Origin of the sequence: Kribbella sp. NPDC006257, assembly GCF_040613535.1 — a bacterium.
Lineage (GTDB): Bacteria > Actinomycetota > Actinomycetes > Propionibacteriales > Kribbellaceae > Kribbella.
This window is the reverse complement of sequence record NZ_JBEXSJ010000003.1, coordinates 112,137-167,632: the sequence shown is the minus strand read 5'-3', so window position 1 is coordinate 167,632 and position 55,496 is coordinate 112,137. Positions and strand designations below refer to the sequence as shown.

Here is a 55,496-nt window from a genome sequence, read left to right as displayed (position 1 = left end):
TGCGGTCGCCCTTGGTCCAGTCCAGCCACGGCTCGTCCAGCGCGGTGTTGACCTCGCCGATCGAGCTGGTCCACAAGTAGCGGCCGCCGCCGGTGAACGTGTTCTCGTGCGGCTTGTCACCGGTGGGGTAGGAGCCGAGTTGCTGCCCGGTGTGGATGTCCAGCACGTGCACGGTGTTGGAGGTCGAGGCGGAGACGGCCACGCGTTCGCCGTCGGGGGAGACGGCCATGTGGTCGGCGCGGTAACCGGACACGGCGAAGCGCCAGCCGACCTGGCCGGTCGTGAGGCTGACGGAGACGACGTCGGCGAAGCTCGGCCGCGACACCACCACCGAGCCGCCGTCCGGCGTCGTGTACAGGTCGTCGACGAACTGGTCGTGGCCCTCGCCGACCGAGGTGCGGATGCCGAGGAAGTAGCCGAGCCGGATCGGGTCCGCGTAGATCTCGGCGAGCCGCTGGTCCTTGTCCGGGATGAGGTTGATCCGGCCGATCTTGGTCAGGTCCGCGGTGGGCGCGACCACGTCGGCCGTCCCCTCCCAGTTGTTGCCGACCAACAAGACCGGCCGCGTCTGGGCGACCGTCGTACTGGTGGCGGCGTTCGCGGACGGAAGGACGGTGGCGGCCAGGGCGGCGACGGTGAGCCAGAGGGCGGTACGACGAATCGTTGGCATGGCATCAGGTAACCAACCGGTAGCGTTGGGTTGCTAGGTCGCAGCTCCCAACGCGGATGCCTGCGGTTGTGGCTCACCGACAAAGGCCGATCGACAGTGAGGGGTCGCGATGGCCGTCGACCAGCAGGGTCGTGCTGTGTTCAGCGAGATCGTCCGCGCGATGGCTGCCGACGGCGGGGTGATCGAGGCGGTGGTCGCGGCGGCCAGGAACGACTCTCCCGAGGTGGCGAGTCTGCCGATCGCCGAGAACCGCAGGCACATCGCCGTCATCGTCGCGGCGGCCTTGACCGCGTTCGCGGATCGTGAAGGTCCCCGGCACGAGGACTTCGCCGCGGCGGCCCAGCTCGGCGCGGACCGCGCGGCCCAGGGCATCGGACTGACCGAGCTGCTCCGCGGGGTGCACGCCGGCCGCGGTCAGGTGATCGCGATGACGATGGAACGGAGCCGGGCAGCGGGAGTGCCGGCGGATCTCCTGCTGGAGGTGATGCTCGACTTCGAGCGGTACGTCGGTGCGCTGGAGCGCCACGTCGTCAGCGGCTACCACGCCGCCGAGCTGCAGCTGTCCCGTACTGCGCGCGATACGCGCACCCAGCTGCTGCGACGTCTTCTCCTGGAGGAGCTTCCCCGCGAAGAACTCGGGCGGATCGGGCTGGCGGCGAACCGAACCTACTTCTGTCTGGTCTCGGACGTCACCGATCCTGCCCACGCACAAACGGTCGAGCGCCGGATCGCTTACCCGGACGGGGTTTTCGGGCTCGTCGAGGGAAGGCTGACGGGATTGATGCCGCGCCTTCCTGCACCGGAACAAGTCACCTGCGATGAGCTGGTGGTGGTCGCGCCTGCAGTGCCGCTGCAGGAGATCCCAAAGGTGTACTCGACCTGTTGCGCAGCACTCGCCGCGGCAAGCGGACGCCACGGTCTCCACCAGTTGCCGGACCTCGCCGTCGAGACAGCGCTCGCTACCCAGCCGGTCCTCGCAGGCATCCTCGCGCGCGAGCTTCTCGGCGTACTCGATCCGGCTGACCGCTATCACCGCCAACTGGTCAGCACCGCGCTGGCTTATCTCACAACGGGGAGAAGGCTCGATCAGACGGCTGTGGCACTGCATCTGCACGCCAACACGGTTCGTTATCGACTGAGCCGGCTGACGGCGATGACCGGCTGGTCGCCGGACCAGCCTCGGCCCGGTCACCTGATCGCACTCCAGCCCGCCCGCGACTGGTGGGCACTGACAACCTGGCTCAGTTCTTCGTAGCCAGGCTTGGGACCGTTCTGATACCGTCTTTATTAAAGGCGGTTATCAAATCAGGGCGGATCGATGGACAGCTCAGTAGGAGGTGCCGCGCAGGCGGAACGATCGGCGAATCAAGTCACCTGTCTGAGCTTCCTGAGCGGTACGGACGATGCCGAGACGGTCGGCGCGATCAGCGCGGGCACCGGGCTGTCGCGGCCGACGGTGCACGCAGTCCTGGATGACCTCCTCGATGCAGGCGTCGTTGTGGCGACCGATCCGGTGGTCGGGGGACTGGGGCGACCTGCTCGCGCCTTCCGGTTCGCGCGCGAGGCAGGGCTGGTGGCTGGAGTGGATCTCGGTCCGCGTGGAGCGCGTGCCGTCGTTTGCGACCTGTCCGGCCGGCGGCTCGGCTACGTCGAGTTGATGGGGGAGCAGCGTCCCGATATCGCGCTGATCGAGCGTGCGGTGCACGCGGTGGTCGAGGAGGCCTCGGTCGAGTTCGGCCGGTTGCGGGCGATCGGGATCGGCCTGGCCGGGGTGGTCGAGGCCGATGGTCGGCTGCGCGCCAGCCTGGCGTTGCCCGACCTGGTCGGTGTGCCGGTCGGGTCGGAAGTGGCTGAGCGGCTGGGGCATTCTGTTGCCGTTGACAACGACATCAAGCTCGCGGCGCTGGCCGAGCAGCGGGGCGGCGCCGGGCGCGGGTACGACGATGTCGTCTATCTGCAGATCGGTTCCCGGCTGTCGATGTCGATCGTGCTGAACGGTGTCATCCGGCAAGGACGGCATCGGCTCGCGGGTGAACTCGGCGCCCAGCGGGGAATGCGCTGGACCCGGAACGCCCGGCGCGGACAGCTGGTCTGGACATCGCAGCCGACCGGGGAAGCCGTCCTGAAAGCCGCGGCTGCTGGCGACCCGGACGCGAAGGCGGAGATCGAGGACTTCTGCGCGCAGATCGCCGCGCGGATCGCGACCGTGCTGCTGACCGTCGATCCGGAGGTCCTGGTCGTTCGCGGTGGACCGGCCGCGGACAGCGACGTACTGATTCGCTCGCTGGAAGCGGCGGTCGACAAGGAGCTGCTCTTCCCCGAACGCCCGCCGTTCGTCGCCTCGGCCCTGGGGCGCGAAGCCGTCGTACTCGGTGCGGTCGGCAACGCGTTCGACAAGTTCAGTCCGGACATTTACGGCGTCCACGGCTTTCCAAGTCCGTGGACATGGATCACTAACGACGTCGAGAGGACCAGCAGTGAAACTGGGAGTTAGTACGTACTGCTTCCGCAAGCTGATGGCGAGCGGTGAGATGGACCTGATCGCCGTCCTGGACTGGGTCGCCGCATCGCCGGCCGGGCACATCGAGATCGCCGCCGTGGACGGTGACTACTACCTGGAGCACGAGGAGGTCGTCCGCAAGGCGGCCGTGCATGCAACCGACGTCGGCGTACCGATCGTGAACTATTTGGTCGGTGGCGATCTGCGGACCGCGGATGGCGAGGAGATCGACAAGCTGCGCCGGCAGCTGGATGTCGCGCACCGGTTCGGAGCGGGGATCTTCCGGCACGACGTCGCGCCATGGGCGTGGCGCGAGCAGGACCAGGCCGAGTTCGAGTCGACGTTCGGGCAGGTCGTGATCGGCTGCCAGGCGGTCGCGGACCACGCGGCGGAGCTGGGCATCGTGTCGACGATCGAGAATCACGGCTTCTTCATGAACGGCAGCGAGCGGTTGACCCGGCTCGTGCACGCGGTGGACCGGCCGAACTTCCGGGTCACGCTCGACCTCGGCAACGGGCTGTGTGTCGGCGAGGTGCCGGGCAGGACGGCGGCAGGGTTGATCGATCTCGCGGCCTCCGTCGGCGTGAAGGACTTCCACATCCGGCGTACGGCGCCGGGCGACGGCTGGCTGAAGACGCTGGCCGGTGACTACCTGCTCGGCACCATCTCCGGCCATGGCGATTTGGATCTGCCGGGCCTGCTGGCGTTGGTCGGTACGAAGCCGGACCTGCCGGTCAGCCTGGAGTTCGAAGGCCTGGAGGCGGTTCCGCAGGCCATCGAGCGCTCACTCACGAACATTCTCGGATTGGTGGGAGCCTGATATGACGACACGGATCGCAGTGATCGGGGTCGGCGTGATCGCCGGCGAGCACCTGAAGGCGTACCAGCGGAACCCGTCGGCCGAGCTGGTCGCCGTGTGCGATCTGGACCGGGATCGGGCGAAGGCGCGCGCCGACGAGTTCGGCGTACCGAAGGCCACGGATGTTGTCGAGGAGATCCTGTCGGATCCGGAGGTCGATGCGGTGAGCATCTGCGTGCCGAACGTCTTCCACGCCAAGATCGCCGAGGCCGCGCTGCGGGCAGGCAAGGACGTGCTGGTCGAGAAGCCGATGGCGGTCAGCGTCGCGGAGGCCGAGGCGCTGGTGACGGCGACCAAGGAGACCGGCCAGGCGTTGCAGATCGGCTATGTACGACGGTTCGCGCCGAATGCCCTGGTGGTGAAGCGTTTCCTGGACGAGGGCGAGTTCGGTGAGGTCTACGCTGCCCGGGCTTCGATCATCCGGGCGGCCGGGAACCCCGGTGGCTGGTTCGGCGATGTCGAGGTCTCCGGCGGTGGGCCGCTGATCGACCTGGGGGTGCACATCATCGACCTCTGCTGGTACCTCATGGGCCAGCCGGTCGCGGTGTCGGCGGCCGGTGCGACCTTCTCGCCGCTCGGTGCCCGGGACAACATCCAGCACCTGAGCCGGTATCGTGCCGCCTCCGCGACGCGGGTGAACAACGTGGAGGACTACGCGACGGCGCAGATCCGGTTCGCGAACGGGGCCGTGCTCGACGTCGATACGTCGTACTCGCTGCATGCACGGAACTCGACCGCGGTGAAGATCCATGGCGACAAGGGCGGCGCGGAGATCGAGCCCGAGTTGCTGATGATCACCGAGAAGCACGACACGCTGCTGCACATCCAGCCGCAGATCGACTCGCTCGGCTTCGACTTCAAGGTCGGCTTCGCGAACCAGATCGACAACTTCCTGCGGATCTGCCGCCGCGAGATCCCGGCCGACGCCCCCGCCGAACACGGCCTCGAGATGGCCCGCATCCTCACCGCCATCTACCAGTCCGCCAAAACCGGCACCGAGGTCCCCATCACCCGCTGACGCCCCTAGTACGGGCGGCCAGCCGTTCGGGCAGACCGGGTTGTCGGGCGACGTTCGTCGTACGGGCGTCGCCATGATGGCGGGATGGGTGCCGATCGTGATGCCAGGTTGTTCGACCCGAGGCTGCGTGCCGATGTGCCGGGGCCGCACGGGATCCCGGTCGTGAACAACATCCGGTTCTGGTCCCGGCAACTGGACTACTCAAGGACGCGGCTCGCGCAGTACGGCGACCGGCCGGTGGTCGGGGTGACCGGCGGCAACGGTTCGATGGTGGTGGTGCGAGGGAGCGAGGCGGCGCGCCAGGTGCTCACCGACAACACCACCTTCGAGCACCCGAGCAACTCGATGCTCGGGTTGCCGCCGGGCCGGCCGTACTCGACGTTGTTCGACGCGACCGCGACGCTGAACGGCGCGCGGAACGTCCGGTCGCGGAAGTTGCTGATGCCGGTGATGCACCGTTCCGCGCTGAAGGAGTACGACGAGGTCTTCGCGGAGAACTTCGCGCGGTCGCGGTTCGCCCGGCCGGGGGAGCCGTTCGACCTGGTCGCGGAACTGGATCGGCTGACCAACGCGAACATGCTGACCTGCTTGATCGGCTTGGGCCCGCAGGACGCGCCGTTGGGCGAACGAGTGACGCGGCTCCTGCACCTGACGATGGATCCACGCGTCTTCTTGTTCAAGCGGGGCCAGCGTACGCCGTACGGGCGATGGCTGGAGCTTGTCGCTTCGGTGCATCAGGAGTTGTCGGAGCTGATCGACCGGAACCGGGACAAGCCGCCGAAGGTGGATGCGCTGTCCATCTTGTGTCATGCGACCGATGAGGACGGCCGGTTGATGAGTACGGCCGAGATCGTCGGTGAGCTGAACGGGATGCTGGCCTCGGGCTATCTGACGACGTCGGCTTCGATGGGCTGGGCGTTGATCGCGCTGGCCGGGAGTTCATCGGTGCGCGAGGCTGCGCGGGGGAGCGACGAGTATCTCGAGGCGGTGATCAAGGAGACCCAGCGGGTGATTCCGACGGTCCCGATGTCGCTGCCGCGGCGGGTGGTGAGCACCGTGGACATCGGCGGCACCGACGTACCGGCTGGTGCTTTGCTGTTTCTGGCGACGTATCTGGAGCACCACAACGCGGACGTCTTCGACCGCCCGGACGAGTTCCGGCCCGAGCGTTGGGCTGACGCGCGCCCGACTCCGTTCGAGTTCTTCCCGTTCGGAGCCGGCGCACGCCGGTGTCTCGGGGCAGCGTTCGCAGACCTGCAGATGCGCACGACGCTTCGCCAGATTCTGCAGACCGGCGTACCGGAGCTACTCACCGCCCGGCTGAAACATCACATGGTCGGAGGAGTTGTCGCCGCTCCCAAGGGACCGCTCCTGATCCGGATCGCTCCAGGCGCCGCCGCCCGCGACTCCTCCGACGTACTGACGCGGTTCTGGAACTCGCTGGCCGTGTCCTCGTGACCCTGTGGGGGTGGACGATCGGCGCTGATGACTACTGACATGCAGAGCGGATCTCCGTTCGATCCCTCGCGGCTGTTCACCGTGCCGGTGCTGGTCGGGACCGTGCTGATGGTCGTCGGCGCGGCGCTCATCATCGTGGCGAACAACCGCAGGCACTTCGCCGTGGCGCCCGCGACGCTCGGCAGGGTGGCGGGGAAGGCGAAGCATGTCTGGCGGGGCGGGATCGCACTCGTGGTCATCGGTGTCGTGTTGATCATGGGTCGCTGGGGGAGTCCGTCCGGCGCGGATCGGATTGTCCTCGCCGACACGGCAGGCGGTCTGCCGAAGGTCTCCACCCCGGAGTGGGCGCTGCGTATACCGGGCGTGGGCAAAGACACTCTGGTCGCAACCTATGTGCATCCCAAGTACCTGCACGTGAAGCCGCCGATGCAGCCGAGCTTGGTGTACTTCTACGGCTTGGAGGGTTCCTACGACGCGAAGTCGGAGCTCAAGGGCCTCTTCGACGAGTTGACGGCCAAGGCACCCACGGTCGACGGGGTGCACTCCTACGACGCGGGACCGTTGGGCGGTCTGCTGCAGTGCGCGTCCTTCGCCGTCAGCGGTCAGGTGCAGGCCCACTGCTTCTGGGGCGACAGCAGCACCTTGGGGCATCTCGTCGCCGCTGAACTCACCGAGCCGGAGGTTGCGGCGCTGCTGGTGAAGATGCGTTCCGACCTGGAGAAGCTCCGCTGAGTCCGGCGTGGTGTTCACCGGTGGGACAGGCGGTGTTCACCGGCGGCCAGTCTGGGCGGGCGAACCTTGGGGCTTATGAGCACCCCTGATCTGGTTCATGAGCTCGGGTTCCGCGTCCTGGACGAAGAGGACGACGATCCGGTTCTGCTGCGCGCCGACGGTACGCCGGTCGACACCTGGCGGGAGGGATACCCGTACGCCGAACGGCTGGCCCGCGACGTGTACGACCGGGACAAGCGGCTGCTCCAGATCGAGTTGCTCAAGTTGCAGTACTGGGTGAAGCGGTCGAGGCAGAAGCTGGTGATCGTGTTCGAGGGACGCGATGCGGCCGGCAAGGGCGGCACCATCAAGCGGTTCATGGAACACCTGAACCCGCGCGGCGCCCGGATCATCGCGCTGGAGAAGCCGACCGAACGTGAGCAGACCCAGTGGTACTTCCAGCGGTACGTCGCGCATCTGCCGGCCGCCGGTGAGATGACTCTGTTCGACCGGTCCTGGTACAACCGCGCCTGCGTCGAGCGGGTGATGGGGTTCTGCTCCGACGACCAGTACGAGGAGTTCATGTGGCAGGCGCCGGAGTTCGAGCGGATGCTCGTGCGCTCAGGGACCTTACTGGTGAAGCTGTGGTTCTCGGTGTCGCAGGCCGAGCAGCAGACCCGGTTCACGATCCGCCAGATCGACCCGGTCCGGCAGTGGAAGCTGTCGCCGACCGACCTCGCCTCGCTGGACAAGTGGAAGGACTACACCGAGGCGAAGGAGGCGATGTTCCACTACACGGATACGCCGCACGCGCCCTGGACCGTGGTGAAGAGCAACGACAAGAAGCGCGCCCGGCTGGAGGCGATGCGGCACGTGCTCAGCCTCTACGACTACCCGGACAAGGACTACGAACTGGTCGCCCATGCCGACCCGAAGATCCTCGGACCGGCAGCCGAGGTCTTCGAAGACGGCGAGTCCACTACCCGCAGCCTTCCCGTGCTCTGAGGGACCGATGATCGGCGACACGCCGGGGATCAACGGACCGATGAACGTTAGTGAGAGATGGGGATGGGGAGGTGGACGGTGAAGGTGGCGCCGGTGGGGGAGGTGTCAGTGACTGTTACGCGGCCGTTGTGGGCTGCTACTAGGGCGGCGACTATCGAGAGGCCTAGGCCTGAGCCGCCGGTGGACCGGGTGCGGGCCGAGTCGGCGCGGTAGAAGCGTTCGAAGACCTTGGCCTTCTGCTCCTGGTCGAGTCCCGGTCCGGTGTCCGCGACCTCGAGGATCGCCTCGCCGTCGCGGGTGCCGACCGAGACCGTGATCGGCGCTTCGACCGGCGTGTGGTGCAGCGCGTTGCTGACCAGGTTGCCGAGGACCTGGCGCAGGCGTGCCTCGTCGCCCTCGACGACCGGAGCATCCGAGCCGGGCAGGATCTGGAACTTCACCGAGCGGTCCGGCTGCAGCGCTTCGACGTCGTGGACGGAGTCGCTGGCGAGCGTGAGCAGGTCGACCGGTTGGTGCTGTAGCGGTCGTTGCTGGTCGAGGCGGGCGAGGAGCAGCAGGTCGTCGACCAGCAGGCCCATCCGCTTCGCCTCGTCCTCGATGCGCTTCATGGTGGTCGGGTCGACGCTGCTGCCGCGTTGCCTGGTCAGTTCGGCGAAGCCGCGGATCGACGTCAGCGGCGTACGCAACTCATGGGACGCATCTGCGATGAACCGCCGCATCCGCTCTTCCGACTGCCGCGCGTTGTCCTCCGACGCCCGCGCCACGTCGGCCGAGCGGCGGGCGGCATCCTCGGATTTCCGCGCCGCGAACTCCGACGCGGTCCGCTGCGCGAACGCGGTCTCGATCTGCCCGAGCATCTGGTTCAGCGCGAGCGACAACCGCCCCACCTCGGTCCGCGGATCCCGCTGCGGCACCCGCCGGCTCAGATCCCCACCGGCGATCGCCACCGCGGTGTGCTCGACATCCTCCAGCCCGCGCAGACTACGCCGTACGACGTAAGTCCCGACCCCCGCGAGGAGGATCAACAAGATCAGTCCGGTCGCGGCCTGGACCCCGATCAGCCGGTCGATCGTGGAATCGAGTTCATCGAGGCTCTGAGCGATCATGACCGTGCCGGAGCCGTCATCGATCGGAAGCGCCAGCACCCGCCAGGTCGAGCCGCCGGACACCGCGTCGACGTTGAAAGGCCGGCCGTTGAGGGCCTGGACCTGGTCGAGGGTGAGCTTCGGCAACTTCGGCAGCGGCTCCGATTCTGCGATCGGTGCCCGGGCCGGGCCTTTCGCCGAGTAGCCGGTCGGATCGCTGAATTGCACTGTGTAGGCGCTCGGCAGCTGCCGGCGCCCGTTGGGGCCGGGGAAGTTGAAGTCCGGATCCGCACCGATCCGCGGGCGCCGCAGCGGCATCGACGCCTGGACCAGTTGTTCGTCGACGCGATCCACCAGATAGCCGCGCATGATGGTCGTCGCGGTGAAGCCTGAGCCGAGCAACGCCACCACGACGAGCGCCAGCAGCGTCAGGACGATGGTGACCCGGAGGGGGTAGCGCTCGGTGAGGCGGGGGCGTGGCATCAGTTCGGGCCCCGTGGGGTCCGCAGGACGTAGCCGACGCCGCGGACGGTGTGCAGGAGCTTCTGGTCGCCGGTGTCGACCTTGCGGCGGAGGTAGGACATGTACGACTCGACCACGCCGGCGTCGCCCGCGAAGTCGTAGTTCCAGACCGCCGAGAGGATCTGGCCCTTCGACATCACGCGCTCGGCGTTCTCCAGGAGGCAGCGCAGCAGCTTGAACTCGGTGAGCGAGAGCTGGACCGCCTCACCGGCCTTGAACACCTCGTAGCTGTCCTCGTTCAGCTCCAGGTCGGCGTACCGCAGGATCGCGGCCTCCGTCGTACTCTGCTCGCGGTGTCCCGAGCGGCGCAGGAGCGCGCGCACTCGGGCGACCAGCTCGTCCAGGCTGAACGGTTTGGTGACGTAGTCGTCGGCGCCGGTGTGCAGGCCGAGCACCTTGTCCTCGACGGCGTCCCGGGCGGTGAGGAACAGCACCGGTACGTGCCGGTCCTCACCGCGCAGGCGGCGGACCACCTCGAAGCCGTCCAGGCCGGGCATCATCACGTCCAGCACGACAAGGTCCGGTTCGACCTCGCGGGCCTTACGCAGTGCCTCGGCGCCGTGCGTCGCCGTCGAGACGTCGTATCCGGCGAAGCGCAGGCTCGCGGACAGCAACTCGACGATGTTCGGCTCGTCGTCGACCACCAGGAGATGCGGGCTCATGCCCACAGTCTTGCGCGTGCACCCGTGCTAATCCTGGAAGCTTCCTGGCAATCCGCTGTGAGTCCTCTAGCGCGGGCCGCGCTTGAAACCCCACTTCTGGCCGGCCGCGTCGCGGACGGTGCCATCGTTCACGCTGGTCGCGGTGTATTTCCCGTCCGCAACCAGCGCGCTGATGGTGACCTGGTTGCCGTTCTTCACGCTGGCGATCCCGTCGCGGGTCGCATTGACCAAGGTGTCGGCGGTGACGGCGTAGGTCCTGCTGTAGCCGTCGGCGCTCTTCACCGTGATCGAGTCTGTGCTGACCGCGGTCACCTCGCCGCGCTGGGAAGCGACGGTCTGGTAACCGCCGCCGTCCTTCTCGACGACGTACTCGCCGTGCAAGGCGCCCATCATCCCGAACTCGCCGTGCCGGCCGAAGCCGCCGCCAGGACCCTTGCCCGGGTCAGGTGCGGCCGGTGCGGACGGCGACGCCGAGGGGGAAGGTGTCGGATCCGCTCCGGTTGCGGCCCAGGCGACTCCGCCGGCTGCTGTGGTGGCCGCTACTGCCGCCACGGTGCCGACTACCCGCCAGCGCTTCTCGGTGAGCTTCTGGAACGACGCCATACTGAATTGCCTCCCGGTACTACGCACCCGGCAGTTCACCTGGTGCTGGTCGTCCCACACTGCGGCGAGAACCTGAGACGAACCTCCACCAGACCTGGCAAATCCCTGGCAACTCACACCAGGAACAGCACGGCGACCAGCCAGACGGCCGCGGCGAGCGATGTACCGATGAACTCGATCAGGATGGACAGGCCGGTCGCACGCAACGCGTGTTTCGTCGAGGTCCAGGCCTGCTCGTGGGTGCCGAGCCGCTGCCGCTCCGAGGCATAGATCCCGATCGGGAACCCGACGAACATCCCGACCACCGGGATCACGAAGAACCCGACGATGCCGAGCAGGATGCCGATCAGCATCGATCTTCGCGGTACGCCGGACTCCCGCAACCGCCGCTCCGGGACGACGTACTTGACCACCTGGCTGGCCCCGATCAGCACCACCGCGGCCGACAGCACGAGCCAGCCGGTGGCGCTCTGCTCCTCCAGGGCCCAGATCAGGATCGCCGCCAGGCTCAGGATCGCGCCCGGCAGCACCGGGATCACGATGCCGATGATGCCGACGAAGATCGCCACCCCGACCAGGAACGTCGCCACACTGTTCACACCGCCACTCTGCCGCAAATCAGCACGCTTAGGGTGGAGACATGGCTCAGCTCCATGAACTCGTGACCGCGATCGCCGCTCCGTGGGTGGTCTTGTCCCCGCGTTCCGGGCAGCTCACCGGCAGCTCCGAGGACGGGGAGGGCGTGTACGCGCGCGACCGGCGGATCCTCTCGCGGCTGTCCGTCACGGTCGACGGCCGGCCGCCAATGCCGTTGCACGTCGATGAACGGAATGCCGCCACCCACCAGTACGTCGCTGTGCTGGACGAACCTGGCGACAACAGCGTCACCCTGGAACGCACCAGGACCGTCGACGGTGACGGACTGACCGAGCGGATCACCCTCGTCAATCGCTCCGGCCGTGAGATCGCACCCCAGCTGGAAGTTGCCCTAGGCACCGATCTCGCCGGCGTCGCCGCCATCCGCAGCGGCGCCGCGAGAGCGCTCCCCGACCTAAGCCCCACCCATCTCAGCAGCCGCGATCTCAGCCCCGCCGGCCTCAGCTGGGAGTCGGAGGGCATCCGGGTCAGTGCCAGCTTCGAGCCGCACTCCCCGGAGGGCTTGACCTGGGCACCCAAGATCCCACCCGGCGACGAGTTCACGCTGGTGCTGCGCGTCTCCGCGACCTTCCCACCGTCCGACGGTTTCAGCATCGACCCGCCCGCCAGCAGGCCGGAGTACGGGCCGGTGTCTGTCGACTGCGACGACCACCGGATCGCCCGGTGGGTCCAGCGCTCGCTCGACGATGTCGCCGGTCTCCAACTAGCGGTCAGGGGAGAGCGGTATCTCGGCGCCGGTCCGCCTTGGTACCTGACTTTGTTCGGCCGTGACTCGCTGATCTCCGCCGGCATGCTGATCCCGGTCGACCCCGGCCTCGCAGCGGGAACGCTGAGAGCGCTCGCTGCCTGGCAAGGCACCAAGGTCGACCCTGAGTCGGCCGAGCAGTCCGGCAAGATCCCGCACGAGCTCCGCGCTTCGGAAACGGATCACGGCAACGGTCTCGTCCTCCCCGCGGCGTACTACGGAACGCACGACGCCACCCAGCTCTGGGTCATCACCCTGCACAAGGCGTGGCGCTGGGGGATGCCGGCCGATGAGGTCCGCGAGCTGCTTCCGGCGTTGCAGAGGGCGCTGAGCTGGATGAGCGATTACGCCGATCCCGATGGCGACGGCTTCCTCGAGTACATCGACGAGTCCGGCCACGGCCTGGCGAACCAGGGCTGGAAGGATTCCGTCGATTCGGTCCAATGGCCCGACGGCACCATCGCCGTCGCACCGATCGCCCTCTGCGAGGTCCAGGCCTACGCGTACTCCGCCGCCGTCAAGGGCGCCGAGATCCTCGAAGCCTTCGGAGAAGACGGCGCCGCCCACTGGCGAGAATGGGCGGCCAACCTCAGAGAGCGCTTCCGCACCAGCTTCTGGGTCGACGGCTACCCAGCCATCGCCCTTGACGCCGCGAAGAAGCCAGTCGCCGGCCCCTCCTCCAACCTCGGCCACCTCCTCGGCACCGGCCTGCTCGACCCCGAGGAAGAACAACGAGTCGCTGAGGTCCTCTCGTCCGGCGACCTGAACAGCGGCTTCGGTCTCAGAACGTTGTCCAAGGCAATGACTGGCTTCAACCCGCTCGGCTACCACACCGGCAGCGTCTGGCCGCACGACACCGCCATGGCCGTCGAAGGCCTCTACGCCGCCGGAGCCACGACAACAGCGGCCTCGTACGTCGAAGGTCTCGTCAAGGCAGCCGAGTCGTTCGGCTATCGGCTCCCCGAGCTCTACGGCGGTCGCGGCCTCCCCGACGAAACCACTCCCACGCCGTACCCGCTGTCCTGCCGCCCTCAGGCCTGGGCAGCGGCCTCGGCAATCGCCGTACTGGTGGCTGCGCTCGGCATCACCCCCGATGTCCCGAACGGAACGCTTGCGGTCACACCGGCCGAACAACTGCCATGGGAACACCTGACGCTGAGCGGACTGATCGTCGGCGGTGAGCAGTTGTCGGTTCAGTGGAAGGACGGCGCAATAGCGGTGGTCAAAGCGAACAGCGCGAGTCCCAGGTAGACGCAGGCGACGAGTCGGTTGCGGGACCGGCTCGTCGTCCGCAAGGAACGGAAGCGGCGGCCGAGAGCATCGGCGCCCAAGGCGTAGCAAAGGTCGAGGGTGAGGCCGATCAGCATCACGGCGAGACCGAGCACGAGCATCTCGGTGCGGAGCCGGTCCGGGCCGGCGCCGCGGCTGGTGAACTGGGGGAGGAAGGCAAGGAAGAACAAGGCAGCCTTCGGGTTGAGCAGGTTCACCAGGACGCCTTCGCGGTAGACGCGGCCGAGCGGAGCGACGCGGATGCTGCCCGGCCCCTCGGTGATCGGTGCCTTGAGCAACTTGATGCCGAGTAACGCGAGATACAGCGCACCCGCGACGGTGATCGCGGTGAAGAGTGTCGGCGAGGCCCGGACGAGCGCGACCAGCCCGAGCGCCGCGACCACGACGTACACGAGGGAGCCGGTCTCGATCGCGAGGGCGGAGATCACTCCGGCGCGACGGCCCTGGGCGAGGCTGCGCAGGGAGATGTAGATGTTGTTCGGTCCCGGCATCCCGACCAGTACCACCGTCGCCCCGACGAACCCGAGCGCCTGCCCGATCCCCATGCCAGTTGCCTCACTCTCTCCGCTTGTGGACTGTCGAGGTCTAGCCTGGCCGGGCAGGAAGCAGTCCACCCGAGCCAATAAGAGGAGAAGTGGACCGTTCTGGAGACGCCGCCGCCCTCGGCGACCTGATCCGTCGGCAGCTGCCGGGATCAGGCGGGCTCTACCGGCGGCTGGCCGACGCGATCACCGAGGTGATCGGCACCGACCAGCTCCCGGTCGGCACCCGGTTGCCGGCCGAACGCCCGCTCGCCGAGGCCCTCGCGATCAGCCGGTCCACCGTCGTCGCGGCGTACGACGAGCTGCGCGCCCGCGGCCTGGTCGAGAGCAGACGCGGCAGCGGTACGACGGTCGCGGCCGCGGCCGGGCGTGGGCGGTCCCGAGCGGACAAGCGGATGCCGACCGGGTACGGCGAATCGCTGTTCCACCGGATCACCGTGGACCCCGGTGAGATGATCGCGATGACGTATGCGGTCGACCCCGGGATGCCCGAGCTCGCCCGCGAGCTGGAGGACCTGGCGCGGACCGATCTCCCAGTGCTGCTCCAAGGCGTCGGCTATCACCCGCGTGGACTGCAGGTACTACGGGAGCGCATCGCCGATCACTTCACTGAGTCCGGGCTGCCGACCGTCGCCGACGAGATCGTTGTGACGAGTGGAGCTCACCAGGCGATTGCCCTGACCACCCAGATGTATCTGCGCACCGGAGCAACGGTGGTGATCGAGCAACCGAGCTGGCCGGGATGCTTCGACCTCTTCGGCGCCGCGGGCGGCCGGGTGGTCGGCGTACCGCTGGATGATGCCGGGATCAGGCCGGAGTTGCTGGCCGCGGCATTGGCGGAACATCAGCCGGCGATGTTGTTCGTGATGCCGACGTTCCACAATCCGACCGGCCGGTTGATGAGTGCCGCGCGACGACGGCAAGTTGCGGAACTTGCTGCGAAGCACGGCGTGGTCGTTGTCGAGGACAACGCGTATTCGGCGTGGGATCCGGCCGGGCCGGAGATTCCGCCGCCGTTGGCCGCCTTCGCGCCGAAGAATGCCGAGGTGTTCACGATCGGGTCGGTGTCGAAAGCGGTCTGGGGCGGGCTGCGGATCGGCTGGATCAGGGCTCCACGTCCGTTGGCTGAGCGGCTCGCGCGGCACAAGGCGCTGGCGGACCTGGGCAGTCCGGTGATCGATCAGGCACTGACAGCGAGGTTGTTGCCGCGGCTGCACGAGATGACCGCCGAACGGGCACGGCTGGCGACCGTACGCCGGAAGTTGATGGGGCAGTTGCTGACCGAGCGACTGCCGGAGTGGAGCTGGGAGGAGCCCGACGGCGGGTCTGCCTTGTGGGTGCGGCTGCCGGATACCGATGCGCGAACGTTCGCGCAGGTGGTGTTGCGGCACGGTGTGGAGGTGGTGGCGGGGCGGGCGATGGATCCCACGGGGGAGCACGACGATCATCTGCGGGTGCCGTTCAGCTACCCCGCCGAGGTGATGAGCGACGCGGTCGACCGGCTGGCCGGGGCCTGGCGTGAACTGCGGCGTCATGGGCCGGCGCCCGGCGTACCGATGATCTAGTGGGCCGGACATGACGGATGGTGGCCCCCCGGAGGGGACCACCATCGATGAAATCAGTGGGGAAGCGCCGCTGGCGCTATGAGGCCGGTTACCGCTCGTCCTCCGTGGAGGAGACGGTCGCGGGCTCAGCGTCGAGCCGTCCCGTCTCGTCGTGGATGGTGATCGCGATGTTGCGCAGCTTGTCCGAGTGCTCCCGGCCGTGGTGGGCGCAGAACAGAAGCTCCCCACCGCTGGTCAAGGTGACACGAACGTAGGCCTGCGCGCCGCAGCGGTCACAACGGTCCGCAGCCGACAGGGTCGAGCTCGGGGCGAGTGCTGTAGTCACTTGAGGCCTCATCTCATCTAGTTCCGTTCTCACCAGATAGCAACATCCTGACATGCGGATCGCTTCCCGGTTGGTGCAGCGTGTCCGAATGTGAGACGAACCACCTGTTCCCTTATGACGCATATTGACGGGGAATCGTTTCGGATCGAGGCGTTTTGCTGTTTCTGGCGAGTGTCGGGCGTGTCATCTCTCACTGTGCGCGATGACCCGACTACCCCGTGCTGATCTACGGAGTGTCGTAAAGCACTTCGGATCGAGTCCGGATCGATACCTGTCGGAACACCTTTCTGCTGCAGTTCTTTCGGTTTGCGGCTTCTTTGTTGCTTCGGTACCCCAGTGCTTCGGCGACCACACGGCCGGGGCTGCCGGAAATTGGGGGAGCGGCTGCGTAGGCTGTCAGGGTGCGAAGGCCTCCGGCCGGAGCACGCTGTCTGTTTGTGACCAGTGAAGGAGCCCAGTGGCCGCCCCGACGCCTCGCAGTGCCGAACTCGACCCGACGTACAACGCCCGTAACCTGCTCGTCCTCGAAGGTCTCGAGGCGGTGCGCAAGCGGCCCGGGATGTACATCGGTTCGACCGACAGCCGCGGGCTGATGCACTGCCTGTGGGAGATCATCGACAACGCCGTGGACGAGGCGCTGGCCGGGCACGGCGACCGGATCGACGTCGTCCTGCACAAGGACGGTTCGGTCGAGGTCCGCGACCGCGCGCGCGGCATCCCGGTCGACATCGAGCCGAAGACCAAGCTCAGCGGTGTCGAGGTGGTCTTCACCAAGCTGCATGCCGGCGGCAAGTTCGGCGGCGGGTCGTACAACGCCTCCGGTGGTCTGCACGGGGTCGGCGCCTCCGTCGTGAACGCGCTGTCCGCGCGGCTCGACGTCGAGGTGGACCGCGGCGGCTCGATCTGGACGACGTCCTTCCGGCGCGGCGTGGCCGGCGAGTTCGACGGCGAGGGGGCTTCGGCGGGCTTCACCCCGGCCGTCGGACTGCGCAAGGCCGGCCGGGCGAAGAAAGGCATGACCGGCACCCGCATCCGGTACTGGGCGGACCGGCAGATCTTCACCAAGGACGCCACCTTCAACTACGACGAGCTGGTCACCCGGGCGCGGCAGACGTCGTTCCTGGTGCCCGGCCTCGAGCTCGTGGTCCGCGACGAGCGCGGCGACGAGGCGACCGAGGAGTCGTTCAAGCACGACGGCGGGATCAGCGAGTTCTGCGAGTTCCTGGCGACCGACCAGAAGGTCACCGACGTGGTCCGGCTGACCGGCACCGGTCACTTCACCGAGACCGTGCCGATGCTCGACGACGCCGGCCACATGACGCCGACCGACGTCGAGCGCGATCTGGACGTCGACATCGCGATCCGCTGGGGCGACGGTTACGAGACCGAGCTGCGATCGTTCGTGAACATCGTGGCGACACCGAAGGGCGGCACGCACGTGGCCGGCTTCGAGCGGGCACTGCCGAAGGTCTTCACCAGTGCACTGAACGGCACCCGGCTGCTGAAGAGCGGCGAGGAGCTGATCAAGGACGACGTGCTGGAAGGCATGACGGCGGTCGTCACGGTCCGGCTGTCCGAGCCGCAGTTCGACGGCCAGACCAAGGAGGTGCTCGGCACGCCGGCCGCGTCGCGGATCGTCGCGAAGGTGGTGCAGACCGAGCTGGAGGCGTTCCTCACCTCGACCAAGGGCGTCGCGAAAGCACAGGCCCGCGCCGTGCTGGAGAAGGTTGTCGCGGCGTCGCGGACCCGGGTCGCCGCCCGGCAGCACCGGGAGCTGCAGCGGCGCAAGACCGCTTTGGAGTCGTCGGCGTTGCCGGCCAAGCTGGCGGACTGCCGCAGCAACGATGTGGACCGGTCCGAGCTGTTCATCGTCGAGGGTGACTCGGCCCTCGGTACGGCGAAGCTTGCCCGGAGCTCGGAGTTCCAGGCGCTGCTGCCGATCCGGGGCAAGATCCTCAACGTGCAGAAGGCGTCCGTCGCCGACATGCTGAAGAACGCCGAGTGCGCCTCGATCATCCAGGTGGTCGGTGCCGGATCGGGCCGCAGCTTCGACATCGAGCAGGCGCGCTACGGCAAGATCATCTTCATGGCCGACGCCGATTCCGACGGCGCGCACATCCGCTGCCTGCTGGCGACGCTGTTCTTCCGCTACATGCGTCCGCTCGTCGACGCCGGTCGCGTCTACACCGCCGTACCGCCGCTGCACCGCTTCGAACTGACCAATCCGAAGAAGGGTCAGGACAAGTACATCTACACCTACAGCGACGCGGAGTACCAGCGGAAGACGGCCGAGCTGATGAAGAAGGGCGTCAAGTGGAAAGAGCCCCCGCAGCGCTACAAGGGTCTCGGTGAGATGGACGCCGACCAGCTCGCGGAGACCACGGTCGACCCGCGGCACCGCACGCTGCGCCGGATGACGGTCGACGACGGCGAGGCCGCCGCGAGCGTGTTCGACCTGTTGATGGGCAACGACGTCGCCCCGCGCAAGGAGTTCATCGTCCAGGGCGCCTACGACCTCGACGAGAACCGCATCGACGCCTAGGCGATCGCCTTTCCGGCCGGAAATTCTGTTTCCGGCTGGAATGTCGAGATGCTTGTGGGCGTCCCGATGTCTTCTCCAAAGAGGCCCTGACCTGAGGAGAGACATCGTGACCAACCACAATGTGACGACGACCGGACAGCACCCGATCGACGGCCTGGACGAGATCGAGGTCATCACGCTGCTCGTCGACGACGTGGCGGCTTGCCGGGAGTTCTACACCGCCGTCTTCGGGCTCGAGATCATCTTCGAGGACGCCACATCTGCCTTGCTGAAGATGCGCAACGTGATGCTCAACCTCATCACGATCGACGAGGAGCCGGTGTTGATCGGCGCCGGTGCAGCACCGGCGCCTGGTGGCCGAGTGCTGTACACGATCAGGGTCGATGACATTGAGGCGACGGCCGCCAAGTTGCGGTCGCACGGTGTCGCGCTGATCAACGGCCCGATCGACCGGCCCTGGGGCCGGCGTACGGCAGCCTTCGCCGACCCAGCCGGCAACCTCTGGGAGATCGCCCAACCGACCGAATGAACCGGCCTCTGACTCTCCGAGAGACGGCCCGATGAGATCCATCGCCTGCTTCGACTTGGACAACACGTTGATCGACCGCGACGGGGCGTTCGCGGCGTGGGCGAAGTGGTGGGTCGCCGTAGTCACCAACGGCGGCACCGTCCAGCTGGGCCTGAAGCTCGCCCACACCGGCATCGGCTCCGCAGTCGACTTCACCTGCATCTCCGAAGCGGTCGGAGTACGCAAGCCGGACCCGGCAATCTTCAAGCACGCCGCCGAACGCTGCGCAGCGACGTTGGACGGCGGCTGGATGGTGGGCGACCACCCGGCGTACGACACAGCCGGCGGAATCGCCGCGGGACTCCGCACCATCCAGGTCGGCAACCGGCCACCGGAGTCATGGGTGGCGACGCATCGTTGCGATTCGGTGGTCGCCGCCTTCCCCGTGATCCTGGGCTGATCACCTCTTGCGGCGCTCGTGTCGGGCTTTTGCCAGTTGGTACAGACCGATGGTCAGAGGGGCGCACCCCGCGCTAACGATCGGCAGTGCGGTGAAGCCGAAAAATGGGACCTCGTTGGCGAGCAGCACTACACCGACGATGATCATGACGGCGCCGAAGGCGATGCCCTGCCAGGCTCGAGCCGTGCGACTGGTCGTTCTGCCGCGTCGCTCAATCGGTGGTCGCATTGAGTGAATGTACTTCCTCGCTGCTGAGCGAGCTGTTTTGTCCCCTTGGGGGTGCAAGATGTGGGGCACGCCTAGTCGAGTGTGGGGGAGTGAGTGTGAGCGAGAAGTCTTATGTGCCGCCGATCGGGCGGGTGTTGACGCCGTATTTGTGTTGCCGGGATGCCGCCAGGGCAATTGAGTGGTACGGCGAGGTGTTCGGGGCGACGTTGGTGTGGGATCCGTTCGTGGGTGCTGATGGGCGGATCGGGCATGCGGAGTTGCAGATCGACGGTGCCGTGTTCATGGTGTCCGATGCTTATCCGGAGCAGGGTGTGTATGCGCCGCCGGTGGACCAGCCGCCGACGTACGGGATGAATCTGTACGTGCCTGATGTGGATGCGACGACGGCTGCGGCGGATCAGGGTGGGGCGACGGTGGAGAAGCCGCCGGTCGACATGTTCCACGGCTCGCGGCAGTCGACGGTGCTGGATCCGTTCGGAATCCGTTGGGTGCTCGCGACGCATCTGCGCGAGGTTCCGATGGACACGTTCGACGCGGCGCGAGCGGGATTCGCCGGGAAGTGAGTTGTGGGGGTGCGAGCACCCCCACAACGAGTCAGCTGAGCGCCGCTCGGAGTACGGCGTGGGCGCCTTGGACGATTTGGTCGCGGTTGATTTCGTATGTCGGGTCGGTGATCGCCGTCTTGTTCGCGGGGTCGAACTGGAGCACCGGCACGTGCAGGTGACCGGCCGGCATCGTCGGGTCGAGCAGGTCGCGCTGGAGGGTGTTGCGGTAGGCGACCTCGTTCGACAGGTAGCCGCCGCCGGCGCCCTCGGACGCGATCGATCCCGCGGTCGGTCCGTCAGGCCGGCGGACCGGGAGCGTCTGGCCGGCGGGGATCTCCAGCACGGACGTGTTCACCCGGGTACGGAACTGGGCCGGGACGGTCGCGCCGGACATCCGGGCGAGCGGGAGGCTCGAGGTCAGCCACTCGGGTCCGGCCGGCATGCTCGGTGAGACGACCGGCGCGTTGATTGTGCCGCCGCCCCACAGGTTGTTGTTGTCGCCGATCGAGCTGACCGAGCGCCGGCGTCCGTTGAACGCCTCCAGGTCGAAGATGCCGACCCGGCCCTGGCTCGCCGTCACCACCAGGTCGGCGTGCTGCGGACCGCCGCGGTAGTGCGGGGCGAGTGCGTTCTCGACCATGTTCTCGTCGAAGTCGGTGTAGCGGACCGGGAACACCACGGTCTGGATCTCGTACGTCGTATCGTTCACCGTCCAGCGCTGCCCGTCGAGGCTCAGTGCGTTGGCGCCCGAGGGATTGCCGATCCGGATGTCGGCGTCGAGGGTGAACGGGTCGAAGCCCGTGACGAGGATCTTCTTCACGTCGGGGGAGAAGCGGCTGCTGGTGATGCCACGGGAGGCGTACTCGAACGAGCGGATCAGCTCCGCACGTTCCGCAGTACCGAGGCTGAAGTGCGGTTGCCATTGGCGGAGCGCGAGGGTCATCGAGATGCGGGCCCAGTAGAGCCCGCGGTCGTCGGTGGACGGCAGGGCGGGCGCGGTCTGCGGGTGCTGGGCGCGGTACGTCGCCGTACGCCAGAGCAGCTCGCCTTGCACGCGGACCAGCGCCGTCGCGGCCGCCCGGTTCGGCATGGCGCAGAGGAGGTGGCTGAAGAGGCTGACCTGCCGGTCGAAGCCGGAGCGGGCGAGGATCTCGGCCGGGACTGACGGACCGCCGGCGACGCCGTTGTCGAGGCGTTGCTCCTCGACGGTCCCGGTGACGCTCTGGTCGAAGCAACTGGCCGTCGGCGAGGTGGCCGGTGCCGCGGTGGCGGCCGGGAGGGTGGTGAGCGAGGAGGTCAGCGCCAGCGCGCCGGCCAGGAGGGCAGGGAGGAGAGAACTTGGGCGGAGTCTCATAAGGGGTTTCTATCAGACCGGACCAGACCGGACGAGAGATCCGAACAGCGCACAGCTATTGAAGACTGTATGCAAGGTACTACCTTCTGAGATGGCGCCGCCCGCCGCCGCTGGTCTCGTGAGGAGCCTGACGATGAAAATCACCCCTGCCCAACCCCACCGGTCCCGCCGGGGATTCCTGGCGACTGCTCTGAGCGGCACACTCGGGATGGCCGCGCTGACGGCCTGCGGTTCCGACGATCGCCCTGCCACTCGCGGCAGCGCCTTGACGCCCCTTCAGGCCGCCGTCGCCGAACGTCCCGTTGCCAATGGCAACGACGCGCTCCAGCGGCTGACCGAAGGCAATGCACGGTTCGCCGCCAACCAGGCAAGGCACCTCGACGAAGGGGCCGATCGCCGGATCGCGGTCAGTTCCGGTCAGCACCCCTTCGCCACCGTCCTGGGCTGCGTCGACTCCCGGGTCCCGGTCGAGCTCGTCTTCGACCGCGGCCTCGGCGACCTCGTCGTCGTCCGCAGTGCGGGCGAGGCCCTCGACCACTCCGTCATCGGCAGCCTCGAATTCGGCGTCGCCGAACTGGGCACACCGCTCCTGATGGTCCTGGGTCACCAACGCTGCGGTGCGGTCGACGCCACCATCAAGTCCGTGGACGCCAGGATGAGCGCCGACCACGGCGACATCGACTTCTTGGTCGACGCGATCACCCCAGCCGTCCAAGAAGTCGCGGGCCGCCCCGGCGATCGCCTCACCAACGCCATCCACGCCAATGTCGCCCACGTCCTGACCGAACTCCGGAAATCCCCGGTTCTCGGTCCGTTGGAGAAGGCAGGCAAGGTCAAACTCGTCGGTGCCTACTACGAACTCGACACCGGCAAGGTCGTGATCAGGTGATCTGGGTGAGGTGACCGGTGTCCACGTCGTACATGAAGCCGCCGACCAGGATGTCGTCGCCGATCAGCGGGTGTTCGCGGACCGCGGCGACATCGTGACGGAGAGCTTCGAGCTGGTCGGGGATGACGTTGAGCGGAAGGTAACCGGCCGGCTTCCCGGCGGCCCGCTCGACCTTGGCGCGCATCTCGTCCTCGGTCATCGACGCCATCGCACACCGGGTGTGCGGGATGACCATGATGCGCCGTACGCCGAGCAGCTGGACGCCCAGCACCAGGCCGGTCATGGTGATCTCGGTGACCCGGCCACCGGCGCTGCGCAGCACCTTCGCGTCACCCGGCTTGAGCCCGAGCATCTCCAGTGGCGGGATCCGCGAGTCCATACAGGTGACCACACCGATCCCGGCATGGGCGATCCCGTCGAACCCGCTGTAGGCGAAGTTCGCGGCGTACTCCGCGTTGGCAGCCAGCAGATCGTCGAAGTCACCTGGGACCACGGTCATGTCAGTTCTCCTGGGATAACAGTTCCGGCATGCAAAACGGACATGGCGAATGGCTCCTTTCCACAGGAATCCGGGCGGGGAGGGTTGGCGGATTCGCTGGTCACGGGGACGGACCAGGTGCGGCCGTCGACGTGGCTGACCGTGACGGCCTCCAGGGTTTCCGCGATGACGCCGAGGGTGTCCAGTCCGGTCTCGCCGATGAGGTGGCGGACAGCGATCTCGGCGACCTGGCCGCGCTTGGACCAGGTGGTCCGGCCGCGCAGCTTGGTCAGTACGGTCTCGCCACGGTCGGCCGCGGCGAGGACTGAGGTGGCCAGCTCGAGATCGAGGTGGCCATGCATGGTTCCGGCGGGCAAGAGGGTCGCGGTGGGTGCGAACCGGTGGCCACCGAGGTGGTCGGCTTCCCAGACCCGTCCGGGGGCGACTTCCGACAGGGCGGTGACGATCGGGCGGCCGAGCAACGCGCAGCACTCGTCGCGCTTGCCGTTGGTGCAGACGAGCAGCACGGACTGCGGCACCGGGGCCAGATCGGGACATGAGGCGATGACCGCATCACGGTCTCCCCGGCGTACGGCGTCCAGGTCCAGGGACTTCAGGAGCAACGGGTCCGCGACGCAGCCGCCGAGCAGCCAGCTGTGGCCGGGGACGGTGCTCGCCACGAACACCTGGTGGGCCCGGGGGCCGGCGTCGAAGTGTTTGCCGGGGGAGCGGATCAGCCCGAACCGCAGGTCGGCCTTCTTGCAGGCGTCGTTGATCCAGCCACCGAACTCCGGGTCGAGATGGCTCTGCGTGGCTGCCTTGGCGCCCCACGGCCCGGGCTGCTCGACGACGACCCACCCGGTGGCGACGACCGCCGTACCGGGGAGTGGTTCAGCCAGCTGCCGGCAGTAGGTCGAGCACAGGCCCGGCCGACCGGTCGGGTCGGTTCTCGCACTCACGGGCTTCACGCTACTTGAGCGGCCCATACGATCGCATGACTGTCGTCACCCGTGGACAGTTGAGTGGCTCACTCCGTCGTAACCGGCCGCCGGCCGAGCAGCACGATCGCCAGTACTGCGGCCGCGAAGGCGCAGACCGCGGCCCCGGCGAAGATTGCGTGAACTTGTGAAATCGCCGCCTCCCGGAGGGCGTCGACGAACGGGCGGCAGGAGCCAGGGTTCCGGGGACAGAGTTCGTTGGGCGACGGGACGTCGTCCACCAGCGTGTAGTAGCGACGCAGGCCGATCGCGGTGAGCGCGGAGACGCCGACGAGCATGCCGACCATCCGGGCGACCACCACGAGCGCGCTGACGAGCCCATGGCTGTCGGAACGGGTCGCCGCGAGCATCGCAGTGTTGACCGGCGACAAGGCGAGACCGAAACCGAACCCGCAGGCCAGCAGCACGATCGTGGCCGGCGCGTGCTTCAGCGCACCACGCTCCCAGAACGTCATCAGGACGAACATCGCCCCGGCCAGGCCGAGTCCGACCCCGGTGATCAGGCCGAGCCCGTACCGCCGGGTCAGCCAGCCTCCGACGACAGCACCGAGCGGTAGCGCGACCAGGAACCGCAGGAGAACCAGTGCGGCCGCGAGTTGGCCACCGCCTTGCGTAGTACGAGCAAAGACCGGTACGTCGACCAGTGCCGCTATGAGCGCAGCGCCGACCAGGAAGCTCACCACCAGTGAACCCCAGGCAGGCCGTGCTCCCAGCAACCCGGCCGGGACGATCGCCTGCGCTGTACGGCGTTGCCAGAGGGCAAAGGCGACTGAGAAGACCGCTGCGGCGACCAGCAGCCAAGGTCCAGCCGGTGCCATCACCTCGCGCTCAGGGTCAGCAGTAGCGAAGGCCAGCACAACACCTGCGAGCGCCAGCGCAAGGAGGAAGGCACCGATCGCGTCCACCTTGCGAGCCACGACCGCGAGGGTCTTGTGACTCTTCAGCAGGACCATCACCAGCCAGAGCACGGCGAGCGCGAGCGTGGCGACACCTATCGGCGTGAGCAGACGGGAGTCGCCAGCGAACGGCACGAACGGCAGACCCAGCGTCACGCCGCTAGCTAGTCGCTCTGGCGCAGTGAGAGTCAGCCCAAGAGCTATGCAAGCCAGCAAGCCAACTGCAGCTGACAGAGGTGGCCTTCGGAAACCACGCAGCAGCAGTGCGAGCACTACTGCCACCGTGAGGTTCAGCCAGAAGATGTAGCGCCAGTCAGCAACAGCAAGAACCACTGCTCCCAGCAGCGGCCCAAGAACCGACCCAAGCTCCTGTACTGCGCCAACAACGCCCAGAGGAAGCCCACGTTTGTTCGCGGGCCACAGGTCGGCCACCAGCGCCAGTGTGGCTGGGACCAGCCCACCACCACCCACACCTTGCAGGAACCGCCCAGTGACGATCAGCGAGAGGTCATAGGCCCCAGCAGTGATCAGGGATCCAACAGCGAACAGCAGCAGGGCTCCCACCAGCACAGGAGTCCTGCCGACGACATCAGCGATCCGCCCGATGAGCGGAAGAACAGCGATGTACCCCAGCAGGAACCCGGACAGGATGGGCGCAGCCCGTTGCAGCTGATCCGCGGACAGCCCGATACCCGACATCATGTCGGGCAACGCCAGTACTACGACGTAGGTGTCCGCGGCAGCGAAAGCTACTGCAACCGAGGCGAGGCTCAACCGCGCCCTGGGCCTGCTCACGGCTTGGTGATCTCCACCGTTTCGCCGTACTTGTCCAGGGCAACGTCGTAGCTACTCGTGGCGCCGTCGTAGAACGGCCCGGTGATCGTCGCCGACACCAGTTGCTTGGAGTCCTTGTCGATCTTGAAGCTGCTCGGGAAGTCCTGATCACCAGGTGCCTTCGGGAAGATGCCCTGCAGCGACTTGCCGGTCACCTTGCCGGTGATCTCGGTCAGCACCTTCGACCCGTCGCGGGTGTCACCCTTCACCACCGGGTCCTTCAAGCCAGGCAGTACCGCGGTCAGCCCCTTGGACGGGTCGAGCAGGATCGCCGGGTCGGGCGCGCCGAGGCCGGCCAGCTGCGACGGCGGCAGCTCGATGAACTTCGGGGTGAACGACAGCTTGGCGTAGACCTTGCTGCCGACCGAGACGACCTGGGCGTCGATCGGCGAGCCGGACGATCGCACGGTCAGCTTGCCCTTGAAGGCCGGCGCGTGGGTGGCGACACCGTCGCCGCTGGCCAGCGTCTGCCCGCTGTCCGGCAGGTCCCGGCCGGTCAGCACGATGTGGACGCTGGCCGCGTCGTCGATGGACTTCTTCGCGGCGGTCAGCAGCGCGACCGCGTCGTCACCGGACTTGCCACCGCCCGCGTTGTCCTTCTTGTCGCTGCAGCCGGTCAGGGCGAGCAGCAGCACCGCGCCGAGCGCGACGAGTCTCTTCATGCGCTCAGCCTGCCAGGTCCGAGGCGCAGGCGGCGATCGGTTGCGCCACCGGCACGCCGGAACCGTCGCGACGCGGGTCGATCGGCGGCAGCTCGACCGGGGCACCGCTGTTCGCGCTGGCCCGTACCGGCGCCGTACCGGCGTACGCCAGCAGGAGTCCGTCCTCGCCCTTGAGCAACCGGTGGCAGCGGACGCCGCCGGTCGCCCGGCCCTTGGCCGGGTACTCGCTGAACGGCGTCACCTTCACCGCGCCGACCTCGGTGCCCGGCAGGGCCGAGGAGGAGCCGGAGATGGTGACGAGCTGAGCTTCCTTGCCCGGCGTGAGCGCACCGAAGAAGACCACCTTGGCGCCGGCCGAGAGCCGGATGCCGGCCATCCCGCCCGCCGTACGGCCTTGCGGGCGGACGTTGGCGGCGCCGAAGTGCAGCAGCTGGGCGTCCGTGGTGACGAAGCAGAGCTCTTCCTCGCCGGTGGTCAGCTCGACCGCGCCGACCACTTCGTCGCCGTCCTTGAGCGCGATGATCTCCCAAGCGTCGCGGTTGCTCAGGTGGTCCGGCACGACCCGCTTCACCACGCCACCCGCCGTACCGAGGGCCACGCCGACCGAATCGGGGTCCATCGTGGTCAGCGCGAGCGCCTTCTCACCGGGCTCGAGGGAGACGAACTCGGCGACCGGCGCGCCACCTTGCAGGTTCGGGGCGTTGGCGGTGGTCGGGACCGCGGGCAGGTCCAGCGACTCGAGCCGGATCAGCCGGCCGGTGCTGGTGATCAGCCCGTACTGGCCGCGGGCGGTGCTCTTGATCGCCGACACGATCGCGTCGTGCTTCGCCCGGCCGTCGCCCTCGCCGAACGGCTCCACTCCGTTGGTGCGGGCCAGCAGGCCGGTCGAGCTCATCAGCACCCAGCACGGGTCGTCGGTGACCTCGAGTGGCACGGCCGCGGTCTTGGTCGCGCCGGAGGACTCCAGCAGGACCGTACGCCGGGGGGTGCCGTAGGTCTTGGCGACGTCGGCCAGTTCCTCGGAGACGATCTTCTTCAGCAGGCTCGGGTCGTCGAGGATCGCGGTCAGCTTCTCGATCTCGCGCTCGAGCTCACCCTTCTCGGTCTCCAGCTCGAGCTTGGAGAACTTGGTCAGCCGGCGCAGCGGCATGTCCAGGATGTAGTTCGCCTGGACTTCGGACAGCTCGTAGATCTCGATCAGCCGGGCCCGGGCCGCGGCAGCGTCGTCGCTGGTCCGGATGATCTGGATGACCTCGTCGATGTCCAGGATCGCGATCAGCAGGCCGTCGACGATGTGCAGCCGGTCCTGCGCCTTCTTCCGGCGGAACTCGCTGCGCCGCCGCGTCACGTCGTACCGGTGTTCCAGGTAGACGTCGAGCAGTTCGCGCAGGCCGAGGGTGCGCGGCTGGCCGTCGACCAGGCAGACCGCGTTGATCGAGAACGAGTCCTCCAGCGGGGTCAGCTTGTAGAGCTGCTCCAGCAGGGCCTCGGGGACGAAGCCGTTCTTGACCTCGATCACCAGCTGGGTGCCGTGTGCGCGGTCGGTCAGGTCCTTGACGTCGGAGATGCCCTGCAGCTTCTTCGCCTGGACCAGGGTCTTGATCTTCTCGATCACCTTCTCCGGGCCGACCGTGTACGGCAGCTCGGTGACCACGATGCCCTTGCGGCGCGGGGTGATGTTCTCGATCCGGGCGGTGGCGCGCATCTTGAAGCTGCCGCGGCCGGTCAGGTAGGCGTCCTTGATGCCTTCCAGGCCGACGATCTTGCCGCCGGTCGGCAGGTCCGGCCCGGGGATGAACCGCATCAGGTCGTCCAGGTCGGCGTTCGGCGTCTTGATCAGGTGCCGCAGCGCCTGGATCACCTCGACCAGGTTGTGCGGGGCCATGTTGGTGGCCATCCCGACCGCGATCCCGGCGGCGCCGTTGACCAGCAGATTCGGGAAGGCGGCCGGCAGCACCGACGGCTCTTCCTCGCGGCCGTCGTAGTTGGGCTTGAAGTCGACGACGTTCTCGTCCAGCCCGTTGGTCATCGCCAGCGAGGACGGCGCCATCCGGCACTCGGTGTACCGCATCGCGGCCGGGCCGTCGTCGAGCGAGCCGAAGTTTCCGTGCCCGTCGATCAGTGGCAGCCGCATCGACCAGGGCTGCGCGGTCCGGACCAGGGCGTCGTAGATCGCGCCGTCACCGTGCGGGTGGTACTTACCCATCACTTCACCGACGACGCGGGCGCTCTTCACATGGCCGCGGTCGGGGCGGATGTTGTTCTCCGCCATCGAGAACAGGATCCGCCGCTGGACCGGTTTCAGCCCGTCCCGGGCGTCCGGCAGTGCCCGGGAGTAGATCACCGAGTAGGCGTACTCCAGGAAGCTGCTGCGCATCTCGTCGGAGACGTCGACGTCGAGGATGCGCTCCTCGAAGTCCTCCGGTTCGGCGGTGGTGTTGGTACGGCGTGCCATGCGGTTCTGAGAACTCCTCGATGCCAGCAACTCTTGCGAGACGCGCCGCGGCGGTCCGGCGGCAGCGCCATTGTCCCTGCTGCCACCGACGAACTGCACCAGCGACCCGCCAGTCACCCGGATTCACCCGCGCCGGCGCCCCTCCAGTCCCACCAGCCACACTAGTCGCCGACCGCGTCGGCGGGGCTGGTCCGTCGGAGGATGTAGGCGGTGGGTGCGGAGGCGGCGCCGACGGCCAGCGCGAGGCAGAGGGCGGCGATTCCGAGCAGTGGCGCCCAGGGAATCGTGATCGGGACGTCCTGCAGGCCCTCCGTCATGGCATGGCGGAGCAAGATACCGACCGTCACGGTGGTGACGGCGCCGAGCGTGAGAGCGGTCGCACCCACCAGCGACGACTCCCACAGGACCATCCGCCGGATCTGGGCAGGCGTCGCGCCGAGCAGCCGCGAGGTGACGAACTCGTGCCGCCGCTGCAGGCTGCCCATCAGCAGCGTGTTGGCGATCGCGATCGCACTGTAGATCGCGGCCGGCCCGAGCAGCATGACCAGTCCCAGCTGATTCGCCTTCCGCAGCCCCTCCGCCTGCTGTCCTTCCCACTCTTCAGCCCGTACGACGTGCGCTCCGGTACCCGCCAGTTGCCGGTCGAGCGTGCCGATGAGCTGAGCCGGGTCGACCCCTTCGGCGGGCTGGATGAACCAATGCTCCGGCACAGCATTCGGTGCGTGCTGCTTCGCGAGCTCCGCCGGGACCAACAGCGAGCCGTTCACGCCGGAGGCATCCGGGAGTACGGCGACGACCCGGAGCGTGCCCTTCGTGCGATCGCCGAACACGACCGGGATCTGACTGCCGACCTTGTAGTGCGAGAGCCCGGCCATCTCCTTGCCAACAGCAACGGAATTGCCAGTGAGGTTCGCCAGGTCACCGCTGATCGGGCGCAACGCCCGGGTCCGGGCTGCGACTGCGGGATCGATGCCCTCACCGTCCTCCAGCTCGGCGGCGTCGCCGTCGGCCCGAATGATCTTGACGCCGAGCCCGCCGTCCGCCGCGGCAACGCCCGGGGTCGCGAGAATGCGCTCTCGCAGATCTCCCGAGTTATCTGCGGTGGTGATCACGATCGGTGCGGTGAGCGTGTCGCGCACGGTGGCGCTCTCGGCGTCGGCGGCGAAGCTCAGGCTGAGCACCATCGCGCCGGCGATCGCCGAGATCGCCAGGATCGGCGCGGCCAGCGAGGCGCTCCGTCGCGGCGCCGCGACCACGTTGCTCCTGGCCAGCCGCCCCGACACCTGCGTCCAACGGACCAGCGGGATGGCCCACAGCCGGCCGATCCAGGGCACCACCAGCGGCCCCAGCAAGGTCAGCGCGACGACGAGAACCATCGGTGTGGACATGGCCAGCGGTACGACGCCTTCGCCGGTGCCGGGCTGGATCAGCGCCAGCATCACGATGCCGCCGGCCAGGAACAGCAGGCCGAAGAGCACCCGGATCACGCCGATCCGCGGCGGTTCCAGCGCCGCCTCCCGCAAGGCATCGACCGGGCCGACCCGGCCAGCTCGCCGGGCGGCGGATCGGGCTCCCAGCAAGGCGACGACAAGACCGACCGCGACCGTGATCGCGAGCGGCAGCCAGGGGCTCGCGGCTTCGAGCTTCACCGGTGCGAGCTCCGTGTACGACGCCTTCGCCAGCACGAGGGGCGTGAACAACTGGGCGAGAAGCGCTCCCGTGAGCGAGGCGGCGAGAGCGACCACGAGGGCCTCGCCGAGCACCATCCGGCGAACCTGCCGCGGTGTCGCTCCGATCAGCCGGAGCAAACCGACCTCGCGGCGGCGCGAGGCGACCGCGAAGGCGAAGGTGCTGGCGATCACGAAGACCGTGATGAATCCGCTGATCACGCCGACCAGCGACAGCACAATCTGCAGACCCGAGGCATCCGCTCCGGACAACAAGACCCGCTCCTGGTGTGGCCCGGAGCCGTCCACACCGGGAAGGTTCACGAGCACGCTGTCGGCCGCAGGCCCGTGGTACGCGATGGTCGCTGCGGTCGCGGTGGCGGCGAGGCCGAGCAGGAACACCCCGACGGCGAGGGCGACGAACGAGCCGGCGTACAGGGGGAGGTGACGGCGTACGGTCTGCCGGCTGAGGAAGAACATCAGCGCTCCAGGTCGCTCATCGCGGCGGCGATCTGCGCCGGGCTGCCGTGGTCGAGCGAGCCCGCGACCAGGCCGTCGGACAGGAACAGCACGCGGTTCGCGTACGCCGCGGCGACCGGGTCATGGGTGACCATGACGACTGTCTGGCCTGCGCGATCGGTTGCCTCCCGCAACAACCCCAGGATCTGCCGGCTGGTCTTGCTGTCCAGCGCTCCGGTCGGTTCGTCGGCGAAGAAGGCCGCCGGCTGGGTGATCAGCGCACGTGCGATTGCCACCCGCTGCTGCTGACCGCCGGACAGCTCGGCGGGCCTGCGCTTCGCCTTGTCGGACAACCCGACCTGGTCGAGAACCCGCTGGATGTCTTGCCGCCGCGGCCGGCGACCGGTCAGCCGAAGGGGCAGCGCGACGTTGTCGTAGACGGTGAGTGACGGCAACAGGTTGTACGCCTGGAACACGAAGCCCATCCGCTCGCGGCGGAGCTTGGTCAGGTCGACCTCACCGAGTCCCTGCAGCCCGATCCCGCCTAGCAGCACGCTGCCGCTCGTCGGCTGGTCCAGTCCAGCTGCGCACTGCAGCAAGGTGGACTTGCCTGAGCCGGACGGACCCATCACGGCAGTGAAGGAGCCTTGCCGGAAGTGGTAGGTCACGCCTCGCAGGGCTTCGACCGCTCCGGCCTTAGAGCGGTAGGTCTTGGTGATCCCGTCGAGCAACAGTGCGGGCGGTTCACCCGGTACGACGGTTGGGCGCGTCGGCGCGGTGCTGGTCATGGTTCCAGCGAACCGTCCAGGAGCTGGTTTCACCCTGGCCTACGGAGGAGTTCTGGAGTAGCGCGCACGCTACCGCGCTGGACCGTGTGCCGGCCCTAGGGTTGGGCCAATGAACACCGCATGGGCAGCGCTGACTTCGAGGCGATACCTCATCTCGGCCTGGCCGTGGCGGACCTACGCGTACCTGCTGAGCTCCGTTCCCGCAGGCGGCACGGCGATCGCCGTACTGATCGGCGCTGCCGCTGTGAGCGCGGTCCTGAGCCCGATCCTGATCGGTGTCCTGCTGCTCACGGCGTTCCCGCTGCTCGGAGCGCTGATCGGCGTGATGGAGCGCTTCCGGGCGCAGTTGATGATGCCTGCCGGGATTCCCAGCCCGCACGCCCAGCTGCCGGCGCCGATGCCGGTCCGGGAGAAGTTGCGGTTCCGCCGCCGCGAACAGGCGTCGGTGCGGGCCCTCGGCTACGGGTTCCTGTTCGGCGTCTTCCTCTGGCCACTCAACCTGCTGTTGGCGGGCGTGAGCGTGGCGATCCTGGTCATCACCCTGTTCGCGCCGTTCATCGCCGCCGAGGAAAACCTGCAGATGGGACCTTGGGTCCTCACCACGTTCTGGCAGGGCGTGTTGTTCCTGGTGCTGTTCGGACCGGTCTTCTTCACCATCAGCTCCTACCTGCTGGGCTGGCTCGCGGCAGGAGAGGCAGAACTCGCCAAGGCGATGCTCGGACCGCGCGAGGACGAACTCCGCCGCAACCTGGCCGAACTGCGCCGGTCGAGGCTGGACCTGGTCGACGCGTTCGAGACCGAGCGGGCGCGGATCGAGCGGCACCTGCATGACGGCGTACAGCAGCGGCTTGTCGGTCTGACGATGACGCTCGGCCTGGCCGAGCTGGATCTGCCCGAGGGGGAGGGGCGACGGCTGGTGGTGAAGGCGCACGGTGAGGCCGAGGCCGCTTTGGCGGACCTGCGCGAGGCCGTCCGCGGCATCCATCCGCGGGTCTTGATCGACCACGGGCTGGAGGCCGCCGTCCGGGAGGTCGCCGATCGCAGTCCGCTGCCGGTCACGGTGCGGATGTCGGTACCGCGGCTGCCGACCCCGATCGAGGCGGCGGCGTACTTCGTCGTCAGCGAGGCGCTCGGCAACGTCGCGAAACACGCGCAGGCGACCCGGTGCGAGGTGGAGGGCTGGGTCGAGGGCGACCAGCTGGTGGTCAGCATCACCGACAACGGGATCGGTGGCGCGGACCCGGCGGGCGGGACCGGACTCACCGGGCTGGTGACCAGGTTGGACGCGTTAGGAGGCACACTCGACCTGACCAGCCCACCTGGTGGGCCTACCCGACTGCGGATGGAGAGCCCGTGCCGGCTCGACGGCTGAGCATCGTCCTGGCTGAGGATTCCCTGTTGTTGCGCGAAGGACTGGCAAGCATCCTGGATCGCGCGGGCCATGAAGTACGGGATGCGGTGGGGGACGCGGACACGCTGCTGGCCGTGGTCCGCAAGGCTCCCCCCGACGTCGTGATCACCGACGTACGGATGCCGCCCGGGCACAGCGACGAGGGGTTGCGGGCGGCTGCCGCGATCCGGGCCGAGCTGCCCGAGATCGGGATCCTGGTGCTGTCGCAGTACGTCGCCGATGCGTACCTGTCGTCGTTGCTGGAGTCGACGACGGGCGGGATCGGGTATCTGCTGAAGGACCGGGTCGGGCATGTGACCGAGTTCCTGGCGTCGCTGGACCGGGTCGCCGAGGGAGGGACGGTGGTCGATCCCGAGGTGGTTCGGCAGTTGCTCGCCCGGCGCCGCGACGACGGGCCGCTGGCAGCGTTGACGCCGCGCGAGCTGGAGGTGCTCGCGTTGATGGCCGAGGGCAGGGTGAACTCGTCGATCGCCTCGCAGTTGGTGGTGAGTGAGGCGGCGGTTCGCAAACACGTCGGCAACATTTTCGCCAAACTCCGTCTGGACGACGGTCGCGATCGCCGGGTGTCGGCGGTGCTCACCTATCTGCGGGGCTGATTTTGGCTTCGAGGGAGCATGGCGGCATGGACGAGAGTGACATTCGCAAGGTGCTGGCCGACTGCGACACGTGGGCTGTGGTCGGGCTGTCGAACAACACCAGCCGGGCGGCGTACGGCGTGGCGCGGTTCCTGCAGGCGCACGGGAAACGGATCGTGCCGGTGCATCCGTCGGCCGGGACCGTGCACGGTGAGCAGGGGTACGCGTCGCTGGCCGACATCCCGTTCGAGGTCGACTGCGTGGATGTTTTCGTCCGGTCGGAGCTGGCCGGAGCGATCGCGGACCAGGCGGTGGGAATCAATGCGCGGGCGGTCTGGTTCCAGCTGGGTGTAGTGGATCCGGACGCCTACACCCGGACGACGGCGGCAGGTCTCACGATGGTGATGAACCACTGCCCGGCGATCGAGTGGAGCCGGTTGGGTCCGTCCTGATCCCGACGGAAGGCCGCTGATGATCTCGATCGACACCACGACCGCTTTCGGCGCGCGGATCGCGCGGCAGCTCGACGACGAAATAGTGGTCTGGCTGACGACGATCGCGAAGTCCGGTACGCCGGAGCCGACGCCGGTGTGGTTCCTCTGGAGCGACGGCGAGTTGCTGGTCTCGAGCCAGCCCGGCAAGGCGAAGCTCCGCAACATCGCCGCCCGGCCGCGCGTCTCGGTGAACTTCAACGCGACCCACTCCGGTGGCGACGTCGGCGTACTGACCGGCGACGCGGTGATCGACGAGAAGGGTCTCACCGAGGAGGAACTGGCCGCCTACAACACGAAGTACGCCGATCCCATCCGCGGTCTCGGGATGACCGCGGACGAGTTCCACGCGAGCTATTCGGTGCTGATCCGGATCTCGCCGGACAAACTCCGCGGCTTCTAGTTGAGGTAGCCCTCGACGACGTCGGCCGAGCGGGGCTGGGCGGACTCGGGGTCGTCGCCGAACTCGCGCTTGGCGCGGCGCTGGCGGAGCAGGTCCCAGCACTGGTCCAGCTCGACCTCGAGCTTGCTCAGGCGGGCCTTCTCGTCGGCATCGGTGACCGTGCCGGCGGCGTGCTTGGTCCGGAGTTCGTGCTCCTCGGCAACGAGTTCGTCGATCCGGCTGAAGAGGCTTTTGTCGTCGGTCATGAGGAAACCGTACGCTCCCTCGGCGATTAGCCTTTCATAAAGCTCTGCCCGTCGGGCAATTTCGAGCGTGCCAGGAGTTCCGTTGTGGTCAAGATAGCGATCGAGCCCGCCGCGAGAAGCCCGATCAGTACTACGAGTTGCAACGCGGCCGCCGCTGTCGGTGAAGCCCCGCCGAGCACCATGCCGACGAACGCTCCGGGCAGCGTCACGAGCCCGACGGTCCGGGTCTGATCGAGCGAGGGAAGCAGCGCATCGCCGGCGACCGGTCCGGCGACCAGCTTGAACGCGTCCGGCTGCATCAGCCCGATCGACAGGCCCGCCTCGAACTCGCCGAACCGACCGCCGTACTCCGACAGCAGGCGTCGCCCGGCGAGCGTGGTGGCGTTCATCGCGCCCCCGACGATGATGCCGCCCATCGGCAGGATGCTGCCGGGGTTGCGCGGTACCACGCCGGGAAGCACGAGGAGAAGCAGGACGACGGTGGCGCCACCGGCGATCGCGGCCGCGCAGTACGCGTATTGACCGGGCACGACCGCGACATGGCGGATGCGGCGTGCGCTGGTGATGGTTGCCACGGTCATCATCACGAGGATGAAGCCGAGCGTCCCCCAGATGGACTGCAGCGCGAAACCGACCAGCGCCCCGACCACGGCCAGCTGCAGGAGCGCGCGCAGAGCCGCGGTGACGATGCCCTTGTCGTGCCGCAGCGACGCCAGCCGCGACCCGAGGACAGCGATCGCGACGAGCAGCGGCAGGACGATGACGGCAGCGATTCCGAGCCCGGTGTCGTGAGACATTGGGCTATTGGAGCACGCTCACGTTGTCAGCCTTCGCGGAAGTCCGCTTCGTCGTACGCATGTTCCGTCTGCTCGCCGCTGTCGACCTTGGCCGCCTCGTCCGCACGCAGCTCGACCCGGCGGATCTTGCCGGAGATCGTCTTCGGCAGTTCGGCGAACTCGATCCGCCGGATCCGCTTGTACGGCGCCAGGTGGTCGCGGCAGAACTGCAGGATCTCCTGAGCCAGCTCCCGCGACGGTTCCCGCCCAGCGGCCAGTACGACGTACGCCTTCGGCACCGACAACCTGACCGGATCCGGTGACGGGACGACCGCGGCCTCGGCGACGGCCGGATGCTCGATCAGCACGGACTCCAGTTCGAACGGGGAGATCCGGTAGTCGCTGGCCTTGAACACGTCGTCCGACCGCCCGACGTACGTGATGTAGCCGTCCTCGTCGCGGCTCGCGACGTCACCGGTGTGGTAGAAGCCGCCACGCATCGCCTCGTCGGTCATCTCCTTGGCGTCGCGGTAGCCGCGCATCAGCGGGACCGGCGGGGGAGCCAGCTCGATGCAGATCTCGCCGTCGTCGCCGACCTCGTCCGTGGTCGGGTCGACCAGCGCGATCGAGTAGCCGGGCAGCGGGCGGCCCATCGAGCCGAGCTTCACCGGCTGGCCCGGCGGGTTGCCGATCTGGGCGGTGGTCTCGGTCTGGCCGTAGCCGTCGCGGATGGTGATGTCCCAGGCGTTGCGGACCTGCTCGATCACCTCCGGGTTGAGCGGTTCGCCGGCCGAGATGCACTCGCGGATCTTGACCTCGACGGCGGACAGGTCGGCCTGGATCAGCATCCGCCAGACCGTCGGCGGCGCGCAGAACGTCGTGACGCCGTAGGTCTGCAGGACCCGGAGCATCTTCTCGGCGTCGAAGCGCGTGTAGTTGTAGAGGAAGACGGTCGCACCGGCGTTCCAGGGCGCGAAGACGTTGCTCCAGGAGTGCTTGGCCCAGCCTGGCGAGGAGACGTTGAGGTGGACGTCGCCGGGCTGCAGGCCGATCCAGTACATGGTGGAGAGATGGCCGACCGGGTAGCTCACCTGGGTGTGCTCGACCAGCTTCGGCTGACTCGTCGTACCGGAAGTGAAGTAGAGCAGGAGTGAGTCGTCGGCGCTCGTGTCCGGTGCAGGGACAGGTCCGTCGTAGCTGCGCGTGTCTTCGTAGTCGAGCCAGTTGTCCACAGCGCCGCCGACGGCGACGCGGAGGCAGTGATCGGCGATACCTTCATAACGAGGGGTGTCCGCGCTGGACGTGACAACAGCCCGTACGCCGCCGCGCGTGATCCGGTCCGTCAGGTCGGCATCGGTGAGCAGGGTGGTCGCGGGGATCATCACCGCGCCTGCCCTGATGCAGCCGAGCATGACTTCCCAGAGGGCAACGGTGTTGCCGAGCACGATCAGCACGCGATCGCCGGGCTGGAGACCGGCCTGGGTGAGCCAGCCGGCCACCTGGCGGGAGCGCTCGGCCATCTCCGCATAGGTCAGCGAGTTGACCTCGCCGTCCTCCTCGACGATGGTCAGCGCCGCCACCTCGGGCTGCTCCACGGCGAGCGCATCGAACCAGTCGCGCGCCCAGTTGAACCGGTCGAAGGCGGGCCAGCTGAAGTCGCGGTACGCGGTGTCGTAGTCCTCGCGATGGGCGATCAGGAAGTCGCGCGCGTCACGAAAGGTCCGGGTGGTCTCCGAGGTGCTCTGTTCCTCGCTCATGATCCGCACTATTACCCAGTAGTACGCCGGAGGCAATCGCCCTCGCGCGTTCCGGGTGCTCCGAACCGGTATCGGTCAGGGTGCCGAGCAGCCGGAGACCGTCCTCGGTGGGGGTGTCAGGAGCCGCGGAGAGGACCAGGAGCTCCATCCCTGCTTCGCCCGGGAGCGCGAAGTTCTCCTGGTGCAGTTCGAGCAGTCCGACCAGCGGGTGCCGGTAGGCCTTGCGTCCGTGGGTGCGGGCACGGACGTCCGCTCTGGCCCAGAGTTGGCGGAAGCGCTTGCTGCCGATGGCCAGTTCGCCGATCAGGGAGGCGAGGCCGGGATCGTCGGGGTACTTCCCGGCCGCGAGGCGAAGATGCCCGACCACGTCGAGCGTGCAGGTCTCCCAATCGGCGTACAGGCCGCGCTCGGTCTCCTCCAGGAAGATGTGCCGGGCGGTGTTCAGGCCCGGGAGGTCGCGGCCGTACAGGAGTTTGGCGAGGCGGTTGCCGGCGAGGATGTCGAGCCGGTGGTTCATGATCAGGGCGGGTGCCTCGGCGACCAGGTCGAGGACGCGCAGCAGTTCCGGTCGCAGGCGACCGGAAGGTGCTTTGGCGCGGCGCCGGCGCTGCCGGGCGAGGCGGTAGAGGTGCTCACGCTCGGTCTCGTCGAGGTCGAGGACGCGGGCGAGCGCATCGAGGATCTGCTCGGACGGCTGGGTGGCGCGGCCCTGTTCAAGGCGGACGTAGTAGTCGACGCTGACGCCGGACAGGTGCGCGACCTCTTCGCGGCGCAGGCCCTCGACCCGGCGGCGGCTGTCGGTGGGGATGCCGACGCTCGAAGGGTGGATCCTTGCGCGCCGCGTGCGCAGGAAGCTCGCGAGATCGTCCATGCGCTCAAGTATGGCTGCGCTGCGGAAGGTGAAGGTGGCCCTGCCGATACCAGGAAGACGCGCCCCTGAACAACGCCGGCCTTGCGGTCGAGCATCGATGGCGAACAGCTCCTATCGAAAGGGAACCGCCATGAAGGCGCTCATCGTCTATGCCCACCCCGAACCTCGCTCACTGAACGGTTCGCTGAAGGATCTCGCCGTGTCCACGCTGTCAGCCGCCGGGCATGAGGTGCAGGTGAGCGACCTCTACGCGATGAAGTGGAAGGCTTCGGTCGACGCGGACGATTTCGGAGCGAACGCCACCGCTCCGCTGCGGGTGGTGCCGAGTTCGGGCGCCGCGTTCGACGCGGGGACGCTGACGCCCGACGTACGGGCCGAGCAGGAGAAGCTGCTGTGGGCGGACACCGTGATCTTCCAGTTCCCGCTGTGGTGGTACACGATGCCGGCCATCCTCAAAGGCTGGGTGGACCGGGTCTTCGCCTTCCATTTCGCGTACGGCGTCGGGGTGCACGACGAGACCCGGTACGGCGAACGCTTCGGTGAGGGGACCCTGCTGGGCCGGCGAGCGATCCTGTCGGTCACCGTCGGGGGACCGGAGTCGCACTACTCCGATCGTGGGATCAACGGGCCGATCGACGATCTGCTGTACCCGATCCAGCACGGGATCCTGTACTACCCGGGCCTGTCGGTGCTGCCGCCGTTCGTTCTTTTCGGCGCCGACAAGATCTCTGCTGGTGACTACGAGGACGCGGCGAAGGCTTGGACCGAGCGGCTGCTGGCGCTGGAGACGACGGAGCCGATCGCTTTCCGGCGGCAGAACTTCGGTGACTACGAGATTCCGTCGCTGCGGTTGAAGGAGGGGCTGGAAACGCTTGGTGGCAAGGGTTTCGGGCTGCATGTGCGGGCTTGATCGCGTAGTGGACATCGAGTGATGATCCGACTACAGTCGAACGCATGTTCGATCCCTGGTCCATTCCGTGGGTCCGCTGGCCTCGCCGCCGGCGGGCCGCCTCGGCCTCGCCTTCCCCGTCAGGCGAGGCCGAGGGCCAGCACTGTGCCGATCACGACGACCGGGGTCAGCACCAGGCCGCGCCAGAGGAAGGACCACCAGGAGATGTGCACGCCGGCGGCGACGCAGCGGTCCCGCCACAGGAGGGTGGCCAGCGAGCCCCAGAGGGTGAGCAGGCAGCCGCAGTTCACCCCGATCAGCAACAGCATCATCCGGCTGCCGTTCGCCGCGGCCACCGGCTCCATCGCCAGGTACGCCGGAAGGTTGTCGACCGCGTTCGCTCCGGCGGCCGCTGTGCCGGTCAGCCGCAGATGTGCCAGCAGACCCTGGCCGTGAGTGCCCGCGATGGACCCGAGTAGGTCCTCGAGCCCGTGCGCGGTGAGCGCGCCGACGACGAGGAAGAGCCCGACGACCGTAATGACCAGTCGCCACGGGATCAGGGACCAGTTGAGCTCGGTGCGTCTGCGCACGGCGAACAGGACGACCAGCGCGACCGCGCCGATGCTCGCGGGGATCGCGACCTGGATGCCGGTGACGAAGGCGGGACCGAGCGCAAGGCAGACCCCTGCCGACCCCCAGAACAGCACCTTGTCGTCGAGCGCGGGAGTCTCCGGTACGACGTACGTGCGGCGCAGGTCGCGGTGGAAGAGCAGGGCCAGGACCAGAACCGTGATGAGGATCGCCGCGATCGCGGGTCGCCAGCTGAGGCCGAGGTAGTCGCCGAGGCCGAGACCGAGCTGGTCGAAGCGATGCAGGGCGAGCAGATTGGTGAGATTCGACACCGGGAGGAGCAGTGAGGCCGTGCCGGCCAGCCAGACCGTGGTGAAGGCGAAGAGCTTGGGCGGGATGTCGAGCTGGCGTGCCATCGCCAGGACGACCGGGGTCAACAGGACCGCGCAGGTGTCGAGCGAGAGGACGATGGTCAAGGCGGTGGCGAGCGTCACCACGAGCAGCCAGAGGCGCCAGGTCTGCCCGCGGCCGAGGTGGGCTGCCTCGCGGGCGGCGACCTCGAACACCTTGGCGGCGTCGGCGAGCCCGGCGATCACGGTCACCGCGACCAGGAAGACGAGTACGGGCGCGATCCGCTCGATCACATCGAATGCATCGGAGGGGCCCAGCAAACCGGTGGCCAGCGCAACAATGCCGCCGAGCGCACTCAACCACCACATGGAATTGCCGACCTCCGGGAGACGAGCTTGAGTACGCTGGCCGAGTGACGACGCCGGAGCAGCAGCCGCAGCGACCGGCCCAGTATGGCCCGAGCCGTCCCGTCGACCTCCCGCCCGGTTATCCGGCGGAGTACGAGGCGGACGTGGTACTGCGGGACGGAGCTACCGCTCATCTGCGACCGATCACGCCTGAGGACGCCGAATTGCTGGTGTCCTTCTACGCGCGCGTCTCGGAGCAGTCGAAGTACTACCGATTCTTCGCGCCGTACCCGCAGCTGTCCGATCGAGATGTTGCCAGGTTCACCCAGGTGGACTACCGGGACCGGCTCGCGCTGATTGTGACCGTCGGTGACGCGATGATCGGGGTCGGCCGCTACGAGCGCACCGGCCGGCGCACTGCCGAGGTCGCGTTCCTGATCGAGGACGCCCACCAGGGCCGTGGCCTGGGGCAACTGTTGCTCGAACACCTGGCCCAGGCGGCCCGCGAGCACGGCATCGCCCGGTTCGTCGCCGAGGTGCTGCCGGACAACCGCAAGATGATCACCGTCTTCACCGAGGCCGGGTACAAGGTCGCGCGGGAGTTCGAGGACGGCGTGATCGTGGTCGAGTTCGACATCGCGCCGACCGACACGTCCTTCGGGGTGATGCAGGCCCGCGAGCAACGGTCCGAAGCGCTCTCGATCGCCCGGTTGCTGACGCCGACGAGCGTCGCGGTGATCGGAGCGAGCCGGCGGGAGGGGACTATCGGCAACGCGTTGCTGCGGAATGTTCGCGACAGCGGGTTCCCGGGGCAGCTCTACGCGGTGAACGCGGAGAGCTCGGAGGACGAGATCGACGGCGTACCGGCGTACCGGACGATCCGGGACGTGAACGACAAGGTCGACCTCGCCGTGGTCGCCGTGCGGGCCGAGATGGCGGCCGATGTGGTGCTGGACTGCGCGGCGAAGGGGGTGCGCGGGCTGGTCGTGGTGTCGAGCGGGTTTGCGGAGATCGGCGACGAGGGGCGGAAGCGGCAGCGGCAGCTGGTGGGGTTGGCGCGGTCGTACGGGATGCGGGTGATCGGGCCGAATGCGCTGGGCGTGATCAATACCGCACCCGGGGTCAGTCTCAACGCCACGCTGTCGCCGGTGATGCCGAGCCGGGGGAGGGTCGCGTTCTTCTGCCAGTCCGGTGCGCTCGGCGTCTCGATCCTGGCGGACATGGTCGGTCGCGGACTGGGGCTGTCGAGCTTCGTCTCCGCAGGGAACCGGGCGGATGTTTCCGGCAACGACCTGATGCAGTACTGGTACTCCGACGAGGCGACCGAGGTCGTTCTGCTCTACCTGGAGTCGCTCGGCAACCCGCGCAAGTTCAGCCGCGTCGCGCGGCGACTGGCTGGGCGGAAGCCGGTGATCGCGCTGAAATCCGGTCGGGCGACCCAGGGCGTTCCGCTCGGGCACACGGTCCGGCGGAGTCAGTTGCCACCGGCAACCGTCGACTCGCTGTTCCGGCAGAGCGGGCTGATCGGCGTGGACACCAACGGCGAGCTGTTCGACGTCGCTCAGCTGATGGCGCACCAGCCGCTGCCGAAGGGGCGTCGTGTTGCGATCGTGAGCAACTCGGATGCGCTGACACTGCTCGCTCTCGACACGGTAGCGAGCACCGGACTGGATGTCGCGGGGGAGCCGCGCACGCTCAACGCCGAGGCGACCGCCGCCGACTTCGGTGCGGCGCTGGGTGAGGTGTTCGCCGACGAGCGGGTGCATTCGGTGGTCGTCATCTTCACCCCACCGGTGCAGTCGAACGGCGCCGAGGTTGCCCAGGTCCTCGCGGCCGCGGCTGCAGGATCGGACAAGCCGGTGGTTTCTACGTTCCTCGCGTCTCGCAGCGTGCCGGAGCAGTTGCGGGTGCCTGATGAGTTCGGTGGTGCCGCGCGGGGGTCGATCCCGTCGTACTCGTCACCGCAGTACGCCGTGGGTGCGCTGGCGAAGGTCACCCAGTACGCCGAGTGGCGGCGGCGGGCTGACAGCAGGATCCCTGATCTGCCGGGAGTCGACACGGCTGCGGCGGAGGCTTTCGTCACCGAGTTCCTGCAGCGGCATCCGAAGGGGGCCGAGCTGGGCGACGACGATCGGCAGCGGTTGCTGAGCTTCTACGACATCAGTGTGTTGCCGGCGTTCCCGGTGCTGTCGGCGGACGAGGCGGTTGCCCGGGCCGCGGAGCTCGGCTTCGAGGTGATCTTGAAGGCGACGGCGGATCAGTGGCGGATGCGCCCGGATCTCGCCGACATCTGGCGGCACATTCACGACGAGGACGACATGCGCCAGGCGTGGGCGGAGATGACGAGCACCTTCGGGGTCGCCTCCGATCCTGGGCGCGCGCAGTTCGTCGTACAGAAGATGGCGCCGCCCGGCGTACCGGTGGTGATCTCGGCCCAGGAAGACGTGTCGTTCGGGCCGGTGGTGTCGTTCGGGTTGTCCGGGGTCGCGACCGACCTGCTCGGCGACCGCTCCTACCGGATGCCGCCGCTCACCACCGCGGACGCCGCCGAAATGGTCCGCGAGGTCCGCGCCGCACCCCTCCTCTACGGCTACCGAGGCTCCGACCCGGTCGACATCGCCGCCATCGAGAACCTCCTCCACCGAGTAGCCCGCCTCACCCTCGAACTCGAAGAGGTCGTCCGCCTGGACCTCCGCTCGGTCCTGGTCTCCATCGACTCGGCCACTGTCCTCGACACCTCCATCCGCATAGCCCCCAACGAAAAACCAAGACAAGACACCCCCGCCAGACGCCTCACCTAACCCCCACCCCACCCAACGCCTCCCCACCCAACACGGGTCCGCGGGTCGGGAGCCGGGGGTCCGGACAAGAAACTGGCGGTCCGGACAAGAAGCTGCGGGTGTGAACAAGGTGTGCCATGTCCACACCAGCAGTGCCATGGACACGCCCACAGTTTCTTGTCCGAACCACCCATGTCTGGGGTTCTGGGTGATGGTCAGACCTGTGTGAGAGGTCGGCGGCAGGGCTGTCTTGTGGGGGTTCGCTCCTCGTCGGGTGGTTTGCCTCCTGCTATAGGAGGGGGCTATGCACCGGAGGAGGAGGTGAGCCGCCTCTTCGTCGCCCGGCAGTGAGTCGATCGGGGTGAGGAGTGCGTTGAATGATCGGGGTGAGGAGTGGGCTGAGTTGGTCGGGGCGGGGAGGGCGGTGGGTGAAGGTCAGGTGGTTCGGGTGTAGCGGCTGTTGGAGCGGTTGAGGAGGTGGGCGTCGACTAGTAGGCGGCGGAGGGTTGCGTGGTCGGGGTGGAAGGTGTTGAGGAGGGCGTTGACTTCTGGCTCGGAGTACGTGCGGTCGGGCTCGAAGGTCTGCACCAGGTACTCGAGCACGATCTGGGTCTTGGTGAAGACCGTCGGCAGATGTGTGAGCCGTCCGTCGCGGATGAATGCTCGCAGTACGGCGTCTCGCTCGGGATCGGCGTCCAGCGGGACCCATTCGCGCTGGCTCTCCCGTACGGCGTCCTTGAAGGCAGCCTCGTCGGCGCGCAACCCTTCGGCCGTGGAGCTGATCAGCCCGTTCTTGCTCAGCCGCTGCACCGCCTTCAGGATCACCGGCGCCGGCAACCCTGTCGCACCGGCGATCTCCTCCGGTCCGCGAGCGCCGAGGACGACCGCGGAGTACGTCCGCAGCCGCGACGGTTCGGCCAGCAATCCACAGAGCAGCTCAGCATTCATGCCTTCCAAACTAATCTTGCCGACAACCGATTTTCGGCGGGTGCTAGAACAGGACCCATGCCGAAACCTGGTCCTCACAACGCGATCACCGACGTCCCCGGCGTACGAGTCGGACAGGTGGAACGCACCGACGCCCCGTACCTGACCGGTACGACGGTGCTTCACTTCCCCAACACCGCCGTCGCCGGCGTGGATGTCCGCGGTGGAGCGCCGGGCACCCGGGAGACCGACCTGCTCGACCCGGTGAACTCCAACCCCGGCGTGAACGCGATCGTGCTCACCGGCGGCAGCGCGTACGGCCTCGACACGGCCGGCGGAGTGATGGCGTGGCTGGAGGAACAAGGCCAAGGTATCCGCGTCGGGGCGGGCGAACGCGATGTCGTGCCGATCGTCCCCACTGCCGTCCTCTTCGACCTCGGCCGCGGCGGCGGTTTCCAGGCCAGGCCGACCGCCGACTGGGGCCGCCGGGCGATCGAGGCGGCGACCGACGGACCGATTGCCCAAGGCAACTATGGCGCGGGCGCCGGCGCGCGGACCGGCCGCATCAAGGGCGGCACCGGGACGGCGAGCATCCGGCTCGACGACGGCACGACGGTCGGCGCGCTGGTGATCGTCAACGCGGTCGGCTCCACGGTCGACGCCCAAGGACGCCTGTACGGCGAACGCTTCGCTCTCGACAACGAATTCGGGCAGCTTCGGACGCCCACCGAACCGGCTCCGGAAGGCCTGGGTGGACCGTTGCCCGGCATGAACACGGTGATCGCCGTGATCGCCACCGACGCCCCGCTCGACAAGGCGGCGACCAAACGGATGGCAATGGTCGCCCACGACGGCCTCGCCCGCGCGATCGACCCGATCCACACCCTCGTCGACGGAGACTCAATCTTCGCCGTCTCCACGGCTGCCCCGTCCGTGGTGTCGCGGCTGTCGGTTACTGATCCGACTGCCTTTGTTCAGTTGGAGACGATCTTTGCTGCGGGGGCTCAGGCGCTTTCGCGGGCGATCGTGCATGGCGTGCTTTCCGCTGAATCCGTCGACACCCCGGCCGGCTGGATGCTCAGCTATCGGGACGCGTATCCGTCCGCTTTCGAGGCCTGACGTACGACTCCAGTACTACGTGCGTCGTCCGGAAGGCGACTGAAAGACGGTCCGAAGACCGGTCCGCGGTCCGACGCCCGCAAGCGCCATTCACGAAAGCCTTCGGGTATGAGCTACCCGAGTCCCCACCCCACGCATCAACAGCCCGGCGACCAGCCAGCCCAGCAACTCCACCAGCCGGTCCCGCAGTTGGAGCAGCCAACTCCTCAACCCGGCCGGCCCGACCAGCGGTTCCAGCAGCCAGGCCAGCAGTTCGGGCAGCAGCCGACCCGCCAGTTCGTGCAGCCATCCCAGCAGTTCCAACAGCCCGTCGGGCAGTTCCAGCAGCCGGTCCAGCAGTTCGCGAATGACGGCACGGTGCTGGCTGGGCGCGGGCTGGTGAAGTATTACGGGGAGGTTGTAGGTCTCGCCGGTGTGGACGTTGCGGTTCGCGCGGGTGAGGCGCTTGCGGTGATGGGGCCGAGCGGTAACGGCAAGACCACCCTGCTGCACGTCCTGGCCGGCATTCTCAGTCCGGATCAGGGTGAGGTCTGGCTCGGTGGTGAGCGGGTCGACCAGCTCAACGACGCGGCCCGGACCGTACTGCGGCGTCGCCGGCTCGGCTTCGTCTTCCAGGACAACCAGCTGCTTGCGGAGCTCCCCGCCGACGAGAACGTCGCCCTGCCGTTGATGGTCGACGGCGTCTCCCGGCGCGAGGCGATCGGCCGGGCGCGCGCCGTACTGGCTCAGGTCGGCCTGGCGAACGAGGTCGGCCGCCGTCCGGGTGAACTCTCCGGTGGCCAGGCGCAACGCGTCGCGATCGCCCGGGCGCTCGTCGGTGAACCGCAGGCCGTCTTCGCCGACGAGCCGACCGGCGCCCTCGACGCGACGACCGGTGCCCAGGTGATCGACCTGCTCGTCGGCGCGGCCACCCATCGCGGCGCGGCGGTCGTGGTGGTCACCCATGACGACGCCGTTGCGGCCCGCTGCCACCGCGTGGTCCGGATCGTCGACGGCCGGGTGAGCGACCGATGAATCCGATGACCGATCTCGGCCTGCGGTTCGTCCGCCGCCCGGGTCCCGGCGGCCGCGCGGCCAACCTCGCGGCACTGGGCGCGACCGCCGTGGTCGCGATGCTGGTCACGTTCCTGATCGCCGGCACCCTCGGCCTGACCCACCGGGCGGACCGGATCGGCTGGCGCACCACCAACGACGCCGACCAGAAGACGGCCGTCGGCGTCGTCCACGAGGTGAAGGACATGGTGGACGGCAAGCCGGTACTGCGGTACGACCTCGCCGTCACCAACGATCAGCGCAACGCCCAGCTCCCGCCACCGCCAGGACTGCCCCACGCCCCGAAGCCAGGCGAGGTCTTCGTCTCACCGGCCGTCGCCAAACTCTGGGCCGACGACCTGTCCAAACGCTTCGGCGTCCCCAAACCGACCGGCGTGATCTCCTCCGCCGGCCTCTCCTCACCCGACGAGCTCGTCATCATCCGCGGCGCCACCCCGGACATGGCCGGCCTCAGCGCCAAGTACGACCCGAACTACCTGTCGACCTGGCACGGCACCGCCATGCCCGACCGGATCGCGGTCCTACTCGCCCTGGTGGCGTTCGGCGTCGCGCTCGTCCTCTTCCCGCTACTCAGCCTCGTCGGCCAAGCCGCCGGCGTAGCGGCAAAGCGCCGCGAGCGCAGACTCGCAGCTCTCCGCCTGGCGGGCGCGACCAGGAGTCAGGTGCTTCGGTTGAGCGCCGTCGAGCAGGCCGTGATCGGTCTGGCCGGCGCAGTTGCCGGCCTGATCGGTTACACCGTGATCAGCCCGCTGATCGCCCGCATCCCGATCGGCGGCGGTCACTGGTACCTGCACGATCTGACCGTCAGCTGGTGGGTCGTCCTCGTCGTACTCGTCGCCGTGCCGGCGCTCTCGGTGCTCAGCGCCCTGATCGGGCTCGGACGCGTCAGCATCACGCCGCTCGGCGTCATGCGTGGGCAGACGCGCAAGGCGACCAGCGCGCTGAGACTGGGGTTGCTGGTCGTCGGCCCGGTGATGCTGGGCATCGTCGGCACCGGTGGTGCGCTCTTGCCGATCGTGATCGGTGTCGGGTTCGCCGCGCTGGCCGTACGAATCGTCGGGCCGTTCGCGGTTCAGCTGATCGGCAAGTTCCTGGCCCGTACGGCGAGGGGACCGGTCGTGCTGCTCGCCGGCCGCCGGCTCGCCGACGACCCGAAGGGCGCGTTCCGCCCGGTCGCCGCGCTGGTGCTGAGCGGGTTCGTCACCGGTTTCCTCGCACTGTTCATGCCCTATGGAATGAACGGTGACGGAGCGCAGACCGCGATCCACATCTCCCCGGACCAGGGCCAGACCGTTGCCGTGGTCAAGGCCGCGCAGGACAAACTCGCCGCAGCCGGGATCAAGGGCGAGGTGACGACCCAGAACCAGGAAATCACCATCGTCGTTCCAGGCACCGCCGATCGAGAGAAGATCCGCACGGCTCTCTACAACGTGGTCCCGGACGTCGTACCGCTGACCGACGCGGAGAAGGACAAGCACGAAGCCGGCATGTTGCTCGACATACGTCTCGGGGTCGCGCTGCTGCTCGGCCTGGTCTTCATCACCGGCGCGGCCTCCACCGCGGCCGGGGCGGTCGGCACTGCGCTCGACCAGGCGGCTCCAGCGAAGGCGTTGCGGCGCTCCGGCGTACCTCTGAAGGTGATCGAGCGATCGGCTCGCCTGGCGGCCGTCGTACCGGTGATCGGGGTCGGGTTGCCGGTCGTCGGGTTCGGGGCCTTCTGCGGACTGGTGTTCAGCGGTGGTCACATCCTCACCGAGGGCAGCTCAGGAGTGCTGCTGCTGTTCGGTCAGGTGGTAGTCGGACTGGTCCTGGTCGCGGTGGCCGGCGCCGCCGGCGCTCCCGTACTACGGAAGGCCAGCGTCGGCTGAAAACGCGCGGCCCGGCCCCGGTTCGTCCACAGGGCGGTCCGGGACCGGGCTCGTGCCGTGCAAGGATGAGGGCATGCGTGACCTGAATGCGCCGGTCCCGGAGCTCTCGGACGCCTCGCGTGAACTACGCGACGCGATCGACCGGTGCGGCTACTACCCAGATGTCGTGGCGGACTCCCTCGCGGTGGCGATCGCCGGTGAACCGATCCGGGCGTACGTGCTGCAGCACGAGCCGACGTTCGACCGCGACGAGGTGCGGCGGCACATCACCATCCTGGCGCTGACGCCGACCCGGCTGATCGTCGGGCACACCGACGAGCACGCCGCCGACGACCTGATCCGCGCGCCGTACGCGTCCACCTCGACCGAGGCGATCCCGCTCAACCGGGTGAACGCGGTCGTCGTCAACCGCGTCGTGCCGAACCCGGCCGGCTACGCGTCGGTCCGGTCGGACCCGGCCGCGGCCGGTGGCGAGGTGGTGCTGACGATCGGCTGGGGCATGGTGAACCGGATCGACCTGGAGCCGGCCGTCTGCGCCGACCCCAACTGCGAGGCCGACCACGGCTACACGGGTTCGGTCGCGGCCGACGACATCTCGCTGCGGATCAGCGCTGCTGCCGACGGGCCGGCCGGGATCCAGCAGGTGCTCGACTTCGCGGCGGCCCTGTCGTTCGCGACCAGCAGGTAGGACCGTGACGGTTCTCCCTGCGTACGGCGGTGGGTCGCTGGCGGACGTGCTGCCCTCGGTGGCCGGCGCATTGTCGGTTCCAGGCGAGCAGAACCAGCTGGGACTACCACCTGCACCCCGGTACGCCGTACTGCTACTCGACGGCCTCGGCTGGAACCTGCTGGAGCGCAACGCCGATGTCGCTCCCTACCTGTCATCTCTCGCGGCCCGCAGTCTCACTGCTGGAGTGCCGTCCACTACTGGCGTCAGCCTGACCAGCTTCGGCACAGGACTCCCACCGGGCGCGCACGGCATCGTCGGCTACACCTCGATCGTGCCGGAGACAGGTGCGCTGCTGAATGCACTGCAGTGGGACGCACCGGTCGACCCACGCCGCTGGCAGCCGCATCAGACCGTCTTCGAACGTGTAGCGGCCGCAGGTGTTGCCACCCGCAACGTGAGCAAGGCGCGCTTCGACAACTCCGGTCTCACCGCGGCAGCGTTCCGGGGGAGTGCCCATCGCGGAGCCGATACCGTCGAGGACCGGCTGGACGCGACCAGGTTCGCCAGCCGTGAAGGGAAGTCGTCGCTGGTCTACGTGTACGACTCGCAACTCGACTACACCGGTCATGGACAGGGCAGCTCCTCCTGGCAATGGCGCAAGGAGCTGGCTGCGGCCGATACCTTCGCGTCTCAGGTCCGCTCGGCGCTGCCGCGTGACGCGGTTCTGCTGGTTGTCGCCGACCACGGCATGGTCGACGTCGCCCCGCCGAACCGCGTCGACCTGGACCTCGAACCGGCGTTGACGGACGGCCTGCAACTCATCGGCGGGGAATCGCGCTTCCGGCACCTGTACTGCGTGGATGGCGCGGCCGCCGACGTACAGGCGACGTACCGCGCACGGCTCGGCGAAGACGCGTTGGTGCTGAGTCGCGAGGAGGCTGTCGCTCGTGGCTGGTTCGGTGTGGTGGAGGACCGGGTCGCGCCGCGGATCGGTGATGTCGTGGTCGCGTCGCTGGGTCCGGTTGCGCTGGTCGCCAGCCGGCGCTATCCGAACGAGGCCGGACTGATCGGCCTGCACGGTTCGCTGACCGAGGACGAGATGCTGATCCCACTCCTCGTCGACGAAGGCCGCTAGAAACTCCAGACGTTCCAGAAGAAGGTGGCCTGGGCCGTCCTCGCTTCGGCGTCGCGTGCCGTCACGGTGACTTTGTAGCGTCCGGCACCTGGGGTGAGTACGCCGGTGATCCAGCCACGTTCGGTGTCGATGCTCAGACCTGGTGGGAGACCAGTCGCCTTGTAGCTGATCTCACCCTTGCTGCTCATGCCCTTGAGGAGCAGCGGGACCGCCGGCGTGCCGCCGACTCCTAGTTGTTCACCGGGCGGCGTGATGGTCACACCGCTCGTTGGGGTCTGGGTGGTCTCCGCACCGACTGCTTCGGCGGCGTCGGCCAGCCCCTCACCGTAGTACGAGTTCTTCGCGTCGGATCCTGTGCATTCGCCGGCGCTGGAGGCTGGGCAGGGGATGTCGTTGGCCTCGACGGCCAGCTTGCTCCTGACCTGCGCGGGGGTGAGTTTCGGGTTGGCACTGCGGATCAGCGCGACGACACCGGCGACGTGCGGCGAGGCCATCGACGTACCGTCGAGGTTTTTGTAACCACCGCCCGGGACGGTCGAGTAGACGCTGGTGCCGGGGGCGGCGACGGCGATCTTGTCCGTGCCGTAGTTCGAGAAGCTGGCCTTCACGTTCTCGGGATCGACCGCTGCCACGACGATCACGCCGGGGACCTCGGTCGGGAGGCTGATGCAGTCGTTGGTGACGGTTCTGAGTGCCGGGGTCGAGTCGTCCGGGCTGGAGTCGTCGCTGGATTTCTGGGCGAGGTTGTAGTCGTCGTTGCCGGCCGCGGCGACGTTGACGACGCCCTTCGACTCGGCGTACGCGACCGAACGCTTGACTGCTTCGGCGATCGCGGCCTGGTCGGGATCCGACGGGCAGTTGAACAGCCACGGGTCGACGTAATAGCTGTTGTTGGTGACCGAGACGCCCTTCTGGCCGGCGAAGACGAAGGCGCAGACGGTGTTCTCGGGGAAGAACAAGGTTTGGCCGTCGGGCTCGGCGACCCGGATCGAGGACACCTTCACTCCCGGCGCGACACCGACCATGCCCTTGCCGTCCTTGGCCGCGGCGATCGTGCCCGCGACATGGGTGCCGTGCTCGGCGACCGGTCGCCAGGCGCCGGGGCGGGCGTCGACCTTGCCGTAGGCGCAGGATGCCGACTTGCTCGCGTCGAAGTTCGCCTTCAGATCGGGATGCTGGTCGTCGACGCCGGTGTCGAGTACGCCGACCGTGATGCTCTTCGAGCCAGGGTTCACCGCCCAGGCCTTGTCGGCGCCGATCTGGGTCATGTCGGCGCGCGGGATCTCGGGCTCATCGTCCTGCTGCTCCACCGGAGCTGCCGGGAGCCGCGGATTCGCGGCATCGGCCGGGAGATCCGTCGTACGGGTGGCGCCGACCTTCTGTACGCCGGTGACGGTGCGCATCCGGCCGGCGAAGTCCGCGTTCGCCGAATGCACGACGAGCACGCCGATCTCGTCGTACGCCGCGTAGACGGTGCCCTGGTTGGCGGTCACTCCGCTGACCACCTTCGCGGTCTGCCGGGGAGCGGTGATCACGAAGTACGACCGCAAGCCCGCCTCGACCCGCACCGGCGCGGCAACCGACGGCACCGCGGCGCCCATCAAGGCAAGCCAGCAGGCCACAACAAGAATCAACCCTTTGCGCACGCCCAAGTAGACCCCGCAAACCCCCAAGAACCCAAGCCGCCCCGCACCGAATTGCTGTGCGGGGCGGCTTCGGCGTCAGACGCAGTACCAGCTGACCGATCCACCGCCGGTGAAGCTGGCGTCGAAGCGGGTCTGGTGCGGGTCGTCGACGATCGCGTTGATCCGCCAGGTGCCGTACCGGCCGTCGTTGCTGGTCCCGGTCATCTGGAACCCGACGAACCACCAGCCGGTGTTCGCGCAGAACGTGTTGCGCTCCGGGTTGGCACGCGGCGCGTTGGGACTGTCGTTGCCGGCCGCCGCCGGGAGCACGGACAAAGAAAGGCCGACTGTCGTGACGGCAACAGCCAGCGCGGAACGCTGCAGCATCTTCTTCAAGCTCCTGCCTTCCTCCGAGGGACTGAACAACTCCGATCCAACGCCCCGCACCCCCACCCCAGCAAAGCTTTCAAGAAACCTCGAACCTTCACCGAGCGCCGTGGTCGTTGGCTGACGGGTTGTTCGCCCGGTGTTGCGAAATAACCGCGTCAGTGGGCGAGTATCCCGTCAGTGGCGGTGCCCTGAGACACCCCGGAGTCGGTGGTGGGGGTGGGGGTTTGGCAGGATGGGGGTTCGTGGCTGATCTGCTGTATTTCACCGGGACGATGGACTGTGGCAAGTCGACGTTGGCGCTGCAGATGGATCACAACCACAAGGCGCGGGGGCGGCTGGGGCGGATCTTCACCAGTAACGACCGGGCGGGGGAGTCGACCCTCTCGTCGCGGCTCGGGCTCGAGGTGAGCGCGATCGAGGTGCGGCCGGATTTTGATTTCTGGCAGTACGTCGTGGGCGAGCTGACCCATGGTGGGCGGATCGACTACGTGATCTGTGATGAGGCGCAGTTCTATCTGCCCGAGCAGGTGGAGCAGCTGGCCCGGCTTGTGGACGAGCTGCAGATCGACGTGTTCTGTTTCGGGATTTTGACCGATTTCCGGGCGATGCTGTTCCCGGGTTCGGCGCGGCTGGTCGAATTGGCCGACCGGATGGAGCTGCTGCAGGTCGAGGCGCTCTGCTGGTGCGGCGAGCGGGCGACTCACAACGCCCGGACCGTTGCCGGCGAGATGGTGACGGAAGGCGAACAGCTCGTTGTGGGCGACATTGAAGACCCGAGCAACGTGGTGGAGACGGCGTACGAAGTACTGTGCCGTCGTCACCATCGCCGCAAGCTGACTGCCGCCCGCGCGCGTGCCACGCTGTCACCCGAGGTCCTGCCTTTCGGAGGTGCCGTATGAACCCGCTGATCTCCGCCGAGTCGTTGCGCTCGGCCACTGAACGCCCGGTCGTCATCGACGTGACCTGGAACCTGATGGGCCCGCCCGGACGCGACGCGTACGACGCCGGCCACATCGCCGGTGCGCACTTCGTCGACCTCGACACCGAGCTCGCCGGCCCACCCGGCGACGGCGGCCGACACCCGTTGCCCTCAGCAACAGTTGTGGAAGGTGCTCTGCGGCGCGCGGGAGTCGGCACCGAGACGCCCGTCGTCGTCTACGACGCCGCGAACTCGATGGCCGCCGCCCGCGCCTGGTGGATCTTCCGGTACTTCGGGGTACGCGACGTCCGCGTCCTCGACGGAGGCTTCGCGGCCTGGCGTGCGGCCGGGGGAGAGGTCAGTACGACGGTGCCCGCTGACGAAGCCGGGGACTTCGTCGCGTCGGAAGGTCAGGTGCCGTCGCTTGATGCCGCTGGTGCCGCTGCGTTGGCCGAGACCGGCGTGCTGCTCGATGCACGGGCGCCAGAACGGTTCGCCGGTGAAGTGGAGCCGATGGACAAGGTTGCCGGGCATATCCCAGGCGCCGTGAACGCACCGACGACCGGGAACGTCACCGGCGACGGGCACTTCCTCGCTGCTGACGAGCTGCGGAAACGCTTTGCTGGGCTGGGTGTCGATGGGTCGGGCGAGGTCGGCGTGTACTGCGGGTCCGGGGTGACCGCCGCGCACGAGGCGCTGGCGTTGGAGATCGCCGGCATCGAGGCGCCGGTCTATGTCGGCTCCTGGTCGGAGTGGATCACTGATCCGTCCCGGCCGATCGCAACCGGTCGGACCTGAGGGCTTTTCGACGCTGGTCGAAGGGCTGGACCTAGTCCTTGACTTCGCCTGGCGGCTGCGGAACTGTCGTGAGTAATCGATTTCCCGCGCCCCCGAGGAGTCATCATGGCGACTGAGCCGACGATCAAGCGATCCACCTTTCTTAAAGCTGCGGTCGGGGCAGGCGCCTTGCTCGCGGCACCGACGGTCGCGAACGCGGCGCCGCGCGGAGTACAGGCTGCAACCGCCGGCCGCGGCGTACAGGCTGTGGTCACCAACAAGGTCAAGGACCTGACTGGGCCTGGGTTGACCAATCAGTTCCGGATGCAGGCGACCGATCTCGGGATTCCGGCGCGGACGCCGGACGGGCGGTTGCTGTTCATGTTCGGCGACACCTTCGAGGATCCGTACGTCGGCGGCGGTTGGTGGCGCTCGCCGGTTGCGCTGTGGTCGAACACCACCAATCTCGCGTCCGGAGTGACCTGGTCCGGCGCCGTCGGTGGCGCCGCGGCGCAACAACTGTGGGACTACCCGCACGACAACCCGACCTTCTCCACCGTGCTGCCTTCGGACGTGATCACCGTCGGCGGGTCGATGTACCTGCATGCGATGGTGAACAAGGGACTCGGCAACGTTGTGTGGACCGAGATCTGGCGGTCCGACAACTCCGGTGCGAACTGGTATCACACCGGCGCGAAGTTCCCGAGCGACATCGACGGCGGGCTCTTCCAGTTGCTCACCTGGGGGCTCGGGAACGACGGGTATGTGTACGTCTACTCGACCGGCTTCCAGCGCGACAAGCCGATCATCCTCAAGCGAGTCCGTAGCGATCAGATCGCCAACCCGGCGGCGTACGAGCCCTGGGGTTACCGCGACGGCGCCTGGAACTGGGGCAACCCCGCGACGCCGATCCTGAACGGGAGCTTCGGCGAGATGAGTCTGCGGCCGCTCGGCGGGAAATGGGTGCTGACCTGGTTCAACGCCGGCGACTACCGGATCGACGGCATGATCATGGACACGCCGGCGTCGAACCTCTACACGGCGTACCGGCAGACCTTGATCTACGGCGGCGCCTGGGGTCAGGAGAACGACAACCACGTCGCCCAGTTGTACGGCGGCTACATCATCCCGGGCTCCACGCTGAGCGACATGCACCTGTCCGTCAGCCAATGGAACACCGACGCCGGCTGGCCCTACCGAGTCATGCAGTTCCGCGTCCGCGGCTTCGGATAACCCGGGGTGGGGGAGGCTTCCCTCCGACCTCCCCAACCCGGAGTCATCTAGTAGGGCAGAGCGACGTAGTCGGCGTTCTGCCCGACGGTGGTGTCGTTCGCGGTCTCGACCGGAAGGTTGCGGACGAGCAGGCCGGCCTGCTCCGCCGCGGACAGGGCAGCCTGGTCGTAGCGGCTCTTGCGCCAGATGTCGCAGATGTACTTGCGGGTCTTCAGATAGTCGGTGTACCGGCTCATGTGCGCGTCGTCGAGGCCGAGCGCCGCGAACAGGGCGATCCGGTCGCCGTCCTTGCTCGCCACCCGCCACTTCGCGTACTTGTCATGCTCGTGCGGCA

53 protein-coding genes (2 of these 53 cut by a window edge) are annotated in these 55,496 nt (G+C 68.0%); 28 read left to right on the top strand and 25 right to left on the bottom strand.

What is annotated here, in order from left to right:
- Nucleotides 1–670 carry the 5' portion of a YncE family protein gene (locus ABZ004_RS05085; protein WP_355678475.1) on the bottom strand. Its footprint begins 575 nt before the window's first position, so the window shows 670 of its 1,245 coding nt (coding positions 1–670); the start codon lies at nt 668–670; its stop codon lies off the left edge, out of view.
- A gap of 109 nt (nt 671–779) precedes the next feature.
- Here ABZ004_RS05085 and ABZ004_RS05080 point away from each other — a divergent pair, with 109 nt between their 5' ends.
- The 7 genes from ABZ004_RS05080 to ppk2 all read left to right on the top strand — a co-directional run bounded on the left by ABZ004_RS05080 (nt 780) and on the right by ppk2 (nt 8,221).
- The gene (locus tag ABZ004_RS05080) at nt 780–1,925 is read left to right on the top strand and encodes a helix-turn-helix domain-containing protein (RefSeq protein WP_355678474.1); all 1,146 of its coding nucleotides are present in this window, start codon (nt 780–782) and stop codon (nt 1,923–1,925) included.
- Nucleotides 1,926–1,988: 63 nt separating this feature from the next.
- Nucleotides 1,989–3,164 (top strand): ROK family protein, encoded by a 1,176-nt coding sequence (locus ABZ004_RS05075; protein ID WP_355678473.1) that lies wholly within the window; start codon nt 1,989–1,991, stop codon nt 3,162–3,164.
- Nucleotides 3,148–3,990, top strand: a complete 843-nt coding sequence (locus ABZ004_RS05070; RefSeq protein WP_355678472.1) for a TIM barrel protein — start codon at nt 3,148–3,150, stop codon at nt 3,988–3,990. Before ABZ004_RS05075 ends, ABZ004_RS05070 begins: the two co-directional genes overlap by 17 nt.
- Nucleotide 3,991: 1 nt before the next feature.
- Nucleotides 3,992–5,047 carry a Gfo/Idh/MocA family oxidoreductase gene (locus tag ABZ004_RS05065; RefSeq protein ID WP_355678471.1) on the top strand — a complete coding sequence of 352 codons (1,056 nt, stop codon included), beginning with the start codon at nt 3,992–3,994 and terminating at the stop codon, nt 5,045–5,047.
- Between the two features lie 84 nt (nt 5,048–5,131).
- The gene (locus tag ABZ004_RS05060; protein WP_355678470.1) at nt 5,132–6,505 is read left to right on the top strand and encodes a cytochrome P450; all 1,374 of its coding nucleotides are present in this window, start codon (nt 5,132–5,134) and stop codon (nt 6,503–6,505) included.
- Nucleotides 6,506–6,532: 27 nt separating this feature from the next.
- Entirely contained in the window at nt 6,533–7,237 is a 705-nt protein-coding gene (locus ABZ004_RS05055) for a hypothetical protein (protein WP_355678469.1), read from the top strand.
- A 75-nt stretch (nt 7,238–7,312) separates the two neighbouring features.
- The gene (ppk2, locus tag ABZ004_RS05050) at nt 7,313–8,221 is read left to right on the top strand and encodes a polyphosphate kinase 2 (protein WP_355678468.1); all 909 of its coding nucleotides are present in this window, start codon (nt 7,313–7,315) and stop codon (nt 8,219–8,221) included.
- A gap of 47 nt (nt 8,222–8,268) precedes the next feature.
- Here the strand turns inward: ppk2 and ABZ004_RS05045 are convergent, their stop codons facing one another.
- The 4 genes from ABZ004_RS05045 to ABZ004_RS05030 all read right to left on the bottom strand — a co-directional run bounded on the left by ABZ004_RS05045 (nt 8,269) and on the right by ABZ004_RS05030 (nt 11,692).
- Nucleotides 8,269–9,789, bottom strand: coding sequence for an ATP-binding protein (locus ABZ004_RS05045; protein ID WP_355678467.1), 1,521 nt, complete (start codon nt 9,787–9,789; stop codon nt 8,269–8,271).
- Nucleotides 9,789–10,490: a response regulator transcription factor gene (locus ABZ004_RS05040; RefSeq protein ID WP_355678466.1), complete on the bottom strand. Its 702-nt coding sequence runs from the start codon at nt 10,488–10,490 to the stop codon at nt 9,789–9,791. The genes ABZ004_RS05045 and ABZ004_RS05040 overlap by 1 nt, the downstream gene beginning before the upstream one ends.
- Nucleotides 10,491–10,556: 66 nt before the next feature.
- Nucleotides 10,557–11,093 (bottom strand): DUF5666 domain-containing protein, encoded by a 537-nt coding sequence (locus ABZ004_RS05035; protein ID WP_355678465.1) that lies wholly within the window; start codon nt 11,091–11,093, stop codon nt 10,557–10,559.
- A gap of 113 nt (nt 11,094–11,206) precedes the next feature.
- Nucleotides 11,207–11,692, bottom strand: a complete 486-nt coding sequence (locus tag ABZ004_RS05030; protein WP_355678464.1) for a DUF456 domain-containing protein — start codon at nt 11,690–11,692, stop codon at nt 11,207–11,209.
- A gap of 41 nt (nt 11,693–11,733) precedes the next feature.
- Between ABZ004_RS05030 and ABZ004_RS05025 the strand changes: the two genes are divergently transcribed.
- On the top strand, nt 11,734–13,746 hold the full coding sequence (locus tag ABZ004_RS05025) for a glycogen debranching N-terminal domain-containing protein (RefSeq protein WP_355678463.1): 2,013 nt from the start codon (nt 11,734–11,736) through the stop codon (nt 13,744–13,746).
- On the opposite strand, the gene ABZ004_RS05020 is transcribed toward ABZ004_RS05025, so the two are convergent.
- Nucleotides 13,689–14,330: a LysE family translocator gene (locus ABZ004_RS05020; protein ID WP_355678462.1), complete on the bottom strand. Its 642-nt coding sequence runs from the start codon at nt 14,328–14,330 to the stop codon at nt 13,689–13,691. The two genes, ABZ004_RS05025 and ABZ004_RS05020, sit on opposite strands and share 58 nt — an antisense overlap.
- 89 nt (nt 14,331–14,419) lie before the next feature.
- On the opposite strand from ABZ004_RS05020, the gene ABZ004_RS05015 reads away from it, so the two are divergent.
- Nucleotides 14,420–15,892: a PLP-dependent aminotransferase family protein gene (locus ABZ004_RS05015; protein ID WP_355678461.1), complete on the top strand. Its 1,473-nt coding sequence runs from the start codon at nt 14,420–14,422 to the stop codon at nt 15,890–15,892.
- An 88-nt stretch (nt 15,893–15,980) separates the two neighbouring features.
- Here ABZ004_RS05015 and ABZ004_RS05010 read toward each other — a convergent pair whose 3' ends face one another.
- Nucleotides 15,981–16,217, bottom strand: a complete 237-nt coding sequence (locus tag ABZ004_RS05010) for a hypothetical protein (protein ID WP_185446182.1) — start codon at nt 16,215–16,217, stop codon at nt 15,981–15,983.
- A gap of 457 nt (nt 16,218–16,674) precedes the next feature.
- Here ABZ004_RS05010 and ABZ004_RS05005 point away from each other — a divergent pair, with 457 nt between their 5' ends.
- The 3 genes from ABZ004_RS05005 to ABZ004_RS04995 all read left to right on the top strand — a co-directional run bounded on the left by ABZ004_RS05005 (nt 16,675) and on the right by ABZ004_RS04995 (nt 19,727).
- Nucleotides 16,675–18,759 carry a DNA topoisomerase IV subunit B gene (locus ABZ004_RS05005; protein ID WP_355678460.1) on the top strand — a complete coding sequence of 695 codons (2,085 nt, stop codon included), beginning with the start codon at nt 16,675–16,677 and terminating at the stop codon, nt 18,757–18,759.
- A gap of 106 nt (nt 18,760–18,865) precedes the next feature.
- Nucleotides 18,866–19,288 (top strand): VOC family protein, encoded by a 423-nt coding sequence (locus ABZ004_RS05000; RefSeq protein WP_355678459.1) that lies wholly within the window; start codon nt 18,866–18,868, stop codon nt 19,286–19,288.
- A gap of 31 nt (nt 19,289–19,319) precedes the next feature.
- Nucleotides 19,320–19,727, top strand: a complete 408-nt coding sequence (locus ABZ004_RS04995; protein ID WP_355678458.1) for an HAD family hydrolase — start codon at nt 19,320–19,322, stop codon at nt 19,725–19,727.
- Here ABZ004_RS04995 and ABZ004_RS04990 read toward each other — a convergent pair whose 3' ends face one another.
- Nucleotides 19,728–19,955 (bottom strand): hypothetical protein, encoded by a 228-nt coding sequence (locus ABZ004_RS04990; RefSeq protein ID WP_355678457.1) that lies wholly within the window; start codon nt 19,953–19,955, stop codon nt 19,728–19,730.
- Between the two features lie 95 nt (nt 19,956–20,050).
- On the opposite strand from ABZ004_RS04990, the gene ABZ004_RS04985 reads away from it, so the two are divergent.
- The gene (locus ABZ004_RS04985) at nt 20,051–20,518 is read left to right on the top strand and encodes a VOC family protein (protein ID WP_355678456.1); all 468 of its coding nucleotides are present in this window, start codon (nt 20,051–20,053) and stop codon (nt 20,516–20,518) included.
- A 31-nt stretch (nt 20,519–20,549) separates the two neighbouring features.
- Here ABZ004_RS04985 and ABZ004_RS04980 read toward each other — a convergent pair whose 3' ends face one another.
- Entirely contained in the window at nt 20,550–21,854 is a 1,305-nt protein-coding gene (locus ABZ004_RS04980) for a hypothetical protein (protein WP_355678455.1), read from the bottom strand.
- Between the two features lie 133 nt (nt 21,855–21,987).
- Between ABZ004_RS04980 and ABZ004_RS04975 the strand changes: the two genes are divergently transcribed.
- On the top strand, nt 21,988–22,743 hold the full coding sequence (locus tag ABZ004_RS04975; RefSeq protein WP_355678454.1) for a carbonic anhydrase: 756 nt from the start codon (nt 21,988–21,990) through the stop codon (nt 22,741–22,743).
- On the opposite strand, the gene ABZ004_RS04970 is transcribed toward ABZ004_RS04975, so the two are convergent.
- From ABZ004_RS04970 to ABZ004_RS04940, 7 genes are all read right to left on the bottom strand, one after another.
- Complete coding sequence (locus ABZ004_RS04970; RefSeq protein ID WP_355678453.1) at nt 22,736–23,242, bottom strand: carbonic anhydrase; 507 nt, start codon at nt 23,240–23,242, stop codon at nt 22,736–22,738. The two genes, ABZ004_RS04975 and ABZ004_RS04970, sit on opposite strands and share 8 nt — an antisense overlap.
- On the bottom strand, nt 23,239–24,180 hold the full coding sequence (locus ABZ004_RS04965; protein ID WP_355678452.1) for a sucrase ferredoxin: 942 nt from the start codon (nt 24,178–24,180) through the stop codon (nt 23,239–23,241). The genes ABZ004_RS04970 and ABZ004_RS04965 overlap by 4 nt, the downstream gene beginning before the upstream one ends.
- 68 nt (nt 24,181–24,248) lie before the next feature.
- Nucleotides 24,249–25,910: an MFS transporter gene (locus tag ABZ004_RS04960; protein ID WP_355678451.1), complete on the bottom strand. Its 1,662-nt coding sequence runs from the start codon at nt 25,908–25,910 to the stop codon at nt 24,249–24,251.
- Nucleotides 25,907–26,611, bottom strand: a complete 705-nt coding sequence (locus ABZ004_RS04955) for an LppX_LprAFG lipoprotein (RefSeq protein WP_355678450.1) — start codon at nt 26,609–26,611, stop codon at nt 25,907–25,909. The genes ABZ004_RS04960 and ABZ004_RS04955 overlap by 4 nt, the downstream gene beginning before the upstream one ends.
- Nucleotides 26,612–26,615: 4 nt before the next feature.
- Nucleotides 26,616–29,066: a DNA topoisomerase IV subunit A gene (locus tag ABZ004_RS04950; RefSeq protein WP_355678449.1), complete on the bottom strand. Its 2,451-nt coding sequence runs from the start codon at nt 29,064–29,066 to the stop codon at nt 26,616–26,618.
- A gap of 161 nt (nt 29,067–29,227) precedes the next feature.
- Nucleotides 29,228–31,213, bottom strand: a complete 1,986-nt coding sequence (locus tag ABZ004_RS04945) for an ABC transporter permease (RefSeq protein WP_355678448.1) — start codon at nt 31,211–31,213, stop codon at nt 29,228–29,230.
- On the bottom strand, nt 31,213–31,980 hold the full coding sequence (locus ABZ004_RS04940) for an ABC transporter ATP-binding protein (RefSeq protein ID WP_355678447.1): 768 nt from the start codon (nt 31,978–31,980) through the stop codon (nt 31,213–31,215). The genes ABZ004_RS04945 and ABZ004_RS04940 overlap by 1 nt, the downstream gene beginning before the upstream one ends.
- Nucleotides 31,981–32,089: 109 nt before the next feature.
- Between ABZ004_RS04940 and ABZ004_RS04935 the strand changes: the two genes are divergently transcribed.
- From ABZ004_RS04935 to ABZ004_RS04920, 4 genes are read left to right on the top strand one after another with little or no spacing between them, the layout of a single operon-like run.
- Nucleotides 32,090–33,352, top strand: coding sequence for a sensor domain-containing protein (locus ABZ004_RS04935; protein ID WP_355678446.1), 1,263 nt, complete (start codon nt 32,090–32,092; stop codon nt 33,350–33,352).
- Entirely contained in the window at nt 33,334–33,987 is a 654-nt protein-coding gene (locus ABZ004_RS04930) for a response regulator transcription factor (RefSeq protein ID WP_355678445.1), read from the top strand. The genes ABZ004_RS04935 and ABZ004_RS04930 overlap by 19 nt, the downstream gene beginning before the upstream one ends.
- A 26-nt stretch (nt 33,988–34,013) precedes the next feature.
- A complete protein-coding gene (locus ABZ004_RS04925; RefSeq protein WP_355678444.1) occupies nt 34,014–34,418 on the top strand; it encodes a CoA-binding protein in 405 nt (134 codons plus the stop codon).
- Between the two features lie 19 nt (nt 34,419–34,437).
- Nucleotides 34,438–34,860: a TIGR03667 family PPOX class F420-dependent oxidoreductase gene (locus ABZ004_RS04920; RefSeq protein WP_355678443.1), complete on the top strand. Its 423-nt coding sequence runs from the start codon at nt 34,438–34,440 to the stop codon at nt 34,858–34,860.
- Here ABZ004_RS04920 and ABZ004_RS04915 read toward each other — a convergent pair.
- Genes ABZ004_RS04915 through ABZ004_RS04900 form a run of 4 tightly spaced genes read right to left on the bottom strand, consistent with a single transcriptional unit; the run spans nt 34,857 to nt 38,509 of the window.
- Nucleotides 34,857–35,105, bottom strand: coding sequence for a DUF2630 family protein (locus tag ABZ004_RS04915; RefSeq protein ID WP_355678442.1), 249 nt, complete (start codon nt 35,103–35,105; stop codon nt 34,857–34,859). The genes ABZ004_RS04920 and ABZ004_RS04915 overlap by 4 nt on opposite strands.
- Before the next feature lie 26 nt (nt 35,106–35,131).
- Nucleotides 35,132–35,902 carry an ABC transporter permease gene (locus tag ABZ004_RS04910; protein ID WP_355678441.1) on the bottom strand — a complete coding sequence of 257 codons (771 nt, stop codon included), beginning with the start codon at nt 35,900–35,902 and terminating at the stop codon, nt 35,132–35,134.
- 26 nt (nt 35,903–35,928) lie between these two features.
- Nucleotides 35,929–37,638, bottom strand: coding sequence for an AMP-binding protein (locus tag ABZ004_RS04905; protein WP_355678440.1), 1,710 nt, complete (start codon nt 37,636–37,638; stop codon nt 35,929–35,931).
- Nucleotides 37,592–38,509, bottom strand: coding sequence for a helix-turn-helix transcriptional regulator (locus ABZ004_RS04900; RefSeq protein ID WP_355678439.1), 918 nt, complete (start codon nt 38,507–38,509; stop codon nt 37,592–37,594). Before ABZ004_RS04900 ends, ABZ004_RS04905 begins: the two co-directional genes overlap by 47 nt.
- A 130-nt stretch (nt 38,510–38,639) precedes the next feature.
- Here ABZ004_RS04900 and ABZ004_RS04895 point away from each other — a divergent pair, with 130 nt between their 5' ends.
- Nucleotides 38,640–39,419 (top strand): NAD(P)H-dependent oxidoreductase, encoded by a 780-nt coding sequence (locus ABZ004_RS04895; protein WP_355678438.1) that lies wholly within the window; start codon nt 38,640–38,642, stop codon nt 39,417–39,419.
- A 119-nt stretch (nt 39,420–39,538) separates the two neighbouring features.
- Here ABZ004_RS04895 and ABZ004_RS04890 read toward each other — a convergent pair whose 3' ends face one another.
- Nucleotides 39,539–40,687, bottom strand: coding sequence for an SLC13 family permease (locus ABZ004_RS04890; RefSeq protein WP_355678437.1), 1,149 nt, complete (start codon nt 40,685–40,687; stop codon nt 39,539–39,541).
- A gap of 44 nt (nt 40,688–40,731) precedes the next feature.
- On the opposite strand from ABZ004_RS04890, the gene ABZ004_RS04885 reads away from it, so the two are divergent.
- Nucleotides 40,732–43,467 (top strand): GNAT family N-acetyltransferase, encoded by a 2,736-nt coding sequence (locus tag ABZ004_RS04885; protein ID WP_355678436.1) that lies wholly within the window; start codon nt 40,732–40,734, stop codon nt 43,465–43,467.
- A gap of 414 nt (nt 43,468–43,881) precedes the next feature.
- Here the strand turns inward: ABZ004_RS04885 and ABZ004_RS04880 are convergent, their stop codons facing one another.
- A complete protein-coding gene (locus tag ABZ004_RS04880; RefSeq protein WP_355678435.1) occupies nt 43,882–44,394 on the bottom strand; it encodes a DUF2087 domain-containing protein in 513 nt (170 codons plus the stop codon).
- Nucleotides 44,395–44,451: 57 nt separating this feature from the next.
- On the opposite strand from ABZ004_RS04880, the gene ABZ004_RS04875 reads away from it, so the two are divergent.
- From ABZ004_RS04875 to ABZ004_RS04855, 5 genes are all read left to right on the top strand, one after another.
- Entirely contained in the window at nt 44,452–45,492 is a 1,041-nt protein-coding gene (locus ABZ004_RS04875) for a P1 family peptidase (RefSeq protein WP_355678434.1), read from the top strand.
- Nucleotides 45,493–45,600: 108 nt separating this feature from the next.
- Nucleotides 45,601–46,506, top strand: coding sequence for an ATP-binding cassette domain-containing protein (locus ABZ004_RS04870; protein WP_355678433.1), 906 nt, complete (start codon nt 45,601–45,603; stop codon nt 46,504–46,506).
- On the top strand, nt 46,503–48,413 hold the full coding sequence (locus tag ABZ004_RS04865; RefSeq protein ID WP_355678432.1) for an FtsX-like permease family protein: 1,911 nt from the start codon (nt 46,503–46,505) through the stop codon (nt 48,411–48,413). The genes ABZ004_RS04870 and ABZ004_RS04865 overlap by 4 nt, the downstream gene beginning before the upstream one ends.
- Before the next feature lie 73 nt (nt 48,414–48,486).
- Nucleotides 48,487–49,101, top strand: a complete 615-nt coding sequence (locus tag ABZ004_RS04860) for a DUF5998 family protein (protein WP_355678431.1) — start codon at nt 48,487–48,489, stop codon at nt 49,099–49,101.
- A 4-nt stretch (nt 49,102–49,105) separates the two neighbouring features.
- Nucleotides 49,106–50,218 carry a nucleotide pyrophosphatase/phosphodiesterase family protein gene (locus ABZ004_RS04855; RefSeq protein ID WP_355678430.1) on the top strand — a complete coding sequence of 371 codons (1,113 nt, stop codon included), beginning with the start codon at nt 49,106–49,108 and terminating at the stop codon, nt 50,216–50,218.
- Here ABZ004_RS04855 and ABZ004_RS04850 read toward each other — a convergent pair.
- Both ABZ004_RS04850 and ABZ004_RS04845 read right to left on the bottom strand, forming a co-directional pair.
- Nucleotides 50,215–51,864 carry a S8 family serine peptidase gene (locus ABZ004_RS04850; RefSeq protein ID WP_355678429.1) on the bottom strand — a complete coding sequence of 550 codons (1,650 nt, stop codon included), beginning with the start codon at nt 51,862–51,864 and terminating at the stop codon, nt 50,215–50,217. The two genes, ABZ004_RS04855 and ABZ004_RS04850, sit on opposite strands and share 4 nt — an antisense overlap.
- 75 nt (nt 51,865–51,939) lie before the next feature.
- Nucleotides 51,940–52,230, bottom strand: a complete 291-nt coding sequence (locus ABZ004_RS04845) for a hypothetical protein (protein WP_355678428.1) — start codon at nt 52,228–52,230, stop codon at nt 51,940–51,942.
- Nucleotides 52,231–52,475: 245 nt separating this feature from the next.
- Between ABZ004_RS04845 and ABZ004_RS04840 the strand changes: the two genes are divergently transcribed.
- From ABZ004_RS04840 to ABZ004_RS04830, 3 genes are all read left to right on the top strand, one after another.
- Nucleotides 52,476–53,132, top strand: coding sequence for a thymidine kinase (locus ABZ004_RS04840; protein ID WP_355678427.1), 657 nt, complete (start codon nt 52,476–52,478; stop codon nt 53,130–53,132).
- On the top strand, nt 53,129–53,950 hold the full coding sequence (locus ABZ004_RS04835) for a sulfurtransferase (protein WP_355678426.1): 822 nt from the start codon (nt 53,129–53,131) through the stop codon (nt 53,948–53,950). The genes ABZ004_RS04840 and ABZ004_RS04835 overlap by 4 nt, the downstream gene beginning before the upstream one ends.
- Before the next feature lie 105 nt (nt 53,951–54,055).
- Nucleotides 54,056–55,162: a DUF4185 domain-containing protein gene (locus tag ABZ004_RS04830; RefSeq protein WP_355678425.1), complete on the top strand. Its 1,107-nt coding sequence runs from the start codon at nt 54,056–54,058 to the stop codon at nt 55,160–55,162.
- A gap of 47 nt (nt 55,163–55,209) precedes the next feature.
- On the opposite strand, the gene ABZ004_RS04825 is transcribed toward ABZ004_RS04830, so the two are convergent.
- Nucleotides 55,210–55,496 carry the final stretch of a hypothetical protein gene (locus ABZ004_RS04825; RefSeq protein WP_355678424.1) on the bottom strand. 535 nt of this gene lie beyond the right edge of the window, so only the last 287 of its 822 coding nucleotides appear in the window; its start codon lies beyond the right edge, outside the window; the stop codon is at nt 55,210–55,212.

What these genes read in the sequence shown, in the direction of transcription:
- ABZ004_RS04940 (WP_355678447.1), bottom strand. Translation starts at nt 31,980, where the DNA reads ATGACCAGCACCGCGCCGACGCGCCCAACCGTCGTACCGGGTGAACCG.
- ABZ004_RS04880 (WP_355678435.1), bottom strand. Translation starts at nt 44,394, where the DNA reads ATGAATGCTGAGCTGCTCTGTGGATTGCTGGCCGAACCGTCGCGGCTG.
- ABZ004_RS04980 (WP_355678455.1), bottom strand. Translation starts at nt 21,854, where the DNA reads ATGAGACTCCGCCCAAGTTCTCTCCTCCCTGCCCTCCTGGCCGGCGCG.
- ABZ004_RS04890 (WP_355678437.1), bottom strand. Translation starts at nt 40,687, where the DNA reads ATGTGGTGGTTGAGTGCGCTCGGCGGCATTGTTGCGCTGGCCACCGGT.
- ABZ004_RS04915 (WP_355678442.1), bottom strand. Translation starts at nt 35,105, where the DNA reads ATGACCGACGACAAAAGCCTCTTCAGCCGGATCGACGAACTCGTTGCC.
- ABZ004_RS04895 (WP_355678438.1), top strand. Translation starts at nt 38,640, where the DNA reads ATGAAGGCGCTCATCGTCTATGCCCACCCCGAACCTCGCTCACTGAAC.
- ABZ004_RS04975 (WP_355678454.1), top strand. Translation starts at nt 21,988, where the DNA reads ATGAAAATCACCCCTGCCCAACCCCACCGGTCCCGCCGGGGATTCCTG.
- ABZ004_RS05075 (WP_355678473.1), top strand. Translation starts at nt 1,989, where the DNA reads ATGGACAGCTCAGTAGGAGGTGCCGCGCAGGCGGAACGATCGGCGAAT.
- ABZ004_RS04860 (WP_355678431.1), top strand. Translation starts at nt 48,487, where the DNA reads ATGCGTGACCTGAATGCGCCGGTCCCGGAGCTCTCGGACGCCTCGCGT.
- ABZ004_RS04970 (WP_355678453.1), bottom strand. Translation starts at nt 23,242, where the DNA reads ATGACCGTGGTCCCAGGTGACTTCGACGATCTGCTGGCTGCCAACGCG.
- ABZ004_RS05025 (WP_355678463.1), top strand. Translation starts at nt 11,734, where the DNA reads ATGGCTCAGCTCCATGAACTCGTGACCGCGATCGCCGCTCCGTGGGTG.
- ABZ004_RS04845 (WP_355678428.1), bottom strand. Translation starts at nt 52,230, where the DNA reads ATGCTGCAGCGTTCCGCGCTGGCTGTTGCCGTCACGACAGTCGGCCTT.
- ABZ004_RS04830 (WP_355678425.1), top strand. Translation starts at nt 54,056, where the DNA reads ATGGCGACTGAGCCGACGATCAAGCGATCCACCTTTCTTAAAGCTGCG.
- ABZ004_RS04950 (WP_355678449.1), bottom strand. Translation starts at nt 29,066, where the DNA reads ATGGCACGCCGTACCAACACCACCGCCGAACCGGAGGACTTCGAGGAG.
- ABZ004_RS05045 (WP_355678467.1), bottom strand. Translation starts at nt 9,789, where the DNA reads ATGCCACGCCCCCGCCTCACCGAGCGCTACCCCCTCCGGGTCACCATC.
- ABZ004_RS04865 (WP_355678432.1), top strand. Translation starts at nt 46,503, where the DNA reads ATGAATCCGATGACCGATCTCGGCCTGCGGTTCGTCCGCCGCCCGGGT.
- ABZ004_RS04990 (WP_355678457.1), bottom strand. Translation starts at nt 19,955, where the DNA reads ATGCGACCACCGATTGAGCGACGCGGCAGAACGACCAGTCGCACGGCT.
- ABZ004_RS04905 (WP_355678440.1), bottom strand. Translation starts at nt 37,638, where the DNA reads ATGAGCGAGGAACAGAGCACCTCGGAGACCACCCGGACCTTTCGTGAC.
- ABZ004_RS04995 (WP_355678458.1), top strand. Translation starts at nt 19,320, where the DNA reads ATGAGATCCATCGCCTGCTTCGACTTGGACAACACGTTGATCGACCGC.
- ABZ004_RS04920 (WP_355678443.1), top strand. Translation starts at nt 34,438, where the DNA reads ATGATCTCGATCGACACCACGACCGCTTTCGGCGCGCGGATCGCGCGG.
- ABZ004_RS04955 (WP_355678450.1), bottom strand. Translation starts at nt 26,611, where the DNA reads ATGAAGAGACTCGTCGCGCTCGGCGCGGTGCTGCTGCTCGCCCTGACC.
- ABZ004_RS04910 (WP_355678441.1), bottom strand. Translation starts at nt 35,902, where the DNA reads ATGTCTCACGACACCGGGCTCGGAATCGCTGCCGTCATCGTCCTGCCG.
- ABZ004_RS05080 (WP_355678474.1), top strand. Translation starts at nt 780, where the DNA reads ATGGCCGTCGACCAGCAGGGTCGTGCTGTGTTCAGCGAGATCGTCCGC.
- ABZ004_RS05020 (WP_355678462.1), bottom strand. Translation starts at nt 14,330, where the DNA reads ATGGGGATCGGGCAGGCGCTCGGGTTCGTCGGGGCGACGGTGGTACTG.
- ABZ004_RS04935 (WP_355678446.1), top strand. Translation starts at nt 32,090, where the DNA reads ATGAACACCGCATGGGCAGCGCTGACTTCGAGGCGATACCTCATCTCG.
- ABZ004_RS04925 (WP_355678444.1), top strand. Translation starts at nt 34,014, where the DNA reads ATGGACGAGAGTGACATTCGCAAGGTGCTGGCCGACTGCGACACGTGG.
- ABZ004_RS05040 (WP_355678466.1), bottom strand. Translation starts at nt 10,490, where the DNA reads ATGAGCCCGCATCTCCTGGTGGTCGACGACGAGCCGAACATCGTCGAG.
- ABZ004_RS04835 (WP_355678426.1), top strand. Translation starts at nt 53,129, where the DNA reads ATGAACCCGCTGATCTCCGCCGAGTCGTTGCGCTCGGCCACTGAACGC.
- ABZ004_RS04945 (WP_355678448.1), bottom strand. Translation starts at nt 31,213, where the DNA reads ATGTTCTTCCTCAGCCGGCAGACCGTACGCCGTCACCTCCCCCTGTAC.
- ABZ004_RS04900 (WP_355678439.1), bottom strand. Translation starts at nt 38,509, where the DNA reads ATGGACGATCTCGCGAGCTTCCTGCGCACGCGGCGCGCAAGGATCCAC.
- ABZ004_RS05065 (WP_355678471.1), top strand. Translation starts at nt 3,992, where the DNA reads ATGACGACACGGATCGCAGTGATCGGGGTCGGCGTGATCGCCGGCGAG.
- ABZ004_RS04875 (WP_355678434.1), top strand. Translation starts at nt 44,452, where the DNA reads ATGCCGAAACCTGGTCCTCACAACGCGATCACCGACGTCCCCGGCGTA.
- ABZ004_RS04870 (WP_355678433.1), top strand. Translation starts at nt 45,601, where the DNA reads ATGAGCTACCCGAGTCCCCACCCCACGCATCAACAGCCCGGCGACCAG.
- ppk2 (WP_355678468.1), top strand. Translation starts at nt 7,313, where the DNA reads ATGAGCACCCCTGATCTGGTTCATGAGCTCGGGTTCCGCGTCCTGGAC.
- ABZ004_RS05055 (WP_355678469.1), top strand. Translation starts at nt 6,533, where the DNA reads ATGACTACTGACATGCAGAGCGGATCTCCGTTCGATCCCTCGCGGCTG.
- ABZ004_RS05060 (WP_355678470.1), top strand. Translation starts at nt 5,132, where the DNA reads ATGGGTGCCGATCGTGATGCCAGGTTGTTCGACCCGAGGCTGCGTGCC.
- ABZ004_RS05035 (WP_355678465.1), bottom strand. Translation starts at nt 11,093, where the DNA reads ATGGCGTCGTTCCAGAAGCTCACCGAGAAGCGCTGGCGGGTAGTCGGC.